This window comes from Sphingomonas azotifigens NBRC 15497 (assembly GCF_002091475.1).
GTDB lineage: Bacteria > Pseudomonadota > Alphaproteobacteria > Sphingomonadales > Sphingomonadaceae > Sphingomonas > Sphingomonas azotifigens.
On record NZ_BCTR01000007.1, the window covers coordinates 1 to 55089 of the forward strand.

56 protein-coding genes (1 of these 56 only partly in view) are annotated in these 55089 nt (G+C 66.9%); 16 read left to right on the plus strand and 40 right to left on the minus strand.

Annotated elements, in window-relative coordinates; translation table 11 throughout:
• Positions 1-75: 75 nt before the first annotated feature.
• The gene (locus tag SAZ01S_RS03435; RefSeq protein WP_084580091.1) at positions 76-477 is read left to right on the plus strand and encodes a hypothetical protein; all 402 of its coding nucleotides are present in this window, start codon (positions 76-78) and stop codon (positions 475-477) included.
• A 516-nt stretch (positions 478-993) separates the two neighbouring features.
• On the opposite strand, the gene SAZ01S_RS03440 is transcribed toward SAZ01S_RS03435, so the two are convergent.
• The 6 genes from SAZ01S_RS03440 to fliF all read right to left on the minus strand — a co-directional run bounded on the left by SAZ01S_RS03440 (position 994) and on the right by fliF (position 8744).
• Entirely contained in the window at positions 994-1659 is a 666-nt protein-coding gene (locus SAZ01S_RS03440) for a flagellar hook assembly protein FlgD (protein ID WP_084580093.1), read from the minus strand.
• Between the two features lie 9 nt (positions 1660-1668).
• The gene (locus tag SAZ01S_RS03445; RefSeq protein ID WP_084580095.1) at positions 1669-3255 is read right to left on the minus strand and encodes a flagellar hook-length control protein FliK; all 1587 of its coding nucleotides are present in this window, start codon (positions 3253-3255) and stop codon (positions 1669-1671) included.
• 78 nt (positions 3256-3333) lie between these two features.
• Entirely contained in the window at positions 3334-5415 is a 2082-nt protein-coding gene (flhA, locus tag SAZ01S_RS03450) for a flagellar biosynthesis protein FlhA (RefSeq protein WP_084580097.1), read from the minus strand.
• A 22-nt stretch (positions 5416-5437) separates the two neighbouring features.
• Positions 5438-6769: a sigma-54-dependent transcriptional regulator gene (locus SAZ01S_RS03455; protein WP_084580099.1), complete on the minus strand. Its 1332-nt coding sequence runs from the start codon at positions 6767-6769 to the stop codon at positions 5438-5440.
• A complete protein-coding gene (fliN, locus tag SAZ01S_RS03460) occupies positions 6769-7128 on the minus strand; it encodes a flagellar motor switch protein FliN (protein WP_084580100.1) in 360 nt (119 codons plus the stop codon). Before fliN ends, SAZ01S_RS03455 begins: the two co-directional genes overlap by 1 nt.
• Before the next feature lie 11 nt (positions 7129-7139).
• Complete coding sequence (gene fliF, locus SAZ01S_RS03465) at positions 7140-8744, minus strand: flagellar basal-body MS-ring/collar protein FliF (RefSeq protein ID WP_084580102.1); 1605 nt, start codon at positions 8742-8744, stop codon at positions 7140-7142.
• 523 nt (positions 8745-9267) lie between these two features.
• Here fliF and SAZ01S_RS23515 point away from each other — a divergent pair.
• Positions 9268-9735: a YybH family protein gene (locus SAZ01S_RS23515; RefSeq protein ID WP_139809919.1), complete on the plus strand. Its 468-nt coding sequence runs from the start codon at positions 9268-9270 to the stop codon at positions 9733-9735.
• 157 nt (positions 9736-9892) lie between these two features.
• Here the strand turns inward: SAZ01S_RS23515 and SAZ01S_RS03470 are convergent, their stop codons facing one another.
• Positions 9893-11086 (minus strand): glycosyltransferase family 4 protein, encoded by a 1194-nt coding sequence (locus SAZ01S_RS03470; protein ID WP_084580104.1) that lies wholly within the window; start codon positions 11084-11086, stop codon positions 9893-9895.
• A 330-nt stretch (positions 11087-11416) separates the two neighbouring features.
• On the opposite strand from SAZ01S_RS03470, the gene SAZ01S_RS03475 reads away from it, so the two are divergent.
• Positions 11417-12193, plus strand: coding sequence for a polysaccharide deacetylase family protein (locus SAZ01S_RS03475; RefSeq protein WP_167693057.1), 777 nt, complete (start codon positions 11417-11419; stop codon positions 12191-12193).
• Positions 12194-12215: 22 nt separating this feature from the next.
• On the opposite strand, the gene SAZ01S_RS03480 is transcribed toward SAZ01S_RS03475, so the two are convergent.
• Both SAZ01S_RS03480 and SAZ01S_RS03485 read right to left on the minus strand, forming a co-directional pair.
• The gene (locus SAZ01S_RS03480) at positions 12216-12863 is read right to left on the minus strand and encodes a FliH/SctL family protein (RefSeq protein ID WP_084580107.1); all 648 of its coding nucleotides are present in this window, start codon (positions 12861-12863) and stop codon (positions 12216-12218) included.
• A gap of 13 nt (positions 12864-12876) precedes the next feature.
• The gene (locus SAZ01S_RS03485) at positions 12877-13911 is read right to left on the minus strand and encodes a flagellar motor switch protein FliG (RefSeq protein WP_084580386.1); all 1035 of its coding nucleotides are present in this window, start codon (positions 13909-13911) and stop codon (positions 12877-12879) included.
• A 159-nt stretch (positions 13912-14070) separates the two neighbouring features.
• On the opposite strand from SAZ01S_RS03485, the gene SAZ01S_RS03490 reads away from it, so the two are divergent.
• Entirely contained in the window at positions 14071-16782 is a 2712-nt protein-coding gene (locus tag SAZ01S_RS03490) for an NHL repeat-containing protein (protein ID WP_245824566.1), read from the plus strand.
• Positions 16783-16785: 3 nt separating this feature from the next.
• Positions 16786-17205 (plus strand): flagellar basal body protein, encoded by a 420-nt coding sequence (locus SAZ01S_RS03495; RefSeq protein ID WP_139809920.1) that lies wholly within the window; start codon positions 16786-16788, stop codon positions 17203-17205.
• Positions 17206-17286: 81 nt separating this feature from the next.
• Here the strand turns inward: SAZ01S_RS03495 and SAZ01S_RS03500 are convergent, their stop codons facing one another.
• The 4 genes from SAZ01S_RS03500 to SAZ01S_RS03515 form a co-directional block, all read right to left on the minus strand.
• Complete coding sequence (locus tag SAZ01S_RS03500; protein ID WP_084580113.1) at positions 17287-17832, minus strand: PEPxxWA-CTERM sorting domain-containing protein; 546 nt, start codon at positions 17830-17832, stop codon at positions 17287-17289.
• 280 nt (positions 17833-18112) lie between these two features.
• The gene (locus SAZ01S_RS03505; RefSeq protein ID WP_084580115.1) at positions 18113-18538 is read right to left on the minus strand and encodes a flagellar protein FlgN; all 426 of its coding nucleotides are present in this window, start codon (positions 18536-18538) and stop codon (positions 18113-18115) included.
• A complete protein-coding gene (locus SAZ01S_RS03510; protein ID WP_084580117.1) occupies positions 18535-18840 on the minus strand; it encodes a rod-binding protein in 306 nt (101 codons plus the stop codon). The genes SAZ01S_RS03505 and SAZ01S_RS03510 overlap by 4 nt, the downstream gene beginning before the upstream one ends.
• Positions 18840-19943: a flagellar basal body P-ring protein FlgI gene (locus tag SAZ01S_RS03515; protein ID WP_084580119.1), complete on the minus strand. Its 1104-nt coding sequence runs from the start codon at positions 19941-19943 to the stop codon at positions 18840-18842. Before SAZ01S_RS03515 ends, SAZ01S_RS03510 begins: the two co-directional genes overlap by 1 nt.
• An 84-nt stretch (positions 19944-20027) precedes the next feature.
• Here SAZ01S_RS03515 and SAZ01S_RS03520 point away from each other — a divergent pair, with 84 nt between their 5' ends.
• Both SAZ01S_RS03520 and SAZ01S_RS03525 read left to right on the plus strand, forming a co-directional pair.
• The gene (locus SAZ01S_RS03520) at positions 20028-20444 is read left to right on the plus strand and encodes a flagellar assembly protein FliX (RefSeq protein ID WP_084580121.1); all 417 of its coding nucleotides are present in this window, start codon (positions 20028-20030) and stop codon (positions 20442-20444) included.
• A 151-nt stretch (positions 20445-20595) separates the two neighbouring features.
• Complete coding sequence (locus SAZ01S_RS03525; protein WP_084580123.1) at positions 20596-21612, plus strand: SGNH/GDSL hydrolase family protein; 1017 nt, start codon at positions 20596-20598, stop codon at positions 21610-21612.
• A 21-nt stretch (positions 21613-21633) separates the two neighbouring features.
• Here the strand turns inward: SAZ01S_RS03525 and SAZ01S_RS03530 are convergent, their stop codons facing one another.
• From SAZ01S_RS03530 to SAZ01S_RS03600, 15 genes are all read right to left on the minus strand, one after another.
• Positions 21634-22290: a PilZ domain-containing protein gene (locus SAZ01S_RS03530; RefSeq protein WP_084580125.1), complete on the minus strand. Its 657-nt coding sequence runs from the start codon at positions 22288-22290 to the stop codon at positions 21634-21636.
• A gap of 114 nt (positions 22291-22404) precedes the next feature.
• Complete coding sequence (locus tag SAZ01S_RS03535) at positions 22405-22842, minus strand: hypothetical protein (RefSeq protein ID WP_369688860.1); 438 nt, start codon at positions 22840-22842, stop codon at positions 22405-22407.
• Positions 22843-22861: 19 nt separating this feature from the next.
• The gene (locus SAZ01S_RS03540; RefSeq protein WP_084580129.1) at positions 22862-23707 is read right to left on the minus strand and encodes a flagellar motor protein MotB; all 846 of its coding nucleotides are present in this window, start codon (positions 23705-23707) and stop codon (positions 22862-22864) included.
• Position 23708: 1 nt separating this feature from the next.
• A complete protein-coding gene (locus SAZ01S_RS03545; RefSeq protein ID WP_439951211.1) occupies positions 23709-24026 on the minus strand; it encodes a hypothetical protein in 318 nt (105 codons plus the stop codon).
• Positions 24027-24040: 14 nt separating this feature from the next.
• The gene (locus SAZ01S_RS03550) at positions 24041-24565 is read right to left on the minus strand and encodes a chemotaxis protein CheD (protein WP_084580133.1); all 525 of its coding nucleotides are present in this window, start codon (positions 24563-24565) and stop codon (positions 24041-24043) included.
• 1 nt (position 24566) lies between these two features.
• A complete protein-coding gene (locus tag SAZ01S_RS03555) occupies positions 24567-24956 on the minus strand; it encodes a response regulator (protein WP_064314002.1) in 390 nt (129 codons plus the stop codon).
• Between the two features lie 2 nt (positions 24957-24958).
• Positions 24959-26011 carry a protein-glutamate methylesterase/protein-glutamine glutaminase gene (locus SAZ01S_RS03560; RefSeq protein WP_084580135.1) on the minus strand — a complete coding sequence of 351 codons (1053 nt, stop codon included), beginning with the start codon at positions 26009-26011 and terminating at the stop codon, positions 24959-24961.
• On the minus strand, positions 26008-26895 hold the full coding sequence (locus tag SAZ01S_RS03565; RefSeq protein WP_084580137.1) for a CheR family methyltransferase: 888 nt from the start codon (positions 26893-26895) through the stop codon (positions 26008-26010). The genes SAZ01S_RS03560 and SAZ01S_RS03565 overlap by 4 nt, the downstream gene beginning before the upstream one ends.
• Positions 26892-27389, minus strand: coding sequence for a chemotaxis protein CheW (locus tag SAZ01S_RS03570; RefSeq protein ID WP_084580139.1), 498 nt, complete (start codon positions 27387-27389; stop codon positions 26892-26894). Before SAZ01S_RS03570 ends, SAZ01S_RS03565 begins: the two co-directional genes overlap by 4 nt.
• Positions 27386-29674, minus strand: a complete 2289-nt coding sequence (locus SAZ01S_RS03575; RefSeq protein ID WP_084580141.1) for a chemotaxis protein CheA — start codon at positions 29672-29674, stop codon at positions 27386-27388. The genes SAZ01S_RS03570 and SAZ01S_RS03575 overlap by 4 nt, the downstream gene beginning before the upstream one ends.
• A complete protein-coding gene (locus tag SAZ01S_RS03580; protein ID WP_084580143.1) occupies positions 29671-30036 on the minus strand; it encodes a response regulator in 366 nt (121 codons plus the stop codon). Before SAZ01S_RS03580 ends, SAZ01S_RS03575 begins: the two co-directional genes overlap by 4 nt.
• The gene (locus SAZ01S_RS03585; RefSeq protein WP_084580145.1) at positions 30033-30353 is read right to left on the minus strand and encodes an STAS domain-containing protein; all 321 of its coding nucleotides are present in this window, start codon (positions 30351-30353) and stop codon (positions 30033-30035) included. The genes SAZ01S_RS03580 and SAZ01S_RS03585 overlap by 4 nt, the downstream gene beginning before the upstream one ends.
• Positions 30328-31212: a flagellar motor stator protein MotA gene (gene motA, locus SAZ01S_RS03590; RefSeq protein ID WP_084580147.1), complete on the minus strand. Its 885-nt coding sequence runs from the start codon at positions 31210-31212 to the stop codon at positions 30328-30330. The genes SAZ01S_RS03585 and motA overlap by 26 nt, the downstream gene beginning before the upstream one ends.
• A gap of 36 nt (positions 31213-31248) precedes the next feature.
• Positions 31249-31536 (minus strand): hypothetical protein, encoded by a 288-nt coding sequence (locus SAZ01S_RS03595; protein WP_084580149.1) that lies wholly within the window; start codon positions 31534-31536, stop codon positions 31249-31251.
• 20 nt (positions 31537-31556) lie between these two features.
• Entirely contained in the window at positions 31557-33971 is a 2415-nt protein-coding gene (locus SAZ01S_RS03600; RefSeq protein WP_084580152.1) for an HAD family hydrolase, read from the minus strand.
• Between the two features lie 113 nt (positions 33972-34084).
• Here SAZ01S_RS03600 and flaF point away from each other — a divergent pair, with 113 nt between their 5' ends.
• Positions 34085-34468, plus strand: coding sequence for a flagellar biosynthesis regulator FlaF (gene flaF, locus SAZ01S_RS03605; protein ID WP_084580154.1), 384 nt, complete (start codon positions 34085-34087; stop codon positions 34466-34468).
• A 189-nt stretch (positions 34469-34657) separates the two neighbouring features.
• Here the strand turns inward: flaF and SAZ01S_RS03610 are convergent, their stop codons facing one another.
• The gene (locus SAZ01S_RS03610; protein ID WP_084580388.1) at positions 34658-36469 is read right to left on the minus strand and encodes a methyl-accepting chemotaxis protein; all 1812 of its coding nucleotides are present in this window, start codon (positions 36467-36469) and stop codon (positions 34658-34660) included.
• A 263-nt stretch (positions 36470-36732) separates the two neighbouring features.
• Between SAZ01S_RS03610 and SAZ01S_RS03615 the strand changes: the two genes are divergently transcribed.
• Together SAZ01S_RS03615 and SAZ01S_RS03620 are read left to right on the plus strand one after the other, a co-directional pair.
• A complete protein-coding gene (locus SAZ01S_RS03615; protein WP_167693059.1) occupies positions 36733-38118 on the plus strand; it encodes an alginate export family protein in 1386 nt (461 codons plus the stop codon).
• Between the two features lie 104 nt (positions 38119-38222).
• Positions 38223-38558: a hypothetical protein gene (locus SAZ01S_RS03620; protein WP_245824567.1), complete on the plus strand. Its 336-nt coding sequence runs from the start codon at positions 38223-38225 to the stop codon at positions 38556-38558.
• A gap of 1 nt (position 38559) precedes the next feature.
• Here the strand turns inward: SAZ01S_RS03620 and SAZ01S_RS03625 are convergent, their stop codons facing one another.
• Complete coding sequence (locus tag SAZ01S_RS03625) at positions 38560-39174, minus strand: response regulator transcription factor (RefSeq protein ID WP_084580159.1); 615 nt, start codon at positions 39172-39174, stop codon at positions 38560-38562.
• Positions 39174-41876, minus strand: coding sequence for a PAS domain-containing sensor histidine kinase (locus SAZ01S_RS03630; protein ID WP_084580161.1), 2703 nt, complete (start codon positions 41874-41876; stop codon positions 39174-39176). The genes SAZ01S_RS03625 and SAZ01S_RS03630 overlap by 1 nt, the downstream gene beginning before the upstream one ends.
• Positions 41877-42105: 229 nt before the next feature.
• Between SAZ01S_RS03630 and SAZ01S_RS03635 the strand changes: the two genes are divergently transcribed.
• The 3 genes from SAZ01S_RS03635 to SAZ01S_RS03645 all read left to right on the plus strand — a co-directional run bounded on the left by SAZ01S_RS03635 (position 42106) and on the right by SAZ01S_RS03645 (position 45287).
• Positions 42106-43509, plus strand: a complete 1404-nt coding sequence (locus SAZ01S_RS03635; protein ID WP_084580163.1) for an amidohydrolase — start codon at positions 42106-42108, stop codon at positions 43507-43509.
• The gene (locus SAZ01S_RS03640; protein ID WP_084580165.1) at positions 43506-44816 is read left to right on the plus strand and encodes an amidohydrolase family protein; all 1311 of its coding nucleotides are present in this window, start codon (positions 43506-43508) and stop codon (positions 44814-44816) included. Before SAZ01S_RS03635 ends, SAZ01S_RS03640 begins: the two co-directional genes overlap by 4 nt.
• 108 nt (positions 44817-44924) lie before the next feature.
• Entirely contained in the window at positions 44925-45287 is a 363-nt protein-coding gene (locus SAZ01S_RS03645) for a hypothetical protein (RefSeq protein ID WP_084580167.1), read from the plus strand.
• On the opposite strand, the gene SAZ01S_RS03650 is transcribed toward SAZ01S_RS03645, so the two are convergent.
• From SAZ01S_RS03650 to SAZ01S_RS03665, 4 genes are all read right to left on the minus strand, one after another.
• A complete protein-coding gene (locus tag SAZ01S_RS03650) occupies positions 45268-45897 on the minus strand; it encodes a DJ-1/PfpI family protein (RefSeq protein ID WP_084580169.1) in 630 nt (209 codons plus the stop codon). The two genes, SAZ01S_RS03645 and SAZ01S_RS03650, sit on opposite strands and share 20 nt — an antisense overlap.
• Before the next feature lie 44 nt (positions 45898-45941).
• Positions 45942-46367, minus strand: coding sequence for a hypothetical protein (locus tag SAZ01S_RS03655; RefSeq protein WP_084580171.1), 426 nt, complete (start codon positions 46365-46367; stop codon positions 45942-45944).
• Positions 46364-47005 carry a SatD family protein gene (locus tag SAZ01S_RS03660; protein ID WP_245824568.1) on the minus strand — a complete coding sequence of 214 codons (642 nt, stop codon included), beginning with the start codon at positions 47003-47005 and terminating at the stop codon, positions 46364-46366. Before SAZ01S_RS03660 ends, SAZ01S_RS03655 begins: the two co-directional genes overlap by 4 nt.
• Before the next feature lie 152 nt (positions 47006-47157).
• The gene (locus SAZ01S_RS03665) at positions 47158-49635 is read right to left on the minus strand and encodes a PhoX family protein (protein WP_084580175.1); all 2478 of its coding nucleotides are present in this window, start codon (positions 49633-49635) and stop codon (positions 47158-47160) included.
• A gap of 357 nt (positions 49636-49992) precedes the next feature.
• On the opposite strand from SAZ01S_RS03665, the gene SAZ01S_RS24365 reads away from it, so the two are divergent.
• From SAZ01S_RS24365 to SAZ01S_RS03680, 3 genes are read left to right on the plus strand one after another with little or no spacing between them, the layout of a single operon-like run.
• Entirely contained in the window at positions 49993-50346 is a 354-nt protein-coding gene (locus tag SAZ01S_RS24365) for a hypothetical protein (RefSeq protein WP_245824570.1), read from the plus strand.
• Positions 50343-50795 carry a hypothetical protein gene (locus tag SAZ01S_RS03675; RefSeq protein WP_084580178.1) on the plus strand — a complete coding sequence of 151 codons (453 nt, stop codon included), beginning with the start codon at positions 50343-50345 and terminating at the stop codon, positions 50793-50795. Before SAZ01S_RS24365 ends, SAZ01S_RS03675 begins: the two co-directional genes overlap by 4 nt.
• A gap of 23 nt (positions 50796-50818) precedes the next feature.
• Positions 50819-51223 (plus strand): hypothetical protein, encoded by a 405-nt coding sequence (locus SAZ01S_RS03680; protein WP_245824572.1) that lies wholly within the window; start codon positions 50819-50821, stop codon positions 51221-51223.
• Here the strand turns inward: SAZ01S_RS03680 and gspD are convergent.
• The 5 genes from gspD to gspG form a co-directional block, all read right to left on the minus strand.
• Entirely contained in the window at positions 51217-53304 is a 2088-nt protein-coding gene (gene gspD / locus SAZ01S_RS03685) for a type II secretion system secretin GspD (RefSeq protein WP_084580182.1), read from the minus strand. The genes SAZ01S_RS03680 and gspD overlap by 7 nt on opposite strands.
• Before the next feature lie 14 nt (positions 53305-53318).
• Positions 53319-54116, minus strand: coding sequence for a type II secretion system protein N (locus tag SAZ01S_RS03690; protein ID WP_084580184.1), 798 nt, complete (start codon positions 54114-54116; stop codon positions 53319-53321).
• Positions 54113-54463 (minus strand): type II secretion system minor pseudopilin GspI, encoded by a 351-nt coding sequence (gene gspI, locus SAZ01S_RS03695; RefSeq protein ID WP_084580185.1) that lies wholly within the window; start codon positions 54461-54463, stop codon positions 54113-54115. Before gspI ends, SAZ01S_RS03690 begins: the two co-directional genes overlap by 4 nt.
• Complete coding sequence (locus tag SAZ01S_RS03700; protein WP_245824574.1) at positions 54460-54981, minus strand: prepilin-type N-terminal cleavage/methylation domain-containing protein; 522 nt, start codon at positions 54979-54981, stop codon at positions 54460-54462. The genes gspI and SAZ01S_RS03700 overlap by 4 nt, the downstream gene beginning before the upstream one ends.
• A gap of 71 nt (positions 54982-55052) precedes the next feature.
• A protein-coding gene (gene gspG / locus SAZ01S_RS03705) for a type II secretion system major pseudopilin GspG (protein WP_245824576.1) crosses the window boundary here: on the minus strand, positions 55053-55089 show its 3' end. 434 nt of this gene lie beyond the right edge of the window; the window shows 37 of its 471 coding nt (coding positions 435-471); the start codon falls outside the window, past its right edge — the gene reads right to left on this strand; the stop codon is at positions 55053-55055.

Here is a 55089-nt window from a genome sequence, read left to right on the forward strand (position 1 = left end):
TTCTTTTTTTGCGTCGGCGAGACGGAGCCAATATGGTTTCCAATCCTATAATGATGGGAAACAGGGAGATCGGCGTTGTTTCCGCGCATTCGTGAAATCACCGATGCCTTTGGTGGCCGCCTGCGCGTGAGCGTCGAGGAGCATCCTTCGGGTGCGTTGATCGTGGTCGAGCGCCCCGATCTGCAGGGCCGCCCGCGCATCCTGCTGGACGGCTATGGGGTGGACGTGCTGGCCGGCTATATCATGTCCGCGCGGCTCTCGGTGCCGCAGGGGCTGCCCGACGAGCATGTCGACGGCATGTTTGCCACCCGCTTCCGCCTCGAGCTGGATCCGAGCGCCGCGCTGGTGCTCAGCCAGGAAGGCATGGCCGGGCTGGAGGTGGCCGCGACGTTCTGGGACCGGCTCTATGCCGAGCTCTGCATCGTCGCCGCACATGCGCGCGAACTTACCCGCCGCGCCGAAGCGCGGGTGCATTGAGGCGCCCCAGCGGCGAGCGATAATGGGGGCCGCGCCGAAGGGGCTGCGTCCGCTTGCCAAATCAACCTGAAGGAACGTGTCGTGAGGGCGGTGCAGACGCTGCGCCGGCTTCCTGGGCCTCTTGCTGCATTCACCGCCTGGGGCACGTCAGAGTCGGGTTCGCCGGTCTTCCAACGACATCAAAGGCGTGGTCGCGTCGCCGGCGGCGCACGGCTTGCGGGCGGCAGGAGGGCAGAAGGCGATTGATCGAGATCCCGTCGCTGGCGCCTCTGACTATTCGCAGGGCCGAAATGCGAGCGGCAGGCCAGTTGGGGGGAACTGGCCTGCCGCTATGCCGAGCGGGGGGTGCCCGGCAGATTTGGGAGCGCGAGGATCGTGAGGGGATCGGAACGTCCTCGCTGCTCCTGTTTCCGTTATATCGCGATTCTGGTCGGAAGAGAAACGAAACTCGCGGGTTTGAGCTACCGGATTTGTACTTAGGCTAAAGCACCTAAGCGTTGCTACGGATCACGCCGATTATTTCTGGATGCGCAAGATCATGCTGGTCGGGTATTGGGCGCCGTTGACTGAAACCACTGGAACACCATTGGCCATCTGGACATCATCCACCTTGCCGATGACCTTCGCCGTCGTGGTGATCTTGGCACCGGCATCGGTCGTTCCGGTCAATTGCAGCTGATACAGGCCGGGATCGACTTTCTTGCCGGTGCTGGTGGTGCCGTCCCAGCTGAACTGGCCGGTCTTGCCGCTTACCGTCGTCTTGAAGGTGTCGACCTTGGTGCCCTTCGCGTCAAGCACGGTGGCCGTGAGCCCGGTGATCGCGTTGGTCGCACTCCATTCCCACTGCGCCGGCGTGGTGGCGGAGAGGCCCGCCTGGTCGGAATCGAGCTGCACCGGCTGGCCGATCATCGACGAGCTCGAGGTGAGCGACGCCATGTTGAGGCTCGACAGGATCGAATTGAGTGTCTTGGTCTGCGAGATCGACTGTTCGACCTGCGAATACTGCACCAGCTGCTGCGTGTACTGGGTGCTGTCCATCGGGCTCAGCGGATCCTGGTTCTGCATCTGCGTGGTGAGCAGCTTCAGGAACAGGTTGTAGTCGGCGGTGAGCTTCGAGGAGGCCGCATCGGCGGTGCCCTGCGCAGCGCTGGCCGAGCCGGTGGCGGAAGAAACGAGGGTCATGCGCTACTCCTAGGCGATGAGATCGACCTGGCCGTCGCCGCGGATCTGGCGATAGGCGGCCGGCTGGGGTTCTTGGGCGTCGCGGAACTGCTGGTTGCCGCCGCGCGACTGTTGCTGGAACGCCGACTGGCCGTTCGCGCCGCTGCCGCTGCTGCTGCCATCGCGGCTTTCGAAGCGGAAGCTGCCGGCATCGTTGCGGATGCCCGCCTGGTCCAGCGCACGACCGAGTTCGGGTGCGTCCTGGCGTAGCAGGCTGAGGGTGTGCTGGCTCTCGGCGCGCATCGTCGCTTGGACGCGGCCCTTGTCGTCAAAGGCGAGCGTAACCTCGACGCGGCCGAGTTCCGCCGGGTTCAGCCGGACGCGGAGCGTATCCTCGCCGGCATCGACCTTGCGGGCGATCTCGACGCCCAGGCCACGACCGAGTTCGCCGGGCCGGGCGTGGATCACCGGCTCGTTGGCGGCGGGCACTGGGGCAGGCGTCGCGGCCGCTGTCGCGGTAGCGGCCGAGGGTGCGAAGGCGGCTGCATTGGGCGTCGCCGGGCCCGTGCCCGTGCTCGCCCGGCCGGTATCGGCGGTGGCGAGTTGCTGGGCGAAGTTCTGTTGTCCGGTGTCGCCGCCGCCATTGTTCCTGGCGTCGCCGGTGTCGGGCTTGGCACCGCCGTCCAGGCGAAGCTCGGCGACCTTCGCGTCGCCATCGGTCCCGGTCGAAGGTGCACCGGGCAACTGGGGCCCGGCTTCGGCCTTGGTGATCCGGCCTGCCGCCTGCGAAGAGGGCTTGTCGGTCGAAGCGGTTTGGACCATCGGCTGCGCGACCGGTGCGACCTGCGCCACTGCCATGGGCTGCGGTACCGCTGCTGCCGCGGCGCCGGCGTCGGGCGGCGGCAGCAATGCGCCTGCCGGATCCGGCCCGGTATTTTCGTTGGCGGTGCGGTTCGCCTTCGTGCCGAGCTTGCCCGGCTGCGGTGCGCGCGGGTTGGCGGACGTCTCGGTCGGCTCTGCCGCGACCGCCAGTGTGACCGGCGCGTCCCCCGGCAGCGCGACGTCCGTAGTGTTCGCGACCGGCGCAATCACGGGCTGCGCCGTCTGGGGCGTCGCCTTGGGCGGGGTCGCGGTCGTTGTTGCGCTGGGGACGGGTTCCGCCGCGATCACCGGCACCGCGTCCGGCGTGGCAGGCGTGAGAACGGGGGCGGCGGAGTCGGTGGCGGGCTCAGACGCGCTGCCGCCAGGGGCGGTCGCATTGGCCAGCGCCTTTGCGACCGCATCGGCGAGCGGATTGCCCCCCTTGGCCACCGGCGGCGCGACGGCGACGGGTGCGGCCGTGGCGAGCAACTGCGCCATCGCCACCTGCGGCTTGTCTCCGGGCAGGGACATGGTCGGCTCGGTCGCGAGCGGCAGCAGCGGGGCGTTGGTATCCGCGGTCAGCAGCGGCGCGCCGGGTTGGCCATTGCCGAGGAGGCCGAAGCTCGGCTGACCCTGTCCATCCACACCGGCAACCGCGCCGAGCAGACCGGCAAAGCCGGAACCCGGGGCGCCATCAGCGGCGCCTCCCTGCGAGGCAGGCGCGGCGAAAGGAAAGCCGATGTTCGTGACGTTCATGCGATCGCCTCATGCGCACGGCCGGAACGTGGCCGTTCCAAACCATTATAGGATGGTCGCCGGGGCAACCGTTCAACCTCAGGCAATTACCCCGAGCGCGCGGATGCGGGCACGGGCGTGGATCTCGTTCTGCGACAGCACCACGGTCGCCGGGCGGACGCGCTCGATGATCGAGCGGACGAACGGCCGGATCGACGGGTTGGTGAGCAGGCAGGGGATTTCGCCGTCCTGCGCGAGCCGGTCATAGGTTTCGCGCACTGCGCCGATGAACTGCTGCAGCGCGGACGGGGCCATCGCCAGCTGGCGATCGTCGCCCGCGCCGAGGATGCTGTCGGCGAATGCCTGGTCCCAGTCGGCCGACAGCGTCACCACGGGGATCGCGTCGCCGCGCACCTGCTGCGCGCTGATCTGGCGGGCGAGGCGGCTGCGGACATGCTCGGTGATGGTCGTCAGATTGTTGCTGAGCGGTGCCGATTCCGCGATGCCTTCGAGGATCGTTGGGATGTCGCGGATCGAGATCCCCTCCGCCAGCAGGTTCTGCAGGATGCGCTGCACGCCCGAGACCGAGACCTTGCCGGGGATGATGTCGGCCACCAGCTTTTCCGATTCCTTGTGGACTTCGGTCAACAGCTTCTGCGTCTCGGTGTAGGAGAGCAGGTCGGCGATATTTTCCTTCACCAGCTCGGTCAGGTGTGTCGCGATGATGGTGCCGCAATCGACCACGGTGAGGCCGCGGAAATTGGCTTCGTCGCGCAGTTCGCGATCGATCCACAGCGCGGGCAGGCCGAATACCGGCTCCTTGGTCTGGTCGCCGGGCAGGCCGACCGGGCCGCCGCCGGGATTGATCAGCAGCAGCTTTTCCAGCTTGATCTCGCCGCGCGCCGCCTCGGTTTCCTTGATCGAGATGACATATTCGTTGGGCTTCAGGCCCATATTGTCGATGATCCGCACCGACGGCAGCACGAAGCCATATTCGGTCGCCATCTGGCGGCGCAGCGCGCGCACCTGATCGTCGAGACGCGGCTCGCGGGTGTCGTCGTTGATCATCGGCAGCAGCGCGTAGCCGATCTCGATGCGCACGGCGTCGATCGCGAGCGTCTCGGCGATGGGCTGCTCGACGACCTGCGCCTGGGCGACTTCCTGCGCCGCCCGCAGCCGCTCCTGTGCGGACTTGGCGGTGGCGCGCTTCGACATTTCCCAGGCAACCCAGCCGGACAGCGCGGAGAAGGCCGCGAAGGGGATGAAGGGCAGGCCCGGCATGAGCGCCAGCGCGCCCATCAGGAACGAGACCATCCCGAACGCCTTGGGGTAGCGGCCGAGCTGGTCGCCGAGCGCGGCGCCGGTCTTGCCCGCCACGCCGCCCTTGGAGACGAGCAGGCCGGCGGCGGTCGACACGATCAGCGCCGGGATCTGGCTGACCAGGCCGTCGCCGGCGGTGAGCACGGTATAGGTGCGGAACGCCTCGCTGATCGGCACGCCGTGCTCGATCACGCCGATGCCCAGGCCGACGACGATGTTGATCGCGGTGATCAGCAGGCCCGCAACGGCATCGCCCTTCACGAACTTCGAGGCACCGTCCATCGCGCCGTAAAAGCCGCTTTCGGCCTCGACGTCGGCGCGGCGCTGCTTGGCCTGTTCCTCGTTGATCATGCCGGCGGAGAGATCGGCGTCGATCGCCATCTGCTTGCCGGGCATCGAGTCGAGGCTGAAGCGCGCAGCGACTTCGGCGATGCGGCCGGCACCCTTGGTGATGACGACGAAGTTGATCACCACCAGGATCATGAAGATGGTGAGGCCGATGATGGTCTCGCCGCCCATCAGGAACTCGCCGAACGCGCCGATCACGCCGCCGGCAGCATCGGGGCCTTCATGGCCGTGACCGAGGATCAGGCGGGTCGAGGCGAGGTTGAGGCCCAGCCGCAACATCGTCGCGATCAGCAGGATCGTCGGGAAGGCGCTGAGCTCCAGCGGCTTCTCGATGAACAGCGCCGTCATCAGGATCATCACCGAAAGGGTGATCGACAGGGCAAGCCCCATGTCGAGCATCCAGCCCGGCATCGGCAGGATCAACATCGCGATGATCGCGATCACGCCGCCGGCGAGCGCCATGTCGCGGTTGGCGCCGATCCGCTGGAAGAAGTTCAGGACGACGGGAGGCATGGGCTGCTACCGGAAAAGGGGATCAGGGCGCGGGCGAGACGGCGATGCCGGCTTCGATGAAGCTGCGCAGCTTGTTGCGCATCGTCCGGACCGAAATGCCGAGGATGTTCGACGCCGAGGTGCGGTTGCCGTGGCAGCGCTCGAGCGTCTGCAGGATCAGCTCGCGCTCCACTTCCTCCACCGTACGGCCGACCAGGCCGTTGATGTCGAGCGGGTTGGCATCGGCATTGAGCTCGGCCAGCGGCGTTCCGTCGGCGCGCACTAGGTCGCCGGGCGTGATCGCGGCGCCGCGGCCGAGCAGGATGGCGCGATGCACCGTCTCGTCCAGCTCGCGGATATTGCCCGGCCAGCTGTAGCGCTGGAGCAGCACCAGCGCCTCGTCGGTGAAGGCGCGCGGGGGCAGGCCGTCGACCTCGGCATGGCGCTTGGCGAAATAGCGGGCGAGCGCGAGGATGTCCTCGCCACGGGCACGCAGCGGCGGCACTTCGACGCGTACCAGGCCCAGCTGCACCAGAAGATCGGCGCGGAACGTGCCGCTCTCGACCAGCGCATCGAGGCTGAGGCTCGAAGTGGCGATGAGGCGGGCGTGGAAGGGGATGAGCTCGGTGCCGGCGAGGCGGCGGAACTGGTGCTTCTGCAGCACGTCGTGCAGCTTGGCCTGGAGCGCCGGCGAAAGCATGCCGACCTCGCGGAGCAGCACAGTGCCATGTCCGGCCTTCTCCAGCCGGCCGATGCGGCGGGCGACGGCGCCGGGGAAGGCGCCGGCTTCATGGCCGAACAGTTCGGAATCGAGCACGTCGGGCGCGACGCCGGCGCATTCGGCGACGAGCATCGGCTGCGGCCGGCCCGAGGCATCGTGTACCGCGCGCGACATCATTTCCTTGCCGCTGCCCTTTTCGCCGGTGATCAGCACCGGTGCAGCGCTGGGCGCGATCCCGGCGGCGAGCGACAGCGCGCGGGCCAGCGCCGGATGACCGCCGATCCAGGCCGGCGCCTTGCGCTCGACCACCGAGGCGATCGCGGCGGCGATCAGCTCGCGCTGCGGTGGGAGCGGCACATAGTCGCGCGCACCGGCGCGGATCGCCGCCACCGCACGCTCGGCCGGGGCATCGATGCCGCAGGCCAGCACGGCGATGGTGAAGCGTTCGGCGCGGATACTCGCCATGAAGCCGGCGATGTCCGCCTCGACGTCGATCATCACCAGATCGGCGCCGCCCTGGCGCAGCTCGACCAGGCCGTCGGTCGGCGTATCGGCCATGGCGACTTCGGCGCCGGCGCTGCGCGCCAGCTCGGCCGCCAGGCGGAACTCGCTGCCCGGCGCGCCGATCAGGAGCATGCGGATAGAGTTTGCCATCAGCGATCGGGCCGCACGATTTCGGTGAGCGTCACGCCCAGCGCGTTGTCGATCAGGACGACTTCGCCGCGGGCGATCAGCCGATCATTGACGAAGATGTCGACCGGTTCGCCGACCCGGCGATCCAGTTCGAGCACCGTGCCCGAGCTGAGCGCGAGCAGGTCGCCGATCGGCATCCGTGCGCGGCCGAGCACTGCCTGCACCTTGACCGGCACGTCGTGCACGGCTTCCAGGCCAGCGCTGGCAGCATGCGGGTCGGGCGCGCTGCCCGGCAGTTCGAAATCCTCGAAATCCGGAACGGGCGCCGGCTGGGGCTCGGGGCCGTCGGACGGGATGATGTCATGGGGATCGATCGTCATCTGCTAAAATCCTATGCGTTCATCCACTGGCGGATCACCGAAGCGGCCTCGGGCGGGCTCGCCGCGATGGCCGATCCGATCCGCTTGAGGGCGGAGAGCTTGATCCGCCCATCCACCTGGGCGAGGGCGATTTCCTGATCGAGCAGCGCAGTTTCGGGCGAGGCCATCTGCTCGAGCTGTTCGAGCGCGTCGGGGTCGCCGTCGGCAGCACGGGCGGTGAGCAGGCGCATCTCTTCCGACTGCTGCTGCGCTTCGAGCGCGGTCATCTCCGGCTCGATCGCCAGCGGCTCCGGCTTGGGCTTGAGCATGCGCAGGGCGAGCAGGCCGACGCCGGCGATCAGCGCGAGCTGGAGGAAGGTCCAGATCTTGTCCATCGGCAGCTTGGAGAGGAAGCTTTCCTTGCCTTCGTCGACCGGCACGGCCGAGAAGGGCATGCTTTCCACCACCACGCTGTCGCCGCGCTGGGTATCGATGCCGACCGCGTTCTCCACCAGGCGCTGCAGGCGCTGGATCTGTTCAGCCGGCAGGCCCTTGGGGCCGCCATCGACCATCACCGCGACGGTGAGGCGGGTGACCTTGCCCGGCGCGCGCAGCGTGACCGTCTTGGTCGAGCTGTTCGAATAGGTGGTGTCTTCCGAGGTCTGGTTGCTGGCCGACTGGCGCGAGCTGCCGGGGGCGGCCGGGTTGGCCTTGGCATCGGGCAGCTGGTTGGCGACCGAGGTGGTCTGCGGCCCGGCTTCGCTTTCCTTGTTCTGGTCGCCGGTCTCGACGCTCACCTGGCGGGCGACGACCTGCTTGTCGGGATCGTAGACGTTCGCTTCCTCGCGCGTCTGGTCGCGGTCGATCTGCGCGGAGACTTCGGCGCGGACCTTGCCCTCGCCGACAATCGGCTGGAGCAGCGCCTCGATCTCGTCGCGCAGCTTGCCTTCGACCGCCTGCTGGCGCTCATCGGCATCGGCGGCGCCGGCGGTATCGGGGTCGCCCGCGCGGGCGAGCAGCGCGCCGGTCTGGTCGACGACCGAGACTGCGTCGGGCGACAGCTCGGGGACCGACGAGGAAACGAGATAGCGGATCGCGGCGATCTGCTCGGAGCCCATATGGCCCTTGGTCTTCACCGTCACTGCGGCGGTCGCCTTGCGGCTCTCGTTGGCGAACATCGCCCGCTCGGGCATCACGATGTGGACGCGGGCGGCGGTGACGTTCTGGATCGTCTGGATCGACTTGGCCAGCTCGCCCTCGATCGCGCGCGTCTCGTTCATCTTGGCGCGGCTGGCGGAGACGCCGAAGGGCTGTTCCGCGTCGAGCACCTCATAGCCGATCTTGCCGCCCAGCTTCTCGCCGGCCATGCTCATCCGCAGCTGGGCAAGCTTGTCCTCGGGCGCCATGATCGCGGTGCCGTCGGCGGAGAGCGTGTAGGGCACGTTCTGCGCCTTCAGCTTCTCGGTGATCGTCGAGGCCGCGGCGGGATCGAGATCGGTGTAGAGATAGCCCATGTTGGACTTGGAGCTGGTCATCGCGACGACGGTCAGCGCCGCCAGCAATGCGAACGCAACGCCGCCCATCAGTGCGAGCCGCTTGGTGCCGAGTTGCGTCACCAGATTCTTGATCGCTTCCAAAGCCGCCCCATGCACTAGCTACGGGGCGCGGAATGCCCCTTGTTGTTAGCTTTATAGAAAGCGGGCGGGGCGGCAGTTTCTGCCGGGTGGGAATTTTTTGCCTAGGGTGGGGCTGCGCGATCGCCACCACCGAAGTTTAGGAAGTTTAGGCGTGCGCGCGTCTCGGCGGGTCTCGCATGGGGCAGACCTGAGCATGCCAGGCGCGGGAAGTTTATGCCCGGGGAGATTCGGCGCGTGCTGTCCGCCGCGATACAGGCCGAGGCCGCGAAGCATGTCGCTTCGCCCGCACGAAGAGGGGACCAAACAGTATCAAAGAGCACGGCCGACGTCGGAAGGACGTGAACATATAGTGAACATCGTAGACTGCACAAGACTATGCCGGCCGCATCTGAGGCGGCATAGCTGCCATTATCGCGCTTTGCTGACTGCCGCGGATGCGGCAACGGCGGGGTGGGCATAGCGCGCTAGACTTCGAACTCTGATATAGTGCCCGCATGCGCCAAGTGGCGGGGGACCCCATGCTATGAACAAGCTATCCGTGATCATCGCGATTGGGTTAGCACAAACAGGAGCAATGGCCGCACATGCCCCGAGGGAAGCAGCTGATCGCCAGGCACTTCAGCAGACGAGCATAGCTATTCGTACTGCGTTCGCAGATGGCAACGTGAAAGCCATCATGGCCTATCACTATCCCCAGGTGGAAAAGTCATTCGGCCCTGATAGCCGGGTGGTTGGTAAGGCCGCTGTTGAAGACGACGTGGCCAACACGCTTAAAGTCTTCCGCTTGAACTTCGTAGAGAACAACGTCGAGTCGTTGGCTATACGAGGGGACACCGCCATTGAGGTCACTCGGTTTTTGATCCAAGGTACGCCCCGTGGCGAGGGCAAGCCATTCACTTTTCGCGGACGTACACAAGTCGTTTATGTCCGTTATGCTGCAAGTCCAACTGGCTGGGCTGTATTTCGCGAGCTCATCCAGCCTGCTACGTGATTTCTTCTCGCTGCACGATGCACAAAGGCGCTATACCGGATAGCGGGTTTTGGCATCGCCAGTCTACGACCTGAACGGCCGAAATTGGGTGTGCGCGGACAAGTTGCCGGCGCGCCGCCGTGCGGTCCGGCCACCTGCGCCTGCGGGCGGCGCCGCGTCAGCCTCGACGGGCGTTGAGTGCGCGGACCAGGGTTTCGGCGCGGCCATGGCCGACGCGTTCGTACGAGAAGTCCGGGGCTTCCAGCGCTGCCGCGCGGCCCAGCTTCTCGCGGTAATCGACGTCGTCCGCCAGGCGGGTCATCGCCGCGGCGAGCGCTTCGGGGTCCATCGCCGGTACGATGATGCCGTTCTCGCCGTCGCGGACCAGCCGCCCGGCGCCCATCCGGGTGGTGATCGTCGGCAGCCCCATCGCCGCCGCCTCGCAGGTCACCTGCGGGCCGCCTTCCTCGATCGTCGGGAAGACGAACACGTCCACTTCGCTGAGCAGCTGCGCGATATCGGATACGAAGCCGAGGTGGCGGATCTTGCCGCCCTCCATCGCCGTGGCGAGCGGCCCTGCCACCAGCGGATCGGCATGGCCGGCGAGCAGCAGCTCGGCGTCGAGGTCTGCCAGCTTCCACGCATCGAGCAGGTCCAGGAAGCCCTTGCGCACTTCCATCGTGCCGAGGAACAGGTAGCGCACCGGCCGGCCATGGGTCCGCTTCTGAGGCGGATTGGTGAAGGCGTGCGAATCGAAACCGAAGGCGGTCGGCTCGATCTTGTGATCGGCGATGCCCATCTGGCGCAGCGAGTTCTCGACCTCGTTGTTCGACGCGAAGATCAGGTCGAAATGGGTCAGTTCCTCGTCTTCCGCTTCCACCTTGTCCCAGGTGATCACCGGATATTCGCCCAACCCGCGCCGGCCATAGGCCTCGTCGAGCAGCGGCTTGGCGATGCGGCACGGATTGTTGATCATCTCCCGCGCCATCACGAAGCCGCGGCTGCGCGCTTCCTTGAGCAGCGACACCGGTGCGTGGGGCCAGAAGTACAGGATCACCTTCTCGGGATCGGCGGTCTTCAGCGCGCGCGAGAAGCTGCGCAGCAGGGTGGTCTTCGCATAATGCCGGGTAAAGCGCCACGGCAGCGGCCGCAGCGGGCGGGGCAGGGTGCGGTGGACGGCGACTTCGGGGGCGAGCGGGCGATTGGCGCGGGGCGTCAGCAGCTCGGCCTTGAGGCCGGCGGTGTGAAACTGATTCAGGATGAGAGAGCAGCTGCGTCCAGGACCTCGGATATTGTCGAGATCCATGAACGTAAGCGCGGAAAACAGGCTTTGCCCATTCTGACCGCGCTCAAGAGAAACTACTTCCTCCATCCGCCCCCCTTGTGTTCGCGAGCAATCTCAAAATATCGGAATTTTGACACGAACCCCGCGTCAGATGGGGTCGGAGCCAGCGGCGGCCAGACGCGTTCTTCGGCGCACGCGTCATCATCTGACTAGAAAATTACATCACGCTTCCCTCAGGGGCGACGCATAATGGAGATGACGCATCCTAGCAAGATGTTAGGGAAACGCGCTTTCGTCCGGTTTTGCGGTGTGGCGGGCGCTGGGCGGGACAATCGCAAGGAACTTTGTTGCGGTGCATGAAAATCGGCGCCAAGGCCCGGCTTCGCGATGGTTGGGCGGCACGAAAAGGGCATGGATGTGAACAGACGCAATTTCGCCGCGGGGCTGGCGACTCTGCTACTCGCCGACCGCGCGGCGGCGGCAACCGCTACGGATGGCGACATCGCCGCCGGCGCGGTGAGCCTCACCTATGACGACGGCCTGCCCTCGCATCTCGACGTTGCGGTGCCGGCGCTGGAGCGGCGGGGCTTGCGCGGCACCTTCTATGTTACCTGGGAAAATATCGCCGCGCGCGCCGACGATTGGGCCGGGCTGCCCGCGCGGGGGCACGAGCTTGGCGCCCATACCGTGCATCACCCGTGCAATATCGGCCAGCTCGATGCACGCAGCTTCGCGGACCGCGAGTTCCGGCCGGTCGAGACGTGGCTGGACCGCGTCGCGGGGCCGGGCAGGGCGCGCGACTTCGCCTATCCGTGCGATGTCACCAATCTCGGGCCGGGATCGCCCAACGCGCAACGCGCGCGCTACGAGGCGATGCTGCGGGGCCTGGGGATCCGGAGCGCGCGCAACAGCGAAGGGCCGCCCAATCCGGCCGACTGGGTGCGGCGCCATCCGTTCCGGCTGCAGGCGCTCGCGGTCGGCTATGATGCCCAGCCGCTCGACGTGTTCAACTATCTCCAGCGGGCGCGGGTCGAGCGGCGCTGGGCGATCCTGGTCTTCCACCAGGTGGGCGGCGGTCCGGAGAGCGACGGCGCGGTGACCGCCACACAGCACGACGCCCTGCTCGACATGGTGCTGGCGAGCGGGCTCGCCTCCCGGACGGTGGGCGAGCAGATGCGTAGCCTGGGCGCGTAAAGCGGGGCCTGTGCCCCGCACCTCAGTGCAGCAACAGGCTTTCCAGCTCGGCCGCGACGGCGTCGCGGCGCTGCTGCGCGTTGAGCGCGAGGCCGCCCTCGTCCCAGTTGATCAGCGCGTCGCCCAGGGCCAGCGTGGCATCGGGCGCGACGCTGAGGTTCAGCCGGCGGCGGTCCTTGGACTGGCGGTCGGCAATCTTCGCTTCGATGTCGTCGACCAGATCGGGGTGGACGCGAACCTGCAACTCGGTACCGCGCGCCACCTGGCCGAGCACGCGGCCGATCGCTGCGTCGATCGCGTCGCCCGGCGCCCGCTCGAGCGCGCGCGCGGCGATGTGGTCGGCGGCGGCGAGCGCGACTTCGGTCGCCTCGCTGGTCACCCGCTCGGCGATTTCGGTGAACTGTGCGTCGATCACCTCGATGCCGGCGTGCAGCGCGTCGACGGCGCTCAGCAGCGCCACCTCGCGCTCGGCGCGCGCCTGGGCGAGCCCGGCCTCATAGCCTTCGGCACGGGCCTGATCGATCACCGCCTGCTGATCGGCCTTGAGCAACGCGAGCTCGGCGCGCAGCGCGGCGAGCTCGATCAATGCGTCCTCGTCGACCAGCTTCTTGTCCGGCACGGGGGCCGAAAACACGCGGTCGAAGGCAAAACGTTCGACATGGATGCCCATGCGGCCATGCTCCTCAGATGATCATTGCGTCGTCGGACTTGGGATCGACCAGCAGGATCTCGCCGCGATCGGCGAGGTCCTTGGCCAGGCGGACGAGGCTCGACTGCGCCTCTTCGCAATCCCGCGCGCGCACCGGGCCCATGCCGGCCATGTCCTCGCGCATCAGCTTGGCGGCGCGCTCGGTCATCGCGTTGAAGAACATCTGCTTCAGCTGATCCGGGGCACCCTTCAGCGCCAGCGCCATCTCGCGCTTGTCGGCGTTGCGGACGATCGAGGCGATCGCCGGCGGCAGCAGGTTGGCGAGATCCTCGAAGGTGAACATCAGCGCGCGGATGCGCTCGGCGCTTTCCGGCGCCTTGGCGTCGAGCGCGGTGAGCATCGCTTCCTCGGTCGAGCGATCGAGCGAGTTGAACAGCTCGGCCATGCTCTCGTGTGGATCGCGCTTCTGCGAGCGGGAGAGGTTGGTCATGAACTCGGTCTTGAGCGACTGCTCGACCTGGTTGATCACTTCCTTCTGCACCGTGTCCATCCGCAGCATGCGCATGATGACGTCGACGGCGAAGTCGCGCGGCAGTTCGGCCAGCACGCGCGCGGCATGGTCGGGGCGCAGCTTCGACAGGATCACGGCGACGGTCTGCGGATATTCCTGCTTCAGCGCACCCGCGAGCACGGTTTCGGAGACGTTGGACAGCTTGTCCCACATCGTCCGGCCGGAGGGACCACGGATATCCTCCATGATCTCCTTCACCTTGTCGTTCGGCAGAATGCCGGCAAGCAGGCGTTCGGTGGTTTCGTAGCTGCCGTGGAGCGAGGCCATGCTCGCCACTTCGCCGGTGAACTGGACGAGCAGATATTCGACGACCGTGCTCGGGATGCGGCCCAGGCCGGCGATCGTCGAGGAAAGCTCCTTGATCTCGTCCGTGGACAGCTGGTCCCAGATCGGCGCGCCATGTTCCTTGCCCAAGGCGAGCATCAGCGCGGCCGCGCGTTGCGGGCCGGAGAATTTCTTCAGTTCGGGCGGTTCGCCCACCGTGGCGACAGAAGCCATGCTCATCCCTGCAGAAAATGGTCCGCGCACGCCGCCAGGCACGCGCTTCCCTCTATTATAGACTTGTTAGGGGAAGGGACGGATCGGACCATGGTTAATTTATCGGCAAATCTCATCGGCCTGAGTTTGCTCACCGGCCAGAATTCGTTCACGAGCGACATGACGACGCCCACCTTCGAGAGCAAGGCGGTGCGCGCGGCCAAGGCGCAGTTCAACGCGTCCCCGACCACCCCGCCGTGGAAGGACAAGAACGGCACCGCCACCTCGTCGCAGCTGACCTCGATCCTCGCGTCGCGCACGCTGATCGACACGCCGAACACGGACAGTGCCGGCAATCTGCTGACCGCCGACGTCAAGACCACCTTCACCACCTTCAAGGCGCTGGACAAGTTGCGCGTGCTGGCCGAAGCCGCGAGCGACAAGACGACGTCGGACGCGCAACGCGCCCAATATCAGAAGGCCTTTGCCAAGGGGCTGTCCGATCTCCAGAACTACCTGGTCAATTCGCCGTCGGACAAGGTCAACGTTGCCTTTGGCAAGCCCACCACGACCACCACGACCGCTGCGATCGCGGCCACCGATGCGTATGAAACGGTTGGCAAGCCGCTGGTCAAGAAGAGCGACGATCCGCTGCCCGGGCTGACCGGCAGCGAGCAGTTCACCGTCTCGGTCAAGCGCGGTACCCAGTCGCAGACCTTCACGATCGACCTGTCGCAGGGCCCCCAGCCGCCGACCGTGAAATCGGTGGCGGATGCGTTCAATGCGCAGCTCACGTCCGTACTGTCCTATAACGACGACGGCACGGTCCGCACCGACAGCAAGGGCCAGCCGATCACCAAGTGGAACGCCCGGTTCGAACCCAAGTTCGACAACGGCATGTGGAGCCTTGCGCTCTCGACGCCGGACGGGGTGGAGCAGGTGTCCGTCGACCAGATCGGCGCCAAGGATTCACTGGTCGTCTCGGCGGGCCAGACGCCGCTCGACTCACCGACTGCCGATCAAGTCTTTCGTCTCAACGACCCGGCCGGGGCTAACACCAAGGCGACCATGGGCACGATCCAGGCACTGGATCGCGCTGCGACGGCGCAGAACGAAGCGGCGGGCAAGACGACCAACGTCACCACCGCAACCGAGGGTCCGGACGGCAAGGTCAGCCTCAGCACCACCAAGACGAGCAACGTCTACGCCAGCACCAATGCCGCGGCGGTGGCGACCGATGCGCAGGGCTTCACCTATGTCGTCGGTACCACCAAGGGCGACCTCGGCGCCAATCTTTCCGACGGCGATGACGGCCTGTTCCTCACCAAGATGGACAGCGGCGGCAAGGTCGTGTGGCAGCGCAACCTCGGCGCGTCGGGATCGGCGACGGGCGCTGGCGTTTCGGTCGGCTCCGATGGCAGCGTCTATGTCTCGGGCACGGTGACGGGCAACTTCAACAACATCACCTCCGACGGCGACATGGTCGTCGCGAAATATGCCGCCAATGGCGACGAGCAATATTCCACCGTGGTGCATGCGTTGGGCAGCGACACCGCGCGCGCGATGGCGGTCGGCGCCGATGGCACGGTGTACGTCGGCGGCCGCACCGCCAACGAGGACGGCGGCGACGTGATGGTGGCGCGGATCGACGCGAACGGCAAGATCGCCGAGCGCCGCACGATCAACAGCGGCGGCAGCGACAACATCAGCGGCCTTGCGCTGGACAAGGACGGCAACCTGCTGGCGCTCGTCTCCGGCCAGGGCGCGGCCAGCGTCATGAAGATGCAGGCGACGTCGCTCGCCACCGACCTCGGCAGCATCAGCCTGGGCAGTGCCGATGCGCGCGCGCTCGCGGTGGCGGCGGACGGCACGATCGCCGTGGGCGGCGCGACCGCCAGCGCGATCGCGGGCAGCCAGGCCAATGCGATGAGCGGCGGTCGCGACGGCTTCGTGACGCGGATCGACGCGGGGCTCAGCAGCGCGACCACCACCTATATCGGCACCGGCGCCGATGACCAGGTGGACAGCGTCGCGTTCATGGGCGACAGCATCTATGCTGGCGGCCGTACCACCGGCGATCTGGGTGCGACCAAGCGCGGGTCGGTGGACGGCTTCGTCACCCGCATCGATGCAGCATCGGGCACGATCGCCAGCACCAGCCAGTTCGGCCAGATCCAGACCCGGACCGAGCCGGTGCAGGTCGCCGCGGACAAGGGCGGCAGCACGGCGCTCGGCGCGCTCGGCTTCGGCCGTGGCCTGCTCAATCCGTCGGTGTCGGACAAGGTAACGACGCAGACGATGCTGCGGCCCGGCGACTATTTCTCGATCAAGGCGGACGACCTCAGCGTTCGCCGCGTGACGATCGAGAAGGACGATACGCTGAAGACGATCGCCGACCGGATCCAGGGCATGATCGGCGCGTCCAAGGGGACGGTCAGCGCGACCGCACTCGATGGCGAGCAGTCGCTGCGCTTCCAGATGAAGGCCGGGCACACGCTCCAGTTGATCGCCGGCAGCGGCGATGCCGATGCACTGGCGAAGCTCGGGGTCGAGCCGCAGCGCATCGCCAACCAGGCGACGGTCTCCGCTTCCGCACCGAAGGTGCGCCCCGGCGGCAACTACGGCCTCGAACTGACCCAATCCCTGAGCCTGGCCTCGATCGACAACGCCAAGGTCGCGCTCGGCAAGATCAACGACGCGCTCTCGATGACGCAGACCGCCTATCGCTCGCTCTACTGGGACGACGGCAAGGCCAAGATCGTCGACGCGACGCCCGCATCGAACAAACCGGCCAGCACCTCGTCCACCGCGGTCGAGCAGGCCCAGCTGAAGAACTATCAGGCAGCGCTGTCGCGCCTTTCCGCCGGCACGCCCCTAACCCTGGGATTCTGAACCATGTCCGATATGCCCACGATCTTCTCCGCCATCCAGATGCGGATGCAGAACCTGTCGCAGCGCCAGCAGGTGATCGCCCAGAACCTGGCGAACAGCGAAACCCCCGGCTACAAGTCGCGCGACGTCGCCGAGCCCAATTTCGGCGACCTGCTGCAGGGCGCCGGCGGGATCGGCATCGCCAAGCCGCGGGTGGAACTGACCGGATCGATGCAGCGCCTCGGCGCGGTGCAGCCCTCCGCCAGCAGCACGATCCTCGACAAGGACGTGACCGAGACCAAGCCCGACGGCAACAACGTGACGCTGGAAGACCAACTGCTCAAGATGGGCAAGGTGCAGGCCGATTTCAGCGCGATGACCAATATCTATCGCAAGCAGATGGTGCTGCTGAAGACGGCGCTGGGCAAGGGCGGCAACGGCTGAAGCCGGCTTCTCCGTATCGCAGACAACAAAAAGGGCCGCGAGAAACTCGCGGCCCTTTCCGTTTTAGCGCTGTGCCTTGGTTCAGGCGACCGCGACGCGCACCGAACGGCGGCGACGCAGCGATGCACCGGCCATGCCGACGCCCGCGATCATCATGCCCCAAGTGGCCGGTTCCGGCACCGCGTCGAAGCTGAAGCTAGACGAGAACGTCGCCGGGCTCTTGGCGGTGTTTTTCGCCCACACGCCGATGTCATACCAGCCGCCCTTCTTGACGGTGAAGTCGAACAGATGGCCGGCGGGCGGGTTGATCTCCGTAGCGCTGCCGAACGTCAGCTTGTTGAAGCCGATGCCCGGACCACCCGGGGTGAGGCTGATGTAAAACGTGCCAGCCTGCGGCAGCAGGATCTGGAACACGGTCGAAGCCGTACCCGGCTTCGCCACCGTTCCGGCCGCGACCGGGGTGCTGCCGAAATTGCCAGCGGTGCCGTCGAACGAGCAGCTTTCCACCGGGGCCTTCGGCTTGGCCGGCGTGCTCTTGCACACGATCGACGCAGCCTGCGCGCTACCCACCATGGTGAACGCGCCAGCGGCCACGGCCGCCGTCATCAGATACTTAAACTTGGTCATACACACACCTCCCTAACGCTAATCCCAGCCGACGGGAGCCGCCCCTTATGAAAGCGGGCGAGTACGTCTTGTCCCCATACGTGCTGTCCACATTTCTATAGACGAGGCCGAAGGATTCGCCATGTATTAGCTTGCAATCGATGGCGCGTGCAAAAATACAATTATATCAGATGCTTATAAGGTCCATTTCGGAGTTAACTATGGTCTGGTGCCCTGAAATGACACAGAAACATTCTGCACCGCAGCGAACTTGCCGCATTAACGCAGAATAAAAATACCTTCACAAACGTGCATTTACAGAAATCGGCGCGGGTGCATCGATGCCGGAGAGGCCGCCGCAGGCGCTGTAGGTGGTGCTGCGGCTGCCGGTCAGTCGTTGTGCTTCCGCAGCAATTGCCGCCATGATCTCGGAGGACAATTCGATCTGTCGCGAAAGTATCCGCGAGTTGACGATCGACGCGTCGCGCAACGCCTGGCTCGCGTCGCTAAGTGTTTCCCGAGAATCCGCGTCGAGCGTTTCGAGCCAGTCTTCCGGATTTTCGCGCTTGAGGCGAGCCACCTCGGCCTCGATCCGGCCGGCCAGGCGGAGCTTGGCATTGGCGATCTCCCCCAGCTCCGGGATGTAGGGCGTGCGCACGAGGCGCTCGCTCTCTTCCTCCATCAGAGCGGTGAGGGACACCATCGCGTCGACGAGTTGCGTGATCATTGCTGTCCTTGCTGAAGCTTGAGGATCTGGTCGAGTACATGCGGCGCCAGGCCGATACCGCCGCGGCGCGCCATTTCGGTGCCGAGCTTTTCGGCAAGCACGCCGCGGAAAATCTCTTCGCCGCTGCCGCCGCTGAACTCTTCGCCCTGCTCGACGCTCTGCAGCATGAGCGAGGTCATCTGGCCCAGGAACACGCTTTCGAATTCCTGCGCCGTCTTGGCGTTCTTCGGATCGACCTTGGGCAGCGGCTTGGCCGGCGTGGCGGCCGAAGCCGTGGCGGGCAGGGGGGAGATGTCGGCCATCACTGCACCTCGATTTCGGCCTGGAGGGCGCCAGCGGTCTTGATCGCCTGGAGGATGGTGATCAGGTCGCGCGGCGAGACGCCGAGGGTGTTGAGCCCGCTCACCAGCGCCTTGAGCGAGGAGCCGTTGATCACTGCCAGGCTGGCGCCATTGCCGTCGTTCACCTGCACCTGGGTGCGCGGCACCACCGTCGTCTGTCCCTGCGAGAAGGGCGCCGGCTGCGACACCTGCGGCGCCTCGGTGACCGAGATGGTGAGGCCGCCCTGTGCGATCGCGACCGGCGTGATGCGGACGTCGCTGTTCATGACCACCGTGCCCGAGGCTTCGTTGATCACGACCTTGGCCGGCTGGTCCACCTTCACCTCGAGGTCGCCGACCTGGGTGACGAGATCGATCACCGATCCGGCGAACTGGCTCGACGGGCGAACCTCGACGGTCGCCGGATCGAGCATCTGCGCGGCACCCGGGAAGCGGCCGTTGATCGCCTTGGCGATGCGGTCCGCGGTCGAGAAATCGGGGTTCTTCAGCGCGAGTTTCAGGCTGTTCGCCGAGCGCAATTGGTACGGCACCTCACGCTCGACGATCGCGCCGCCGGCGATCCGGGCCGAGGTGGTGACGCCGCGGCTGACGCTGGCGGCCGCGCCCTGGCCCTTGAAGCCGGAGACCGCGACGGGCCCTTGCGCTACCGCATAGATCTCGCCGTCCAGCGCGCGCAGCGACGAGGCGATCAGCGTGCCGCCCTGCAGGCTGGTGGCGTCGCCGAGCGCGGAGACCTGGACGTCGATCCGCGAGCCCGAGCGCGAGAAGGGCGGCATCGTCGCGGTGATCGAGACGGCGGCGACATTCTGGGTGCGCATCTGGGTGCCGCGGATGTTAACGCCCATCCGCTCGAGCATCGACTGCATCGATTCCTCGGTGAAGGGGGCGTTGCGGATACGGTCGCCAGTGCCGGCGAGACCGACCACCAGGCCATAGCCAACCAGCTGGTTTTCGCGGACATTCTCGACGTCGACGATGTCCTTGATCCGGGTCTGGGCCATCGCCTGGGGCGCGCCGACAAGGGCCAGCGCGAACGCCAGGAACGATGCGGAGAGACGATACATAAACCTCTCGGGCCAAGTGGAAAATTAACGCTACTCGTCTTATAGGAAGAGGAGAGCCAACAAGGCTCGCGAGGGTCCGATTTCGTGCGCATTGATAGCCTGTCACCGATGATGGCACGCAACCTGCTGGCGGCGTTGCCCAAATCTGTGTCCGGCCTGAGCAACCAGCCCGAACAGGCACCCCAGGCCACCCCGCAGGCGTTTGCGACGCCGGGCACGGTCGTGCCGGCCAGCGTGCAGATGCTCGTCGCGATCGCGGTCAACAATCCGGTCGCCGAACGCCGCCGCAAGATGGCGCGCGACGCCGAACGCGGGATCGACGCGTTGGACCGGCTGCACAAGGAACTGCTGGCGGGCACGCCCAATGTCGCGCGGCTGCGCGAGATCGCACGCTTCTCGCAGGCCGCGCCGATGCCCGAAGACCCGACGCTCGCCCAACTGATGCGCGAAATCGATCTGCGCGTTCGCGTAGAACTGGCCAAGTTCGACGTCGAGGTCTGAGCACGGCGTTGCGTGCCGGCCGCAAGATATATTCCCATTTATGAATATATATGCTTTCCGTGTTTGGGGACCAATAGAGGCGTTCTCCAAATAGACTGCTTTCTCGACTCGGCGAACATGGTTAATGTCGCGCGAAAAGAGAGGGGCTGTCATGAAGAAGCTGATCGGCTGGCTTGCCGCGTTTGCCTTGTTTGCGACGCCATCGGCATGGGCGTCGAACGGCAGCTATTCGGGTCTGTATGTCTTTGGCGACAGTCTCGTCGATTCCGGCAATGCCTATTTCGGCACCGGGGGCGCGGAGGCCAGCCCGGCCAACGGCTATTTTCTCGGCCGCTTTTCGAACGGCTTCAACTTTGCCGATTATCTGAGCCTGATGATCACCCACGCCCCGGCGACGCCGCTGGCGGCGGGCGGGCTGAACGTGGCGGTAGGCGGCGCCACGGCGCAATATGTGCCAGGCGAGATTTCCCCGAGCTTCCTCGGGCAACTCAAGCTGTACAGCGACAATGTCGGCCTTCCGATCGACAGCAATGCGCTGGTGCTTCTCACCTTCGGCGGCAACGACGTTCGGGATACGATCCTGACCGGCGGCAACATCGATTTCGCCCCGGCGCTGACGGACTTCGTCAAAGGCGTGAACGCGCTGTACCTGGCGGGGGCGCGCAACTTCCTGATCGTGGGAGCGCCGGATATCGGGTTGTTGCCGGAGTCCATCGCCACAGCCGGCGGCATCGCTGGCCGCCTGGACGACCTGACGCTGCGCTCGCAGCAGATCAGCGCGGGGCTGGGCACGATCACCGCGGGGCTCGCCAGCGTGCCCGGAGTAGAGGCCAAGTATTTCGACCTGTTCGGGTACGAGCATGATCTGCTGGCGAACCCGACGGCCTATGGCCTGCCGGCGACGCTCAACACGTCGATCCCGTGCCAGACTCCGGGGACCGGCGTGCCGCAGGTCGTGCAGTGCGCCAATTCGCTCTACTTCGATGGCATCCACCCGACCACCCAGGTGCACAAGGCGATCGCGACGGCGATCGCCGGCCAGCTGGGCATCAGCGCGGTGCCGGAAGGACAGGTCTGGGTGTTGCTGATCCTCGGTTTTGGCGGCGCCGGTGCCGCGCTGCGCCGGCGTCGGGCGCTCGCGGCGCGTCTGCTGCTTCCGGTGGCCTGAAAGGGCGGGGAAGAGCGCGGCTCAGGAGGCGGGCTGCACCTCGGCCAGCCATGTCGCGAGCTCGGCATAGGGGATCATGTCGATAAAGGCGACGCCGGCGGCTTCGCCGTCGCTCCATCGGATGCTGCAGCTGCGCGGCTTCAGGCCGGGGATCACCAGGGTCATCACGCGGTCGAGGTCGGGCTGGTTCGACAACCGGAGCCGTGCGCCGCTTTGCGAGAGATTCTCCATCAGTACGATGTGCGACACGCTGTTGCAGACAAGCCGGGCGGTGGTGGTGATGTGGAAGCGCGGCGCGCGCGGCACGGCGCGACGAAGGCGCGCGGCGGGCGAGCTGCCCTTGGCGGTGGCCAGCACTTCCTCGACATCGATGGGAGCGGTGAACTGCACGCCGGCGCGGCCGGCGCTGGTCCACATGATCGCGCCTTCGAGCAACTGGCCGCAGCGCAGCTCGACCGCGATGCGATCGCCTTCGCGCAAGGGGAAGGGCGTCTCGAGCATCATGCCGGTCGCCGAGATGTTGCGGACCCGGCACAGCTGCTCGCCGGCGCCCGCGCGCACCAGCTTGCCGACCATCAGCGTCGTCATCGTGCGCGGGGCGCGCGTGGCCCATGCGCCGTCGTCGCCGTGCTGGTCGTCCATCTGATGTTCGGCTGCGCCCACGGCGTCGATCTCCACGCTGGCCCGCGTACTTGCGTGCCTATACCGCCATTATAGGATGAACAGCCGTTCAGCTTCGGGCAGAAATATTCCAGAATTGGAAAAGACGGCGCGTGCCGATTTCGGCTGCGGTCAGGCCGGATTGGCGGCGGTGACGGCCACCTTGCGCACCACCTTCGCGCCGAACGCTTCGGTCGCGGCGCCATCGACCAGCTTGCGGAAGCCTTCCAGGTCCGGCAGCATCCCGTCCGGCCCTGCCGCCATCGGCGTGCGATAGGTGCGCATGTTGATGGCATGGAGCAGCAGCGGCATGCGCTGGGAGACGAACTCCGCCTTGGCCTCATCGACCTGGAGCTGTACCTCCATCGACGCGTAGCCGGCCAGCTTGCCGTCGGCGAAGACGAGCGGCACCAGCACCTTGCCGGTGGGCACGAACTTGGCAGGTTCTTCCTTTTCGACCTTGGCTTCCTGCGCCGGCGCGCCGCCGATGCCCAGCATCTTTATCATCGCATAGGCGGTACCGCCGCCGGCGGCGAGGCCGCCGAGCAGCGCGACGATCAGGACGAGCATCTTCTTCACGGCAGGCCCTTCAGAATTTGAAGCTGGAATCGCTCGGCAGCGCCGAGGTCTGGCCCTTGAGCACGATGCTGATGCGCCGGTTTTCGGCGCGCGAAGGCTGGTCCGGATAGACCGGCTGGGTGGCACCCATCGCCACCACCTCGGCGAAGCGGTCCGGCGTCACCCCGCCGGCGATCAGCGCCGAGCGGGCGGCGAGGGCGCGCTGGCCGGAAAGCTCCCAATTGGCGTCGCTCTGGCCGCCGGCGCCATCGGTATGCCCCTCGATCGCGATCTGCGCGCCGACGGTGGCGATCTTCTTCGCGATCTTGGCGAGCAGCATCCGCGCATAGGGGTTGAGCTCGGCAGTGTTCGACTTGAACATCGGCTGCTGGTCGGTGTCCATCAGCGTGATGCGGACGCCGTCGCGTTCCTGCTTGACGTCGGTGTTCTTCTTGCCCTGCGCCTGCGGCGTCGCTTCCAGCGCCACCATCAGTTCGGAGGCCATCACGCGCATCGTCGCCGGCACGTCGGCGGTGCCGCCGCGCGCCGAGCCGCTGGTCGAGACCTCGAAGGTCGGTTGGCCCTTGGCCGCGCTGGGATCGGCTTCGGCGCGGCGGGTGGGGCCGCCTGCGCCCGGTGCGGTGTTGCTCACCGGCGTCGAGGGCGCGCTGTCGGCGATGGTCGGGGAGAAATATTTGGCGAGGCCCTTGAGCCGGTCCTTGTCAGGATTGGCGAGCAACCAGAGCAGCATGAAGAAGGCCATCATCGCGGTCACGAAGTCGGCATAGGCCACCTTCCACGCGCCGCCGTGATGGCCGCCCGCGACCTTCTTGACCTTCTTGACGATGATCGGCCGAACGTCCCCCCCGCGCGCCATGTTACTGGCCCTTCAGCGCAGCGCGCAGGCGATCCTGGACGGCACCGAGACGGACATGGCTGATCGCCGCGAGCGAATCCTCGCCGCCCGCGATCCGCTCCAGCAGGTTCACGCATTCATCGGCGTGCTGGATCAGGTAATCGAACGCCTGAAGCTGTTCGAGATAGTTGGCGGCGAAATGCTCGTCGCAGACGAGCACTTCGGCCAGGCCTTCCAGCTTCTTGCTGATCTCGCGGATCTCGCCGGCCATGACGCTGTGCAGCACACCCGCGAAGGGATCGTAGCCAGGCAGGGGCTGGGCGTGGGATGGTTCCGACATGGGCAGACACGACATCAGAAAAGCTCCAATTCTCCGTCGGGGGCGGCAACAGGCAGGGGGGCGACTGGACGTTCCTGGACGCGCTCCGCCACTTTGGTGCAGCGGCTCTTGCCCTCGTGCGGCAGGAACTCGATCTTGCGGGCGAGCGTGCCGCCGAGATCGCAATGCGCGATCGCGATACCTTCGGTCTCCATGAACCGGCGGGCAAAGGCGCCGTTGGAAGCGCCGATGTTCCCGAGGCCGGAGATGATGTTGGCGCCACCATAAAGGTGAGCCTGCAACCGCGTGCGCACCGCGCCCTTGGCCATCATGCTGTTGATCAGCAGTTCCATCGCATGCACGCCATAGCGCGCCATGTCCGAACCCGACACTTTGTGGTCTGCGCCCGGCTCGCCGAGCAGGAAGTGGTTCATGCCTCCGATCTTGGCGACCGGGTCGTAGAGGCATGCGGCGACGCAGCTCCCGAGCAGGGTCGAAATCATGACATGGGGCTCCGCGATCACCGCGTTCTCGCCCTGTACGATGGAAACTCTGCGCATATCAGGTCAGCTCGCCGAAGACTCGTTCGATCTTTTCCTTCAGCGCCGCCGGCGCGAAAGGCTTGACGACATAGTTGTTCACACCCAGCGCCGCCGCCTTCTGCACGACCTCGCGGTCGGACGAGCCGGTGAGCATGATGAACACGGTCTTGCCGATCACCGGGTCGGCGCGAACCGCCTCCAGGAACTGCAGCCCGTCCATCTCGGGCATGTTGTAGTCGGAGATGACCAGGTGGACGCGATCGCTTTTGATCGCCGAGAGCGCCTCGGGCGCGCTGGCCTTATCGCGGACGTCCTTGAACCCCAGATCCTGCAGCGCACGACGGATCATCGCCCGCATACTGGTCTGATCATCAACGACCATCACCTTGATTTGTGATGCAGCGGGCATTGTTATGCGCTCCCAACCTTAACCGTTTCTCGACAGGCCTTCAGGATGGCCTCCGGCATCGCCGAAAGGCCGACTTCCTTCTCCACCGCACCCGCTTCCTTGGCAGCACGGGGCATGCCCCACACCACGCAGGTTTCTTTCGTCTGGCCCAGCGTGCGGGCACCGGCCCGACGCATTTCCAGCAGGCCCTGCGCACCGTCGCTGCCCATCCCGGTAAGGATGACGCCGACGGCACCGGCACCCAGTTTGGCGACCGAGCGGAACAGCACGTCCACCGACGGACGGTGGCCGGTCACCGGGTTGCCAGCGAGCAGCTTGATCCTGCCATTGGCACCGCCGGAGAGTTCCATATGTCGTTCGCCTCCAGGAGCAATATAGACGGTTCCCGGGGTCACTTGGGCGCCATCCGTAGCTTCCACTACGTTGACACGGCATTCTGCGTTCAGACGCTGCGCGAAGCTGCGCGTGAAGGTCGCCGGCATGTGCTGCACGATCAGGATCGGCGGCGAATCTTCCGGCAGCGCGGGCAGCAGCGAGAACAGCGCTTCCACGCCGCCCGTCGACGAGCCGATCGCGATCAGCTGCGCCGCGGCGCCGCTGCCGCCGGACGAGGCGACGCTCGGCTGTGCGGGCAGCCGCTGCGGGCCGGCGCGGGCGACCGAGCGCGCCGCGCTCTTCACCTTCTCGCACAGCAGCCCGGCATCGCGCTCGATATCTTCCGGCGAACCGCTCGGCTTGGTGACATAGTCGACCGCGCCGAGGCGCAGCGCCTCGATCGTCACTTCCGCGCCGCGGGCGGTGAGGGTGGAGCACATCACCACCGGCATCGGCCGGAGGCGCATGATGCGCTCGAGGAACGACAGGCCGTCCATCCCCGGCATTTCGACGTCGAGCGTCAGCACGTCGGGGTTGAGCGCCTTGATCATGTCACGGGCCGCGAACGGCTCCGGCGCCATGCCGACGACTTCGATCTCGGGATCGGCCGACAGCATCCGCTTCAGCGTCGCGCGCATCGATGCGCTGTCGTCGACGATGAGCGTACGGACTGGTTTCATGCCCTGGACTCCGGCTTCTGATAAATGGTGTGCCCGCACGAGCGCATCTTGCTCGCGGCCGGGCCGATCAGCCGTTCCGAGTGACCGATATACAGGAAGCTCCCCGGGGCGAGCTGCTCGACGAAGCGATGCTCGAGCTCCTCCTTTGCGGGATCTCCGAAATAGATCATCACGTTACGACAGAAAATCACATCATAGGCTGCTTTCAGCGGCCAGGGTTCGAACAGGTTCAGAACCTTTGCGGTGACGAGCTGGCGCGCCTCTTCGGCCATGATGAAACCGCCTTGTGCGGGCTTCATCCAGGTCGAGCGATAGGGCTCCGGCACGCCGGCGGCGACGTTCTCGGCATAGACCCCGCGCTGCACGGCCTCGACGACCGGCGGCGCGATGTCCGTGGCGAGCAGCCGCACGTCCGCGTGGCGCAACCACGAGGCCGAGCTGCGGTCGGGGCCCAGCAGGCACATCGCGATCGTGTAGACTTCCTCGCCCGACGAGCAGCCTGCCGACCAGATCCGGATCGGCCCCTGCTTGCGCTGAAGGGTGGGGATCACGGTCTCGCGGAAGTGATCGAAATGGTGCGGCTCGCGGAAGAAGTGCGTGTGGTTGGTGGTCAGCGCCACCACCATCGCATGGCGTTCCTCCGCGTCGCTGTGCACCAGCTCGACATAGTCGCAGAACCGGGCGAGCCCGAATTTCCGCAGTCGGCGCGCAAGGCGCGACTGGACGAGTGTCGTCTTCGCCTCGCTCAGCGAAATGCGGGCATCCTCGTACATGATCGCGGCGATGGCCTGGAAGTCGCGGTGCGTGAGCTCCGCGGTCTGGCCGGGTGCCATCGCGTTTGCGGCGCCGGCGGACGCCGCGGCGGCGCCCCCGGCGGGGCTCATGCTGCGAGATCCAGATGCTTGGTGAGGCTGAGCGCGTTGAGATCGAGCAGCAGGACCATGCTGCCGTTCTCGTCACGGGTGCCGTCCTTCGCACGGGTGGCGATGCGGACGAGCCCTGCGATCACGCTTTCCTCCAGCGTCGTCTCGACCGCCGGTGCCGGCTGGATCTCGTTGACGTTGATGCCGACGATGTCGTTCACTTCGTCGACGAGGAAACCCGCCTGCTTGCCCATGATGTTGACCACCAGGATGCACGAGCGTGCGTGCAGCTGGCTCGGCTCCCAGCCCAGGCGCTCGGCCAGGCCGACCACCGGGATCACGTTGCCGCGCAGGTTGGTCACGCCCTTCACGAAGCTCGGCACGTTGGGGAGCGGGGTCGGTTCGTCCCATTCGCGGATTTCGATGAGCGCGCTCATGTCGATCCCGAAGATCTGCTTGGCGAGCGAGAAGGTGACGATCTTGCGATCATTGGCGGTGTCAGGGGTGGTGCTCATGCTGCCAGTCCTTTGGGCGAGTAACGGGAGGGCGAGGCAACCAGCGCCTCGATATCGAGGATGAGAGCGATCGAGCCGTCGCCCAGGATGGTCGCGCCACCCAGGCCGCGGATCGGATGCAGGTTCTGATCCAGGCTCTTGATCACGACTTCGCGACGGTCATCGATGGTATCGACGACCAGGCCGACCTTGCCCGAGCTCTCGCTCTCGACGATCACCACCAGCGAGTCCTCGATGGCGCGGTCGTCGTTGAGGCCGAAGATCTCGGTCGCGCGCCGTACCGGCAGATATTCGCCGCGCATGTCGATCACTTCATGGTCGGGCGCGGTACGCTTCACCTGGCCGGGCTCGGGCTGGATCGTCTCCAGCACGTGCGTCAGCGGCAGGACGAAGCGCTGGCCGGCGAGCCGCACGATCATGCCGTCCAGAATGGCCAGCGTGAGCGGCAGGATCATCGTGAAGGTCGTGCCTTCGCCCGGGACCGAGTGGATCTCGACGCGGCCGCCCAGGGCTTCCACGTTCGAGCGCACCACGTCCATGCCGACACCGCGACCCGAGATGTTCGAGATCTTCTCCGCGGTGGAGAAGCCCGGGGCGCAGATCAGCTGGTCGATTTCCTCGTTCGACAGCACCGCATCGGCGCTGATGATGCCCTTTTCGACCGCCTTGGCACGAACGCGTTCGCGGTTGATGCCGCGGCCGTTGTCCGCGACGCGCACGAAGATCCGGGCGCCCTTCTGCTCGGCCGACAGCTTGATCGTGCCGGCGGGGTCCTTGCCCGCCGCGATCCGCTCTTCGGCGCTTTCCAGGCCATGGTCCGCGGCGTTGCGGATCATGTGGGTCAGCGGATCGCCGATCTTCTCGATCACGCCCTTGTCGACTTCGGTCGTCTCACCGATCGTCTCGAGGTTGATCTGCTTGCCGGTCTCGACCGAGAGATCGCGGAGCATGCGCGGCACGCGGCTGAAGGCCTGCCGGATCGGCTGGGCGCGCAGCGACATGACGTTGTCCTGGATCTGCCGGGTGAGGCGAGCCAGTTCGGGCAGTTCGACGCGCTGGCGATCGGCCGGCGACAGCCGGTCGGCCAGGATCGAGTTGCGGATCACCAGCTCGCCGACCAGATTGAGCAGCAGGTCGAGCTTGACGAGGTCCACGCGGATCGTCTGCGCGGCTTCGTTGCCCGGCTTGGCCGGACCGCCGCCGCCAGCACCAGCACCACCGCCACCGGGGCCACCGGGCGTGCCGCCACCGCCGGCCGGCGGGGTCGCCGCCGCGGCCGGGGCAGGGGCGGCTTCGGGCGCCGCCGCCACGGGTGCAGGTGCCGGAGCGGGCGCAGGCGCCGGGGCCGGAGCCGCCGGGGCAGGGCCCAGGTCCATGAAGTCGTCGACCGTCGCCGTCACCGGCACGAACGGGATCTCGTCGCCGTCCATCTCGGTCTCACCTGCGCCATCGGGCAGGACCACGTCTTCACTGTTGCGCGTGATCTCGATCACCGAATCCGGCGCGACGAAATCGAAGCAGTCGGAGAGGTCGCTTTCCGGCAGCTCGGCCGGGGCGTGCATCACCCAGGTGAAGTAGCTGTCTTCCGGATCGATCTCGCGCAGCGGCGGGAGCGTGCTGATGTCGACCGAGTGGACACGGGCGCCCAGGCCTTCGAGCTCACGGACCGTCAATAGCGGTTCACCGGCATTGGCGAGCGCGGCACGCGACGGCTTGAAGCGCACGCTCCAGCCAGCCGCTTCCTCCGCGGGTGCGTCGAGGTCGTCGAGCGACACGCCCACCGGGCGGAAGCCGAACTCGTCTTCCTCTTCCTCCATCGCCGGCGCGGCCGCCGGGGCGGCGGGGGCGGGGGCTGCCGCGGCAGGCGCGGCCGCAGCCGGCGCGTCACCATCGGGAACACCCTTGTTGGCGAGCACCTGCTCGAGCGCGCTCAGTGCGGCCCCATCGTTCGGCCGCGAGGCATTGCCCTTCGCCGCCTCGACATGGTCCGACAGGATGTCGAACGAGCTCAGCATCACCCGGATCACGCCGGGCGAGGGGACGATCTTCCCGGCACGCACCTCGTCGAGCACATTCTCGAACTTGTGCGCGAAGGCGGTCAGGTCCGAATGGCCGAAGGCGCCGGCGCCACCCTTGATCGAGTGGATCGCGCGGAACACACCGGCAATGGTTTCGGCAGACAGATCGCCCGCCTGCATCGCCGACAGCCCTTCCTCGGCCGTCGTGAGGCCTTCAGTGCACTCTTCGAAGAAGATTGCCTGGATATCGTCGAATTCATCGCTCACGGGCAGACGCGGCGGATCGCCGCTCCCAGCTTGGTGGCCTCGAACGGCTTGGTGATCCAGCCGGTGGCACCGGCCGAGCGGGCGCGCGCCTTCTTCTCGTCCGAGAATTCGGTCGAGAGCACCAGGATCGGCACGCCCTTGAATTCGGGAACCTGGCGCACGGCCTCGATCAGTTCGAACCCGTCCATCTTCGGCATGTTGATGTCGGTGATGAGCAGGTCGGGCTTGACCTCGTGCATGCGCTCCAGGCCATGCTGCCCGTCGTTCGCGCTCTCGATGCGAAAGCCCTGCGAGGTCAGCGACGTCTTGAGCAGCATGCGCATGCTCGCGGAGTCATCGACGGTAAGGATCAGCTTGGTCACAGAAGTTCTCCGGTATCAATGCCGACCGCCGCTGCGAGCTGGCAACGGTTCACACGATCGGTGAAGGCAGTGCTGGGGTTGAGGATGGTGAAGGCCTTGCCGAGCTTTTCGGCTTCGGCCTTGGCAGCGACGAGCAGCTGCAGCACCGCCTGGCCGACGCTCTCGACCTGCGAGGCATCGATCTCGACCGGTCCGTCGCCGTCGACCGCCTGGAGGAGGCGGGTTTGAAGATCCGCGGCCGTCACGGTGGTTCCGTGCGCGGGGAGCGCGAGCGCGTTGTCCGCGCCGGCCTCAAGCGGTGGCAGGGGAAAGTCCATTTTTGGCCTCGTCGAGAGCGGTTTCGAGTTGCTGGAAGGTCGGCGCGTACGCGGTGGGCGTCATGCGACGGGCGATTTCGATCGCGACCTGCACCGGCTGGTTCTGGGCATAGGCAACGATGGCGGTCTTCACGATGGTGAAGGGCTTGGAGTCGGCTTCGATCGTCTCGAGCAGCTTGCCGGCGAGCGGCGCCACCACGCAGTAGGACAGAAGCACGCCGAGGAAGGTACCGACGAGCGCGCCGCCGATCATTGCGCCCAGGATCTCGGTCGGCTGATCGATCGAGCCCATGGTCTTGATGACGCCGAGCACCGCCGCGACGATGCCGATGGCGGGCAGGCCGTCGGCCATCAGCTGCAGCGAGTGCTGCGGATGGGTTTCCTCGTGATGGTGCTTCTCGATGTCCGCTTCCATCGCTGCTTCCAGCTGGTGCGGGTCCTCGAAATTGACCGTCATCATCCGCAGATAGTCGCAGAGGAACTCGATCAGGTGGTGATCGGCGAGCAGCCGCGGATAGGGCTTGAAAAGGTCGCTCTCCTCCGGCTTGTCGAGATGCGGCTCGATACCGGTGGCGCCGCTCCTCTTGAACAGCGAGAGCAGGGTGAACATCAGGGTCAGCAGGTCGGTATAGTCGCTGGCCTTCCAGCGCCCGCCCTTGAACGCGCGCATGATGCCGGCACCGGCCTTCTTCACCGTCGGCATCGAGTTGCCGACGATGAAGGCGCCGATCGCCGCGCCGCCGATCGCCATAAGCTCGTGCGGCATCGCCTCGGCGATGATCCCGAATTTGCCGCCCGACATGATGAAACTGCCGAACACGCAACCGAGAATGATGACGAAACCAACTGCGTTCAGCATGACGGGCTCAAATTCTTTCCCTGGATCTTTCCAGAATTATAGGATGGTTTCCGGCCGGGTGGGGGTTCTGGGAAACTGCTTAGGCGGAAAGGTGATCGCGCTCCCGATCCCGCCCTGGATGACGGCAAGATTGTTGCGTAGGCGGCGCTGCTCGAGCGACGCGAGCAGCGCGCTGCCGTTCCAAGGGAACGCCAGTTTGCCCACCGAAAAGGTCAGGCATGGACGTCTGCTGGCGCCGGCATCGCCTTCGGCGCCGATTCCGGCGATGTTGCGCACCCGGATGGCCCGCAACGTGCCGAGGATGACGTCCCAGCATTCGGCCATCGCATGGATCAGACGATCGGTCAGGCGTTGGCAGACTGGGCGCCGACGCGGTGGGCGGGAGCCGACGCACCTGTCGCCACCCGATAGGCGATGGGGCGGAACACCAGCGCCAGCATCATCGGCCGATCGTCGATGCGCGGGGGTGGGGGCACCATCATGAACGCGAATTCGTTCTCGCAATGGTAGAGATGCGGCGCGACCTGCTGGATACCCTCAAGCGAGGGCTTGGCAGCAATCTCGTTGTTCGGCGAACGTCGCACCTCCTCCAGGAAGTCCTCGACCGACAGGAAGCTGGCGCTTTGGACCTGCACCCAGTCGAACAGCTGGCCGAACTGGACGCCGATCGAGAAGCGGCAATCCTGGATCGGGATGGCCGCCAGATAATAGCCGTCATGGGTGGGCGTGGCAGTGACCGCGCCGGTGGAGGCGTGCACGCCGTCGGCCGCGATCAGCGGCAGCGAGATCGTGCTGTCGACGAAATCGCCATATTTGAGCGGCAGGCCGAAGCGGGCTTGGGCGAGCAGGGACAGCTTGATCGGCATGCCCTCGCCGTGCAGTTCGGCCGGCAGGTACATGCGCTCCGAACCCTTCAGGTACATCAGCCCGCGCTGGCGCAACCCGCGGCGGGCGATCACCGGATCGAACAGCGGCACGGTGTCGCTCACGCCCAGGTTCACGTCGTGCTCGAACTCGTTGACCACCGCCAGCTCGTGCGCCATCGGCAGGAACATCAGCCGTCCGAGCACGGCCGCCGCGGCATCGCGCCACAGGGGAAGTTCGTCGATCGGGCTGCCGCGCAGGCGCGCCGCCGCCTGCGCGCGCTCGAAGTGCAGCGCGCCTTCCTGGATGCGCTCGCGGACCGCGCTCTGGCGTCCCTTGATGCTGTTTTCGGTGCGGATGGGGGTGCCATCGTCGCGGTAATCGATCGTCGAGCCCAGCGACGCGGTACAGATCTGCTCGATGATCGCGACATTGGAGGCGATGGCCTCGAGCGCGTAGCAATCATAGTGCTCGCCGTCGATCAGGCCCTTCTTGTCGAGCCCGGATCGCACATGTTCGCGCAGCAACAGATAGCGTCCGGCGACATGGACGCCGAACCGTTCGCGCAGGAGCGCGTCGACGTCATTCTGCACCGAGCCGTTATAGCCGAGGTCGACCAGCATCAGCGTATCGCCGGGCTGCGGGTCGGCGCATGCGCGGACATGGGTAATCAGCCGATCGGCGAAGCGGCGGTTCGACCGGACGATCTGGTTCATCCGATGCGGCTTGCGGACCTCGCGCAAGAAGGCGAGATTGCGGCCCCGGCTTTCTGGAAGCGCATTCAGAAGCTTCCTGGCTTCCGCGTCCGGGAGCAGTTGCTTGGCCAGCTTGTCGACCCTGCTGCCGATCTCGTATTCAAGATACTGGTTCACGGACGCTTCGCTGGTGAGGGACGAGGCGGTCGCGGTGAAGCGGCTGATCTCCACCGGGTGACCGGCGTCTTGCGACTTCGCCGTGCGGTGCATGCGCATCGGCAACAGGCCGTCGCGCATCAGGAACAGCCAGTGAATGGTGCCGCCGCGTTCGGCCTGGAGCGTATCGGCCTCGTGCTGCAGCCAGCGCTCGAAGGCGTGGAAGGCAGGCCCGACAACCGAGAAGCCGAGCGCCTCGGCGGGGTCCTCGATCCGCGGTTCGCCCAGCGCAAGCGCGGCGCGATGCGGCTGCGGCGTGGTCATCGTCGCACTCTGCCGCGGATTCAGCATCGCACCGATCGAGGATTCGAGCCGCAGGCGCTGTTCGGTCTTCCCGTCGAACTGCTTGAGGTGGAGCGTCTGCACGCCGAACGGGGCGACGCCGTCGACGTCCGCTGCCTTGTTGTCGCCGATGTGAAGGATCGCTTCCGGCGTACATTTCAGCGCCTTCAGCACATCTTCGTACAACCCGTCCGCCTTGGAGCGGCGGTAATGGGACGAGCAGAAGACCCGGTCGATCATCGCCGCGACGTCGGCGCCGGCGGCGCGGACGATGAGGTCGCGAAGCTGATCGGCATCCAGGTACGTGTCGGAAACGATGATCACGTCCAGCCCGCGCTTCTTGGCTTCTTGAATCAGGGCCACGGTCGGTGCGAAGGCAAAGCAATGGCGCACCTCGGCGGCGATCTCGTGCTCGATCGCGGCGGTAATCGAGGCCTTCGAGGCCGAGGGCAGCAGTTCGCGATAGATTTCCGCGATGGTCACTTCGTTCCGCCGATGACGCACCAGCGCAGCGGAGCGCGCGCGCGATTCCGCCCGCTGCCGCTGCAGTATGGTGGTGCCGGGCAGGGCGCTGAAAATGTCGCGTGGCGCGTGGCTGTCACGCCAGAGCAGCGTGTCGAAGCAGTCGAGTGATAGCAGCTTGACGCCTTCGCGCCCGTCTAGCGCCGACGGCAACGCATGCGGAAGGATGAAATCGGTCACGGTACTGTCCCTGGAAAGCGCCCGCACCGAGGGGACGCAGGAATCTTATAGGAAGGCGACGGACCAGGTCGGCAAAATCTTCCTACAATGGCGGCAGGAGCAAAGGAGCTACGATGACGATCAGTGCTTATCAGGCGGCCCGGAGCCGGGCCGAAACGCCGCGTGCGACCGAGCTGCGGCTGATGCGTGAGATCACCGCGGAAATGTTGACGGCGCATGAGGCCGGACTGAAGGGCGCATTGCTGATGCCCTCGCTGTATCGGAACCGCGAAATGTGGACGACCTTCGTTACCGACTGCGGCACGCGTGGCAACAATCTGCCGATCGAGCTTCGCGCCAAGATCATCTCGCTCGGGCTGTGGGTCGACCGCTTTACCAGCGATGTGGTTGCCGGGCGGGAATCGATCGTCGAACTGATCGAGGTGAATCGGACGATCATGGAAGGGCTTGGTGCTAGCGATCGTAGCAGCGCTCCACAGGCCGCCGCCGCCGCCTGACATTTTCCACCGCGCATAGCAGCTAGCCCCGGGGTGCTCCCCCGGGGCTTTTTTGTGCCCGGTGCGCGGGCGGCGCGCTGCGGGCGCTCCGATGCTCTGGAGAGGACTCCGGTTCCGTCCTGCGATGTTGGTGGAACACGGCGTCGGGCGCCGCGGGATGGCCGGGCGCGGGGCCTGCCGGTCAGGCGATCAGAACGAGGTCCAGTCGTCCCCACCCGCGGCCACAGCCATCGGCTTGACCGGCGAGACATAGCCGCCACCGCCGACGCTCGGCGCCTTCGCGCGGGCGGGAAGGCTGCTGCCGCCGCCAGCGCTGCGCTTGCCGATGTTGAACCGTTCGGCGCGATCCGCCAGCGCCCCGACCTCGGAGGTCAGATTGCGCGCGGCTGCGGATGTTTGCTCGACCATCGCGGCATTCTGCTGGGTAGACTGGTCCATCGTGCCGATCGTCTGCGAAATCTCCGAGATCGCCGAGGACTGGGCCTGGTTGTCGGTCGCGATCCGGCCGAGCAGATGGTGGACTTCGCCGACGTCGCTCGAGATGTTCGACAGCGCGCCATCGACCTTCTCGACCATGCCGACGGCGGTGACGATGTCGGCCTGCGTCGCGGTCAGCTGGTCGCGGGCACGGCCGGCTTCCTCTTCGGCGCGCATCGCGAGCGCGGAGACGAGATCGGCGACGACCGCGAAGCCGCGGCCTGCCTCGCCGGCGCGTCCCGCCTCGACAGCGGCGTTCATCGCGAGAACCCGCGTCTGGAACGCAATCTTGTCGAGGCCTTCGATGACGCTGTCGATGCCCTTGGCGCTTTCCGATACGCGGGTCATCGCCTGCACGGCCTCGTCGGCGGTGCTGCGGCCCGAGGCCACGACGCCGATCGTCTGGTCGGCGCGCTGGACGGTGCTGTTGGCGGCCGTCGCCGTAGCCTTGAGGCGCTGGTCCATCTGGGTGACGGCGGCGGCGGTCTCTTCCAGCGCGGAGGCATTGGCCTCGGTGCGGCGGGCAAGATCCTCGCTGGCCTGGGCGATCTCGCGCGACCCGGTGCGGATGTGCAGGGTCGATTCGAGCACCGAGCCGATCAGCTCGCGCAGGGCCGCCAGCGCATTGTTCAGGTTGCTCTTGAGCTCGCCATAGGCCGGCGGGAACTCGCTGGTGATGTCGGCAGTGAGATCGCCTTCGGCGACGCGCACCAGGCTATCGCGGACGGTGTTGGTCACCATCTGCTGCTCGGCCGCGGCGCGGGCGTCGACCTGCGCGCGCTCGGCGGCTGCAAGGCGGAACTGTTCGACCGCACGCGCAATCTCGCCCAGCTCGTCGCCGCGGCGCAGGCTCGGCACGGTGGCGGTGCCGCCTTCCGCCAGCGTCTTGGTGACACGGGCGAGCCGCGCCATCGGCTGTGCGATGGTGCGATTGATCGCGAGCCACACGACGCCGAGCGCGGCGAACGACAGGAGCGACAGGCCGATCGTCATGATCAGCGCGGTCGTTGACGAGGCATTCCCGCGTGCATTGGCCTCTTCGGACGCCTTGCGCAGCGCATCGAGCACCTTCTGCGCCTGATCGAGCGCATCGTGCGAGCGTTCCTTGCCCTCGCCCTTGATCAGCTTCAGCCCGGCATCCTTGCTGGTGACATCGGCTTCGAAGATGCGGCGGTTGGTTTCGTCGAGCTGGGTCTTGATCGTTGCGAGGCGGCCCAGATCGGCAGCCAGGGAAGGGTCGGCGACGGCGGAGACGGCCTTGATGTCGCGGTCCAGCTCGCTGGAGGCGGTGTCCAGCCGCTTCTGCAGCTTGGCGCGCTCCTCGTCGGTCAGCGCGTTGAAGTGGCTGTAGACGATGATCCGCATTTCCTTGATGTCGCTGATCACGTCGGACATGTTGGACATGCCGGCGACACTCACCTCGACATGCTTGCGCGCGATACCGGTCAGGTCGCGGTTCGAGATCCAGCCGTTGATCGCCAAGCCGACAAGCAGCAGGCCCAGAAAGCTGAATGCCACCAGCATCTTTTTGGTGAGGGGCCAATCATCAAGAAATGCGAACATAGAACATAGCACCCGCAATACCCCGGTCGCGCGCCGGAGCTGTTATTTTCGCACCGCCAATGCGGCGTGTTCCCATTATAGACTGATCGACAGCAGCACCGCTGATGCGGAAATTACGGATGGACCTGTGAAACATCCGGAAAACTGCGGGTGTGGTCCTCTTGGGCCGAGAAGCTCCAGTTCGTTTCTATAAGGCCAACAAACAGAGTGGCAGGAGCGAATGCGTGCGGGGCTTTCCGAACAAGGGATATGTGGTGCGGAGCATCGGGCTCGCGCTGCTGCTGGCGTCCAGCGCCGCCCAGGCACAGACCAAGCCGGCCGCGCCATCGCCTTCCGGTCCCAAACTAAGCATCGAGGGAAGCGTTCGGGCGCGCGCCGAAGGCATTGACGGCCAGTTCCGGCCGAAGGTCGACGACAGCATCGCCTTCGTGTCGCTGCGGACCCTGGTCGCCGCGAAGCTGGACTGGGGCGATCTGACGATCGGCGGCGAATTGCTCGACGCGCGCGGCTATGGCGAGGGCCACAACAGCTCGGTCAAGGCCAGCGACATCAACACGCTCGAGCCGCTTCAGGTCTATGCCAGCTACAAGCTGCACAATGTGCTGGGGAAAAAGGACAGCCTCGCGATGACGGCGGGCCGCTTCACCATGACCTTCGGTGCCCAGCGCCTCGTCGCGCGCGCCGATTTCGGCAACACCTTCCCGTCCTATCTCGGCGGTCGCGTCGAGTATCGCACCAAGGCGAAGGATGAGCTGGTTCTGTTTTGGACCCACCCGGTAACCGCGCTCGCCACGTCGATGGACGACATCATCGGTAACCGGGTGCAGCTCGACCATGTCGATACCGGCACCGTGTTCTTCGGTGCGGACGGCAACCTCGCGGATATCGGCCACAAAGTCAGCGTGGGCGGCTATGTCTACCGGCTCGCCGAGCAGGATCGCCCCGGCTATCAGACGCGCGATCGCCGACTGGTGACATTTGGTTTGCGCCTGCGCCGCGCGCCTGCCAAGGGCAAGCTGGACGTCGAGGGCGAAGCGGCGCTGCAGCGCGGCCGCACCCGGCTTACCAATGCCGTCACCGATCGCACCGAATATTCGGTGCATGCGGGCTTCGTCCATATCGAGGGCGGCTACACCATCGCCAGGAAATGGACGCCGCGCATTTCTGCCTTCTTCGATTATGCCAGCGGCGACGGCGCGAATCCGGGCTATGGCCGGTTCGATTCCCTCTACGGCGCCCGGCGTGCCGATTACGGTCCCGCGTCGCTGTTCGGACCGGTCGGGCTCGCCAACCTCGTTTCGCCGGGCATCCGGATCGAGGCCAAGCCGTCCAAGCGGTTCGACGCGATGGTCGCGCTGCGGGGCCTCTGGCTTGCCGAGCGGACCGACACCTTCGCGTTCACCAATGTGCGCGACAAGTCCGGTGCGTCGGGTCGCCATGCCGGCACCGAAGTGGAGATGCGCCTGCGCCGTTCGCTGATCCCGGATCGGCTGCGTGCCGAGATCGGCGCAGCCTATCTCGCCAAGGGGCGCTTCCTCACCCAGGCGCCGAACGCACCGCACACCGGCGATGCGCGCTATGGCTATGCAGACCTCGTGTTCAAATTCTGATCGGCGAGCGAGCGGACCAAAGCGATACCTGTGGCAACGCGCCACGAACCCGCATATGGTCGCCCGCGGGTGCGCAACCAAGGGCGATCGGAACGGTGCTCAACATGCTGGTGATCCTGATGGTACGTGAGGCGGGGCTGCGCAGCATGCTTGCGGCGCGGCTGGCGCTCTCCGGCATCGACGTGGTCAGCATGGAGCAGGTCGATGCAGCGCGGATCGCGCGCCTGGGCGGCAGCGCGCCGGTACTGGTGGCGGATCTGGAGGCCGTGCAAGGGCTTCCCGGGGGCCTCGCGGCGCTGTGCAGCGATCCGCTCTGGCACCGGCTGATGATCGTAGGCGGCGCAACCGAGGTGTCCGCCCCGCATCTGCATCATATCACCGTGGAGGAACCTGCTTCCGTCATCGCCGCATTGCTGCGCGATGACGGCACGGTGCAGTAAGTCACCCCTTGGGGAACAGGCCCGCGGCGAAGGCAATCCGCAGCGCTTCGGAGAGGCTGCGGACTTCGAGCTTCTCCATCAGATTGGCGCGGTAGATTTCCACGGTTCGCGGGCTGATATCCAGCTCGTACGCGATGATCTTGTTCGAGCGGCCTTCGATCAGGCCCTTCAGCACGTCGGTCTCGCGCGGCGAGAGCTTGGCGATCTTCGCCTCCGCCGTTGCGGTGCGCGCCGCGGCTTCATTGTCCTCTTCGAGCCGCGAAAACGCCTGGTCGATCACCTTGAGCAGGAACTCGGCCTCGTACGGCTTCTCGATGAAGTCGAGCGCGCCGGCCTTCATCGCCTGCACCGCCAGGCCGACATTTCCCTGACCGGTGAGAACGATCGCGACGAATTTGGGCGCGCGATCGAGCTTGATCAGGACATCGAGCCCGCTGGAGCCGGGCATATGGAAATCGAGCAGCACCACGCCCGGATCGAGCTCGCTCACCTGCTCAAGAAAGGCGTCGCCCGAGCGATAGCCGCGGACGATGAGATCGGGGCGGACCGACAACAGGCTGTGCAGCGATGCGCGAACGGCGTCGTCGTCATCGACGATGTAAATGGTTCGGGTCATTATTCTTCACCTTCTTCGACGCCGGGCAGGGTGAATCGGAACGACGCGCCGCCCCCCGGCGCGTTCTCCGCACTCAGGCAACCCCCATGGCCTTCGATAATACGCTTGCTGATCGAAAGTCCAATCCCCATTCCGCCTGCTCCTCCTTTCGTCGTACTGAACCGCGAAAACAGATTTTCCAAGACATGGGCCGGCAAGCCCGGGCCGCTGTCCGTAACCGTGATGGCGATCATTTGATCGGGTAGCTTCTCGGACGTGATCGTGATCTGTCGGTCGTCTGGATCGACAAGCTTCAATGCCTGCACGGCATTGCGCAACAGATTTACCAGAACTTGCTGGACCTGGATGCGGTCCGCCAGGATGAACCGCGCGCCCGGATCGAGGTGGAAGGCGACGCGCAGGTTGAAATGGCCGGTGCCGACCAGCACCAGTTCCACGGCGTCGCGCACGGTGCGCTCGACCGATTCCACCCGCATCTCGACTTCGCCGCGGGCGACGAAGGCACGCAGCCGGCGGATGATCTCGCCGGCGCGCTGGGTCTGCTCGGAACCCATGCGCAGCAGATCGGTGACGCGCGGTCCGCCTTCACCCCGCTCGATCAGCATGCGTGCGGCGGCGAGGAAGTTGGCGGTTGCGCTCAGCGGCTGGTTGAGCTCGTGCGCGAGGTCGGCGGCCATCTCGCTCATCGCGCTCTGGCGCGACACATGGGCGATTTCGTTGTTGAGCTCGCTCAGCCGCTGCTCGGCGGCGACCCGCTCGGTCAGGTCGCGGATGAACACGGTGATCAGCAGATGGCCGTCGCTGCGCGCCGCGCCCGATCGCATCTCGGCCGGGAAGCGCCGGCCATCGGCGGTGATCGCGGTGCCGACCAGCACTTCGCCCGCCAGCCCCTCGCCGGTCTCGACGAAGCGCTGCAACACTTCCTCATAGCCTTCGATCTCGTCCTGCGGGATCAGCATGGTGAAATGCCGGGTGACCACTTCGGACGCGCGATAGCCCCAGAGTTGCTCTGCGGCGGCGCTGAACTGGAGGATGGTACCGTCGCCGCCGAGCACGATCATCGCGTCCGGCACCGTCTCCAGCACGGTGCGCAGCTGTGCCTCGCGGCGGCGCAGTGCGGCTTCGCGCTCGTCGCGCTCGGTGATGTCTAGCGCTGCGCCCACGACACGGACGAGGTTGCCGGCGCCATCGTAGAAGCTGCGCGCGGATCCCTCGAGCGTGCGTTCCGCCCCCTTGCAACCGGTCAGCCGGTAGCGGAACGAGAAGCGCTCGGCACGTTCCGCCACCGCGTGAATCACCGTGCTGCGCAGGCTCTCCAGATCGTCCGGATCGATCAGCTGTTTCCAGGACTCGAAGCTGGAGAGCGAGCCCAGCGGCAGCCCCAGCCGCTGTTCGGTGCCCGGTGACCAGTTGATATGATCGCTGCCCACGTCCCAGTCGAAAATGCCGAGTTCGTGCGCGGCGGTCGCCTGGGCGAGCCGCTCCTCGCTGGCGCGCAGCGCCCGCAGCGCCGACACGCGCTCCGAGATGTCGAGGATGCTGTGGACGACGATCGCGCCGCGGGTAGGCGTCGCCGAGCGCAGCAGACGCTCGATCACGTGCAACTGGCTGCCGTCCTTGCGCTGCTCGATCAGTTCCTGCGCGCCGTCGGCATCGGGCAGGGCGTAGCTGCTGTTCCAGTTCGGGCAATGTGCGTGCAGCAGCATGTAGAGGTTCTGGCCCAGTGCCTCTTCTTCGCTCCAGCCGTAGAGCTGCTGACAGCCCATCGACCAGTGGATGATCATGCCGCGGGCGTCGGTCATCACCACGGTGGCACTGTCAAGGGCAAGGCTCAGCTCGGCCCGGGCGCTCTGCTCGCGCCCTACCCGGTGCACCGCCCAATAGGCGATCAGGCCGATCGCCATCACGTTGAACAGCGCCAGGACGAGATGGCCGGAAATGCCTTCGGCGCTCGCGCTTCGTTCCAGGAGCAGCTCGATCGTGGCGGGAAGCGCGGGCAGCAGGATGGCGCCCGCGACGAGGATGTTGATGGCCAGCGGATCGGAGCGCTGGATCCGGCTGGAACGCTGCTCATTCACGCGCCAATGCCCGAGCAGGATCGCCGCGGTCAGCGAGAATGCCATGATCGTGCCGGGCAGCGAAGCGCGCAGCCCCAGATTCACTGCCGAGGGGTTGGCCGCCAGCATCATCGCGGTGACCGAGGCCAGTGCGAGTGCCAGTGGCGCGATCGCGACCAGCGGCGCCACTTCGCGCAGCAGCCGCCACCGGCTGCGCGAGGCGAACGCGGCGACCGGCAGCATCAGCAGGAACACGATTGCATTCACGCCCGGGCGCCCGGCATGCGGAACCTGCATGGCGGCAATCTGGCTGGGGAACAACAGCGTTCCCAGGTCGAACGCGGGCCCGATCAGCGTCTGGGCGGTGGCCAGGATGCCGACGGCCATCCCTGCCAGGTAGAAGGGAAGCGCCACCCGATGGCGCTCCGCCTGGTCTGCAAGAACGCCTATCGCGACGCAGGTATAGCCCAGCGCAGCGACCGGCCACATGGGATAGGTGGTCGGGAGGAAGCGCTGGAGGATGGGGATGTGGAGCGCCCAGCCCGCAAGGGTAACTACCCCGCACAGGAGCGCGACGCCCGCCAAAAGCTTGGCCGTGGTAACGTTCGACAGCGACGTGCTTCGAGCCGGCGCTTGTGGATCCATTCTAGTAACGCGCAAACCACCTGTCCCTGCACAGGTCGAAGCTGAGACCCCGATATGGTCAGCATCGGTTAATTTCGCGCGAAAAGCCATAGGGAGATGCCCGGAATTCCGTCGATTCTTCTTAACCTGCAACCGGGGCGCTTGCCAAAGCGCACAGCGGCGGCGATCACTGCTTCCCGGGGACCAACAGCAGAACAGCAGGGAGTCACGCTTGATCCGAAGCTTTGCCATGGCGGCCGCATGCGTCGCCCTCACCGCGTGCGGAGGGACGGGGGGGAAGCCCGCCACCGCATCGAGCACGCCGCCCGCGCAAAAGGGGCCGGGACTGGGCAAGGGCTATAGCCATGATCCCTATCCCTCCACCTATCGCCCCTATCCGGGCGTGCCGACGCTGGTCACCAACGTCACCATCCTCGACGGCGAGGGCGGCCGGATCGACAGGGGTGCGGTGCTGTTCCGCGACGGCAAGATCGTCGCGCTGGGCCAGAATCTCGCGGCCGATGCCGGCGTGACGGTGATCGACGGGCAGGGCAAATATGTGACCCCCGGCGTGATCGACATCCACAGCCATCTCGGCGACTATCCCTCGCCCGGCGTGGATGCGCTGTCCGACGGCAACGAGGCGACCTCGCCGGTCACCGCCGATGTCTGGGCCGAGCACAGCGTCTGGCCGCAGGACCCCGGGTTTGGCCGCGCGCTGGTCAATGGCGGCGTCACCACGCTCCAGATCCTGCCCGGATCGGCGAACCTGTTCGGCGGCCGGTCGGTGTTGCTGAAGAACGTCTATGCCCGCACCATGCAGGGCATGAAGTTCCCCGGTGCGCCCTATGGCCTGAAGATGGCGTGCGGCGAGAACCCGAAGCGCGTCTATGGCAGCCGCGGTCGCGAGCCTTCCACCCGGATGGGCAATATCGCCGTCGACCGCCAGACCTGGGCGCGCGCGGCCGAGTACAAGCGCCGCTGGGAGAAATATGAGCGGGATGGCGGCGAGCCACCGTCGCGGGACATCGCCATGGACACGCTGCGCGGCGTGCTCGACGGCGAGATTCGCGTGCAGAATCACTGCTATCGCGCCGACGAGATGGCCAATGTCATGGATATGGCCAAGGAGTTCGGCTATCATGTCTCGGCATTTCACCATGCGGTGGAGGCCTATAAGATCGCGGATCTCCTGAAGGCCAACAACACCTGCGCCGCCGTCTGGGCCGACTGGTACGGTTTCAAGATGGAATCCTACGACGCGGTGCCCGAAAACCTCGCCATCCTGGAGAAGGAAGGCGCCTGCGCGATGATCCATTCGGACGACGCCAACGGCATCCAGCGGCTGAACCAGGAAGTGGCCAAGGCGCGCGCTTCGGCGATCCGCGGCGGCTTCGACGTCTCCGAGGCGACGGCGTGGAAGTGGCTTTCGATCAATCCGGCGCTGGCGCTCGGCATCGCCGACAAGACCGGCAGCCTGAAGCCCGGCAAGATGGCCGATGTGGTGCTGTGGAACGGCAATCCGTTCAGCGTCTACACCCGGCCCGAAATGGTGTGGGTCGATGGCGCGCTGCTGTATGACGCCAAGGATCCCAAGCGCCGCCCGGTTTCCGATTTCGAGCTCGGCCAGCCGGGCGAGGGGGATGTGAAGTGAGGAAGACCCTGTTTCTCGCCGCGGCGGCCTGCGTGGCGCTCGCGGCGCCTGCGATGGCGCAGGACGTGGCGATCACCAACGCCAAGCTGGTGATCGGCGATGGTTCGGCCCCCGTGGAGGGCGGCACGGTGGTGGTGCGCGGCGGCAAGGTCGTCGCGGCCGGACGCGGCGTCGCGGTGCCGGCGGGCGTGCAGACGGTCGATGCCGGCGGGCGCTATGTCACGCCGGGGATCTTCGCCGGCTTCACCCGCCTGGGCATCGTCGAGGTCGACGGCGTGGCCGTCACCAACGATGCGGCGGCGGGAAGCTCGCCGTTCAACGCCGCGCTCGACGTGACCCCGGCGGTCAATCCCCGTTCGACGCCGGTCGCGATCAACCGGGCGGACGGTGTCACGCGCGCCGTCGTCGCCCCGGACAACAGCAAGGGCTCGATCTTCGCCGGCCAGGGCGCGGTGATCGATACCCGCAGCGACCTGCACGCGGTGGCCCGGCCGCGCGCCTTCCAGTTCATGGAATATGGCGAGAGCGGCGGGCGTGCGGCCGGCGGCAGCCGGCCGGCGGCGATCGCCATGCTGCGGAACGCGTTTGCCGAAGCGCGCGACTATGCCCGCAATCCGGCAAGCTTCGCCGGGCGCGGCAAGGATGCGCTGCTCACCCGCGCCGATGCCGAAGCCCTTGCAGCCGTCGTGCAGGGCAAGGTGCCGCTGCTCGTCCATGTCGAGCGCGCATCGGACATCCTGGTGCTGCTCCAGCTCAAGCGCGAGACGCCGGGGCTGAAGCTGGTGCTGGTCGGCGCGACCGAGGGCTGGACGGTGGCGAAGGACATCGCCGCCGCGGGCGTGCCGGTGATCGCCTCGCCGCTCAACGACCTGCCGGCAAGCTTCGAGCAGCTTGCCGCCACCCAGTCCAACATCGGCCGGCTGCGGACGGCGGGCGTGCTGGTCGGCATCGGTACCATCAACGACGACGAGGCGCGCCAGGCCCGGCTGGAGAAGCAATATGCCGGCAACCTGGTGGCGCTGACCCGTGTGCCGGGCGCGACCGGTCTCGACTGGAACGCGGCCTTCGCGGCGATCAGCGCCAAGCCGGCCGAGGCGCTGGGGATGGGCGATGCCTTCGGGTCGCTGCGCACCGGCCGTGTAGGCGACGTGGTGGTGTGGGACGGCGATCCGCTGGAGATCGGCAGCATGCCGGTGAAGCTGTTCATCGACGGTGTCGAGCAGCCGCTGACCAGCCGCCAGACCCGCCTGCGCGACCGCTACTGGAAGCCCGAGGAAGGGGCATTGCCCAAGGCCTATCAACGCTGATCACGGGCGTTCAATACGGAACCTTCACGATCGCGGAAGCTTTGGCGGCAAGGTGGAACGAGCCCGGCGCGGACGAGAACCGCGTCGGGCCATTTGGAGTGTGAAACCATGATGAAGCGGGTTCTTGTTTCGGCTGTCGCACTGGCGCTGGCGGGGTGCCAGCAGGGTGGCGAGGCGACCGGCAACGCGGCGGCGAACGCCGCCGAGGCCAATGCGGTGGTCGACAATGCGGCCGACGGCAACAATGTCGCGGCGCAGGTGATCGCGATGAACGACGCGCAGCGCAACGTCGTCTTCATCCGCGCGATCATGGATGCGGGCCTGAAATGCGACCATGTCGACAGCTCGGTGCGGCTGCCCGATCAGGACGGCAACCCGCTGTGGCGCGCCAACTGCAAGGGTGGTGCCGCACACATGATCATCATCACGCCCGACGGCACCGCCAAGATCGTCAGCCGCACCGATCAGTGACGTCGGCCTCGGCGAGGAGGAAGGGCGACACGACCCGCAGCGCGCGGGCGACGGTCTCCTCCTTCTCGCCGACCGGCGCGACATAGTGGATCGCGTCGCGCGCAGCGGCGATGCCGGCACCCCGCGCGATCATCCACGTCGCCAGATAGTGCGACGCGAGGCAGCCACCGGCGGTGGCGACATTGCCATGCGCGACGAACGGTGCGTCCAGCACCTCGACACCCGCCTCGATCACCCAGGGCTTGGTGGTCAGATCGGTGCAGGCGGGCAGCGCGCCGATCAGGCCGAGTCTGGCGAGCAGCAGCGTCCCCGAACATTGTGCGCCGATCAGCTGGCGTGCGGGATCGAGATGCAACTGCCCCAGCAGGTCGGGATCGGCGGCGATCTCGCGGGTCTTCGATCCGCTGCCGATCAGCACCGCATCGGCCTCGTTGGCGAAGGCGAGGGGGCGCTGTCGCCGGACGGTGACGCCGTTCAGCGAGGTCACTTCCTCGGTCGGCGAGGTGATGTACGCCGCCCAGCCCTGCGCCCGCAGCCGGTTGAGGATCGCGGCGGCGATGAACGAATCGAGTTCGTTGAAACCATCGAACGTCAGTACCGCAATCTGCATGGCTGTTCCCTTTTCGCGGCCCGAAGACCGCGTTTTCGTGACGATCAGTGTTTGGCCGTTGCCTGATCTTCGAGGTGTATCGACGCGGCAACCATATCGCGGATGTCGCTTCCGAAGCGATGGTCGTAGAACAGCCAGGCGCTGGTCACGACGAGGGCCCAGAACAGGCTTACCAGCGAGCCGATCAGGAAATATTCCGCGAACGGTTGTTCATCCAGCTTCTTGAAGCGTGCGACGGTCTTCAGCGCGATAACCCCGGCGAGGATTTCCCAGCGTTGCAGCAGCATCGCCGTGGCGATGAGCAGGCGCTCGACGGTGCCGATCCAGCGCCCGGCGCTATGGCCAGGATCCGGTTCGGCCGCCGTTACGTCCTTCAAACCGGTAAGGGCGAAGATCTGGCGAGTCAGCCAGTTGCCGGCAATCGTCAGCAGGCAGAGCGCGATCGACGAATAGACCAGCGCATGGATCATGTCGCAGCTTCCTCCAGTCCGAACTGGCGATCCAGCGCTTGCAACGTCGTTCGAATCGTGTGCAAGTGCAGATCATACAGCTCGAAATTGCCGGAACTCCGTACCTTGTAGACGCTGCGAGGGGAAACGTGGCGATGCCGGGCCACCTCGGCAGTGGACTGGCCACCGAGCAGTGCCTCGATGTCGCGCCGCTGGGTTTCGGTCCATCCGCGCTCGATTGCCGTCAGGCTGGCGGCACTGGCTTCGAGCAGGTTCTCGATGATCGGCGCATCGGGTAGAATGAAGCGATAGAGCCGATCGCTGCGCTTTTCATTGAGGCGTTCCCGCGTGGTGGCGAGGCCGGGCCCCATCATGTTCCAGGCACGATTCGGATTGAGCGGGGTCTTGAGGGTTACCACGCCGATTGCAAAGCGGCACTCGACCGAAGCTTCCATCAGATCAAACCGAACATGGCGCGCTATCTCGAAAGCCGCGGCGAGGGACCGGGTGATGCCCTGAAACTCGTCGCCCAGCGTAATCGTGAGCGGCGAGACAATCCTTGTCCCCGCAGCGCGGTTCTGCTGCTCGAGAACCTGGTTGAATCGGGCGTGCAGAGCGGCGACATCGGCGCTACCCTCGCTCTCGACCAGGTCTCCCATCAGAGCAACGTAGGTGGTCGTGTCCGTACCCATTACGGGGTGGACTGTACCCGTGACCCAAAAATGGGTCAATCATGTCGTGTGAACCATTAGCGGTACAAAAGAGGGAGGCAGCATGGCTACCTCCCCCTCGCGTGGTTAGGGCGTGCAGCTCAGAGCCCCACGACGCCGCCGTCGTTCTTGGTGATCACCACCACCGCCGAGCGCGGGCGCAGCGTTGCCGCCACGGTGCCGCCTGCCTGGCTGTCGGGCCAGTGGCTGGTCGGCGCGGCGGGCGTGCCGTTCTCGCCGGGATGCTGGATGCCGACGAACAGCGTGCGCCCGTCCGGCGTCGAGTCCACGCCGGTGATCTCGCACTCGATCGGGCCGACGAGGAAGCGGCGCAGGTTCGCGCCCGGCGTTGCGCCGATGCGGGTCGCCTGGGTGGCGGTGGCCCCGTTCGATCCGGTGTTGGTGATCGTCCGCGCGCCGCCATCGCCCACCGTGCCCGGCTGGGCAGCAAGCATCATGCAGTTGGTAACGTCGGTATAGGCGCCGTCGTCGGTCTGCAGCCACATCAGCGGTTTCACCTGGCCGCCGGCATGGGTGGTGCGGGCAAAGGCCATGCCGTCGGGGCTGGAGAAGTCGTTGCTGTCGTCCAGCGACGAGAGGTTGATGTTGGTCTTGTCGAGGTCCGCGCCGGCACCGAAGGCATAGATGTCCCAGGTGAAGCTGGTCGCCTCGGTATCGGCTTCCTTCATGCGGATGATGTGGCCGTTGGGATTGCCGTACTGCGCGGTCTGCGCGGTGCCGTAGGGGTCGTTATAGTGGCGCGGATTGGCCGCGTCGGTGCCGGTGAGCGGACGGCCGGCGGCGTTGTTGTTGGTGAGCGTGACGTAGATCTCGCCGGTCACCGGATTGACCGCAGTCCATTCCGGACGGTCCATCGGCGTCGCGCCGAGCTTGTCGGCGGCGAGGCGGGCGTTGACCAGCACGTCCGCCTGGTCCGTGAACGGATAGGCGGTGTTGGTGCCGTCGAGGCCGTTCTGGCCATAGACGAGCGGCAGCCAGCTGCCGGTGCCGTCGGCGTTGAACTTGGCGACGTAGAGCGTGCCGGCGTCGAGATACTTGTCGCCCATCGCCAGGCGATCGGTGGCGTTGGCATCGGCCGCGACCCAGGCCGTCGCCGAGACGAACTTGTAGATATATTCGCGGCGCGAATCGTCGCCCATGTACCAGGCCGGCTTCTTGCCGACGACGAACGCGCCGGGCCAGCAGCCTTCATGGCCGAGACGGCCGAGCGCGGTGCGCTTGCGCGGCGTCGAGGTCGGCGCATAGGGATCGATTTCGAGGATCCAGCCGAACTGGTTCGGCTCGTTGCGGAAGTCGTCGGTCGCCGTGCCGGTGCCGGCCCGCGCGTCCCAGCGGCGGAACAGCGTGTTGGTGGCGTCGGACGGGGTGACCGTCGACCAGCCATAATTGCCGGTGCTGCTGGTGACGCCGTAGCGGCTGAGCGCGGTCAGTTCCCTGGCCGAGCGGTTGGCATTGTCGCCGCTGCGGCGGAAATAGCCGGCCCAGTTCTCTTCGCAGGTGATCGCTGTGCCCCAGGGCGTGGTGCCGTTGGCGCAGTTGTTGATCGTGCCGCGGCCCGCCACGCCGGTCGGTGAATAGACGGTCTTGAGCAGGTCCGAGCCCTTGGCCGGGCCGTTGAACGCCATCGGCGTCGCCGGGGTGATGCGGCGGTTGTAGGTGGAATCCTGCTTCACGCTCCAGGCGCGGTTGGCACCTTCGCCGGCTTCGGTGACCGACACGCCGTGGCAGTCGATTTCCTTCTGCGCCTCGCCTTCGGGGCGCACGCCGCCGGTGGTGGTGGCGCCGTTCACGTGCAGATATTGCTGGTTGATGTTCTCGTGGTTCTGCACGAGCAGGCCACGCGTCGAGCTGGTCGCGTCGCGGGCGGTGCCGGCCGCGTTGAGGCCGTACCAGTAGAGCGCGTCGCCATGGTCGCCGATCCGCTGGGCAAAGTTCGTGTCGGTGCCGTCATTCTTGTAGGCGGCCACGTTCGCCGCGATCGGATCGCCGGTGCGGTTGATCACGCTGACGGTATAGCCGGTCGGCACGGTGACGATGTCGAGCTTGTTCTTGGCGACGGCGGTGAAGCCCAGCGCCGGCGGGCTGACGGTGACGGTGGTCGTCGCCGACGAGGTCTTGCCCGCGGTGTCGGTCGCGGCGAACTGGAAGGTGAACACCGTGTCGGCGGTCACGACCGGCGCCAGGAACGTCGCGGTGCGCGTCGCCGCCCCGGTGAGCGTCACGGTCGGGCCGCCGGTCTGCGTCCAGGCGACCGCGTTGACGCCCTTGTCGTCGCTGGCGCTGGCGACCAGCGTGACGGTGCGGCCGGAATTGGTGAAGCCTGCCGCGCCTGCGTTGACCACCGGCGCGGTGTCGCCGTTGCCGGCCTCGACCTTGTTGTCGCACGCTGCCAGCAGCGATCCGCCCATCGTGGCGGCGACGATCGCGCTCGAGCCGCGCAGCAGCGAACGGCGCGAATAGCGCTGGTCGGCGAGTTCGTTGAGCGTGACGGCGGTGCTGTGGTTGGTATCCACGTCGCCATCGGTATAGCCGAACGGCGTTTCGATCAGGTCGGTCATCGGGTTCCCCTCTTGCAGCCAGACGGCTAAGGCCCGGCGTCCTTCTCCCTTGCGAGCAACACATGAATTGCTGATGCAGTAAGGGTTACGCTTTGGTGTCGCATTGGTGTCGAGTATGTGACACTTGCCAACCGCTCGCGTCGGGCTAAGCGGAGCGGCATGACGCCAGCCGCTCCCGATCGCGATCCGCTGCCGCCGGCCGCGCCGAGCCTGGCAGGACGAGTCGGCGGGCAGCTTCGCAAGTTGGTAGTACGGGGGGGCGCGGATCGCGGGGATGTGCCCGCTTCCACTTGGCCGGCGGTACTCCTGGCGCTGGGGATCGCAGCGGGCCCTGTGAGTACCTTGGTGGGAGCCACGATGCTGGCAAAACGAGCGGAGGACGAGGCCGCGCAACTGCACGCCCGCACGGCACCGCTGCTGGCCGCGCAGCACGCGCGCAGCGACGCGCGGCGCATCCTTTCCGCGGCGCTTGCCCGGCCGGGGCCCGCGCAGTTGCTCGATCAGCTGGCGGCAGCACTGCCCGCGGATAGCAGCGTCACCCGCGCCGAGCGGCTCGCCGATGGCGCGCTCGAGATCGAGGTGACGACCAGCGATCCCGATGCGCTGCGGGCGGCGCTGCGTCGCTCGCCGCCGCTCGCCGGATTGCGCGACGTGCGCCAGCAGGAAGGCGAGGGGCGCACGCTGGTGCTGTTGCGGCAGGGCGGCGCATGAGCCGCCGTCCGATCCTGTGGGGCGGGCTTGCCGGGCTCGTCCTGGCGCTGCTGCTCGCCCCCTGGACCGGGGCGGCGCTCGGACGTCTGGGTGCAGCACGCGCGGCGCGTGAGCGCGAGGCTGCGGTGCTGGCCGCTCCTGCCAGCGCAGCAGCAATGCTCACGCCGGGTAAGGCCTTTGCCGGACCGCAGGTCAGCGCTATCCAGGCGCGGATCGAGCGTCTCGCGCGCGGTGGCGGCGTGCTCGTCGAGGACCTCCAGCCCGCCAAGGTGCCCGAACCGCTGGTCGCCGTTCGCCTTCGCCTTTCCGGACCTGAAAAGGCGGTGGTCGCGCTTGCCGACACCATCGAGCGCGAGCGGCCGCTGCTACGCTTCCGCAGCTGGCGGATGGTGCCTGCCGAAGGGGGGGGCGTACGGCTCAGCGGCGAACTGGTGGGGGCCATGCGATGATCCGGCGGGCCCAATGGGTGGTAATGGGACTCGCTGTCATGACGGCGGTGGGGATGCCGCTGTGGCTGCTCCGACCTGCCGCCACCATGCATGCGGGCCAAGCGCGTTCGTTGCCGCCACTCGCAGCCGGTGATCCGGCGCCGCTCACCCATGTCTTCGATCGGCCGCTCTTCGCCGCTGCCGTCGCCGAAGAAGCGGCCCTTCCTGCCGACGCACCCCAGCTCACCGGCATTGTCGGGCGGCTCGGCAGCGATGCGGTGGCACTGGTCCGCGCCGCTGGGGGGCAGAGCCGCAGCCTGGCGATCGGCGACAGCGTCGACGGGTGGAAGCTCGAATCGCTGTCGATCGATGCTGCGCTGTTCAGCCGCGGCGGCCAGCGGGCGCGGGTGCCGCTGCCCGCTGCCGAATCCGAGCCGCCGGCTCAGTAGATCCCGTCGATCTCCACCTTCAGCCGTGCTGGCGGCGGGGCGAGCAGCAGGCTGTTGCGCTTGGCGTTCTGCGCCTCGTCGGCACGCAGCCGGGCATAGCGATCCTTCGCCGCCGCGCTGGCATCGGCGCCGTCGCGCAGGATGGTGGGCTTGAGGAAGATGAACAGCGTGCGCTTGGAATGCTGTTCCTTGCGGCCCTTGAACAGCTCGCCGATCAGCGGAATGTTGCCGAGCACCGGCACCTGCTGGCGCACATCCTGGTAATCGTCGCTGGTCAGGCCGCCGAGCACGATGGTTGAGCCGTTGTCGGCGAGCACCGTGGTGTTGATCGCGCGCTTGTTGGTGATCAGGTCGGTCGCGCGCGACACGGTGGTGCTGGCGATCGACGAGGCTTCCTGGTTCACCTGCAGGCGGATCGTGTCGCCGGCGTTGATCCGCGGCAGTACGCGCAGGGTGATGCCCACGTCCTTGCGCTCGATCGTGTTGTAGGGCGTCGCCGCGCTGGAATTGGTGAGGATCGAGCCGGTGACGAACGGCACGTTCTGGCCGGCGATGAACTCGCCGGCGACATTGTCGAGCACGGTGATCTGCGGGGTGGAGAGCAGGTTGGCGCGGGTGGAGGTGCCCAGCGCCTGGAGCAGCACCGAGAAATCGTCGCCGATCTTGAAATTGCCGGTGAAGCCACTGGCCCCGGTGCCGAGAAGCGATCCCGCCGGCACGCCCAGCGCGGTGAGCACCGCGCCAAGCGAGGCGCCGCCCGCGTCGAACGAGGTTCCGGCGCCGGTGACGCGGTTGAGGACCGCGCCGCTGGTGCCGATCTGCACGGCCAGCTGTTCGGCATCGTCGCCGGTGATCTCGGCGATCGCCGCCTCGATCAGCACCTGCGGGCGGCGCACGTCGAGGTCGCGGACCAGCGGCTCGATCGAGGCGATCGCGCTCGGCGCGCCGCGCACGACGATGGCGTTGAGCTCGGGCGCCGGCTGCACGGTGAGGTCGGGCGTCGAGAAGCCCTTGGGCGTCTGCGGCGTGGTCGACTGCATCATCGGCGTGGTGGTGCCGGTCGCGGCCTGCACGCCGGTGCCGCTGGGCAGCGACGAACCCGGCGTGCCGCTCGACATGCCGGTGGTGCCGTTCGACAGCGCGCCTTGCGCCGCAAGCCGGGAGAAGGGGTTGGCGTTGCCGGTCGAGAGGCTGTTCGCCACCGGATTGTCGGTGCTTTCGCCAAGGCCGAGCACGCCGCGCAGCACGTCGGTCACCGTCTCGGCATCGGCGTAGTTCAGCCGGAACATGCGGGTGATCGGGGTGGAGCCGCCCGGCAGGTCGAGCGAGGCGACGATGCGGCGGCCCTCGGCGACCGAGGCGGGCGTGCCGCGCAGGATGACGGTGTTGCTGCGTTCGTCCGCCGCGACCCGGGTGCCCGCACCGGCGTCGCCGCCCAGCACGTTCTGCACCGCCTGCGCCACGGCCGGCGCGCTGCCGTTCTTGAGCGCGATCGCCGCGAAGGTCGCGCCGCCGCCGCCATCGAGCTGGCGGATGATCGATTCGATCCGGCGGACATTGTCGGCATAGTCGGTGATGACGACGGCGTTGGGGGCGGTGAGCGGCTCGACGCTGCCGAAGCTCGCCACCAGCGGCCGGGCGATGCGCGCGGCGTCGGCAGAGGGCACGTTGGAGAGGCGGACCATCCGCGTCATCAGTTCCTGCCCGGCGGCGCCGCGCGCCGGCAGGCCGCCGTCGCGCACCGCATTGGCGGCGGGGACGATCCGCCAGGCACGGCCCGAGCGGACCGCCGCATAGCCGTTGGCGCGCAGGACCGACTGGAACAGGTCCCACACGCCGCTGGGCGTGAGCGGGCTCGACGAGGTGACGGTGACCACGCCCTTCACCGCCGGATCGAGGATCAGCGTGCGCCCGGTGATCCGCGAGATCTGATCGGCGACGTCGGCGATTTCCACGCCGCGCATGTTGATCACCACGTCGGCGGCGTCCTGCGGCGCGGCCGCAGTCTGCGCGGCGACCAGCACCGGGTTCAGCAGCGTCGGCGCGAGCGCGAGGCAGGCGAGGGCGGGGCGAATCTTCAAGGGTGCTCTCTCTTCTAGCGCAGCGGCACGGTGAGCGCGATCCGCCGACCGTCCCGCAATATCTGAACCTGGGCCGATCCGCTCGCCTGCGCGGCGGCGAAGGCGGCATTGGCGGCCTGGGTATCGGTCATGGGCGTGCCGTTGACCGAGGTGATCACATCGCCGGCCTGCATCCCCGGCGGGCCGTTGCTGCCGATGCGAAAGCCGTCGGGCGTCTGCGTCGCACCCAGCTTCTGCAGCACGGCGGCGCTGTTGCCCGGCAACTGGGCCGGCGGCTGCACGCTCGGCGTCGCGCCCGGTGACGGCGCCTGTCCGCCGGGAGGGGGGGCTGCGGCGGCCGCCTGGCGCTGCTCGGGCGAGAGGCTGGGATCGGGAAAAGCGAGGAATTCGCGCCGACCGCCATTGTCGAACAGCACGCGGTCGCGCTGGATCGCGGCGATGGTGGCGCCGTTGACCTGCTGGCCGACGCGGAAGGCCGTCGCGGGCGCGCCGCTCACCGCGATGAACGCGGTCGAAAGCTCGGCGGGGATCGCCGCGACGATGCCCTTCAGCTCCAGCGGCAGCGTCGTCGGCTGCGGGGCATCGGCCACCAGCGGCTTGCCGAAGGGGGCGAGCGCGATGACCGACGCCATGTCCGGGGCGGCCGCCGGACCGCTGTGGCCCGAGGGTACGGTGATCGCGCCGGTACCGGCATGCCCCGCGATCCGCCAGGTGAGCCCGGCAAGCGCGACGGCGACCGAGACGACCATCGCGCCGGTCAGCAGGTCGAGCGCGGTGCGCGTCTGGCGCGGGGTGAGGGCGAAGCGGGTCATCCCTTGCGTCCGTCCACGAAGCCGTCGAGCGATGCAAGCGGCGTCTTCTCGGAAGCGGGGAACACGTTGATGCGCACGCGCACGATCTCGGGGTCGTCGGTGCTGCGCCGGTCGACCGCGACGCGCCAGCGTTCGCCGAGCATGTCCACCTGCGGTTCGCCGGCGATGCCCGCTTCCAGTTCGGCCAGACGGTTCTCGGCGACCCACATCGCGGCGGCGCGGCGCTCGACGCCTCGTGTCGAATCGATGTGTGTCTGCACCGTGCGCATCAGCCCCACCGTGGCGATGGCCAGCACCGCCAGCGCCACCAGCGCCTCGATCAGCGAGAAGCCGCGCTCGTCGGTCATGGCGTGGCCGGCGCGGGAAGCGCGGTGGCGGTCATCCCGTCATAGCGCACCAGCCAGCGCCGGCTGCCATTGTCCACCGTCGCCGCGATCGGCTTGCCCGAGCCATCGACGCCCAGCACGAGCGGCGGGCGGACGTCGAGCGTCAGGGTGATGCCGGCCGGCAGCGTGTGCGGCGCGAAGGCATCGTCGGTCCGCGGGGCCAGCTTGCCGTTGGCGCCGATCGTGGCGAAGCCATAGCCGTGCGGCTCGGCGGTGAAGGCGATCAGCTTGTCGCCCAGCATCGCGTCGTCGGCGGCGGCCTGCAGTCGCGACGCGAGGCGGCGCGCTTCGCTCTCCACGCTCGGCTTGCGGGTGGCCGCGCCAATGCCCAGCGTCACTGCACCGGCCGCGACGCCGATGATCGCGAGGACGACCAGCATCTCGATCAGCGTCATGCCGGTCTGGCCATCATGGCTGTCATCCCGGCGGAAGCCGGGATCCATTCGCCTCGCCGGCGGGGCAGGAGCGACCACGGCCATGGCAATGGATCCCGGCTTCCGCCGGGATGACGAAATACAGGAGAGGCGGGTGATTCCTCCCCCGGCTGGCATCAGCCCTTGCCTTCGAGATCGGCGTCGACGCCTTCG

Excerpts from the sequence above, each read along its gene's own strand:
- SAZ01S_RS03635 (WP_084580163.1), top strand. The coding sequence starts at position 42,106 with ATGGCGGCCGCATGCGTCGCCCTCACCGCGTGCGGAGGGACGGGGGGG.
- SAZ01S_RS03445 (WP_084580095.1), bottom strand. The coding sequence starts at position 3,255 with ATGAACGTCACGAACATCGGCTTTCCTTTCGCCGCGCCTGCCTCGCAG.
- SAZ01S_RS03680 (WP_245824572.1), top strand. The coding sequence starts at position 50,819 with ATGGGACTCGCTGTCATGACGGCGGTGGGGATGCCGCTGTGGCTGCTC.
- SAZ01S_RS03585 (WP_084580145.1), bottom strand. The coding sequence starts at position 30,353 with ATGGACTTTCCCCTGCCACCGCTTGAGGCCGGCGCGGACAACGCGCTC.
- SAZ01S_RS03540 (WP_084580129.1), bottom strand. The coding sequence starts at position 23,707 with ATGGCGCGCGGGGGGGACGTTCGGCCGATCATCGTCAAGAAGGTCAAG.
- SAZ01S_RS03545 (WP_439951211.1), bottom strand. The coding sequence starts at position 24,026 with ATGTCGGAACCATCCCACGCCCAGCCCCTGCCTGGCTACGATCCCTTC.
- SAZ01S_RS03645 (WP_084580167.1), top strand. The coding sequence starts at position 44,925 with ATGATGAAGCGGGTTCTTGTTTCGGCTGTCGCACTGGCGCTGGCGGGG.
- SAZ01S_RS03480 (WP_084580107.1), bottom strand. The coding sequence starts at position 12,863 with ATGGGCATCCATGTCGAACGTTTTGCCTTCGACCGCGTGTTTTCGGCC.
- SAZ01S_RS03565 (WP_084580137.1), bottom strand. The coding sequence starts at position 26,895 with ATGAGCCCCGCCGGGGGCGCCGCCGCGGCGTCCGCCGGCGCCGCAAAC.
- SAZ01S_RS03700 (WP_245824574.1), bottom strand. The coding sequence starts at position 54,981 with ATGGCCGTGGTCGCTCCTGCCCCGCCGGCGAGGCGAATGGATCCCGGC.
- SAZ01S_RS03650 (WP_084580169.1), bottom strand. The coding sequence starts at position 45,897 with ATGCAGATTGCGGTACTGACGTTCGATGGTTTCAACGAACTCGATTCG.
- SAZ01S_RS24365 (WP_245824570.1), top strand. The coding sequence starts at position 49,993 with ATGCTGGCAAAACGAGCGGAGGACGAGGCCGCGCAACTGCACGCCCGC.
- SAZ01S_RS03610 (WP_084580388.1), bottom strand. The coding sequence starts at position 36,469 with ATGCTGGTGGCATTCAGCTTTCTGGGCCTGCTGCTTGTCGGCTTGGCG.
- SAZ01S_RS03525 (WP_084580123.1), top strand. The coding sequence starts at position 20,596 with ATGAAGAAGCTGATCGGCTGGCTTGCCGCGTTTGCCTTGTTTGCGACG.
- SAZ01S_RS03510 (WP_084580117.1), bottom strand. The coding sequence starts at position 18,840 with ATGGCCGACATCTCCCCCCTGCCCGCCACGGCTTCGGCCGCCACGCCG.
- SAZ01S_RS03535 (WP_369688860.1), bottom strand. The coding sequence starts at position 22,842 with ATGCTCGTCCTGATCGTCGCGCTGCTCGGCGGCCTCGCCGCCGGCGGC.
- gspI (WP_084580185.1), bottom strand. The coding sequence starts at position 54,463 with ATGACCGACGAGCGCGGCTTCTCGCTGATCGAGGCGCTGGTGGCGCTG.
- SAZ01S_RS03495 (WP_139809920.1), top strand. The coding sequence starts at position 16,786 with ATGTCCGATATGCCCACGATCTTCTCCGCCATCCAGATGCGGATGCAG.
- fliN (WP_084580100.1), bottom strand. The coding sequence starts at position 7,128 with ATGACGATCGATCCCCATGACATCATCCCGTCCGACGGCCCCGAGCCC.
- SAZ01S_RS03455 (WP_084580099.1), bottom strand. The coding sequence starts at position 6,769 with ATGGCAAACTCTATCCGCATGCTCCTGATCGGCGCGCCGGGCAGCGAG.
- SAZ01S_RS03665 (WP_084580175.1), bottom strand. The coding sequence starts at position 49,635 with ATGACCGACCTGATCGAAACGCCGTTCGGCTATACCGATGGCGACGTG.
- SAZ01S_RS03630 (WP_084580161.1), bottom strand. The coding sequence starts at position 41,876 with ATGGATCCACAAGCGCCGGCTCGAAGCACGTCGCTGTCGAACGTTACC.
- flhA (WP_084580097.1), bottom strand. The coding sequence starts at position 5,415 with ATGCCTCCCGTCGTCCTGAACTTCTTCCAGCGGATCGGCGCCAACCGC.
- SAZ01S_RS23515 (WP_139809919.1), top strand. The coding sequence starts at position 9,268 with ATGAACAAGCTATCCGTGATCATCGCGATTGGGTTAGCACAAACAGGA.
- flaF (WP_084580154.1), top strand. The coding sequence starts at position 34,085 with ATGACGATCAGTGCTTATCAGGCGGCCCGGAGCCGGGCCGAAACGCCG.
- SAZ01S_RS03485 (WP_084580386.1), bottom strand. The coding sequence starts at position 13,911 with ATGGCTTCTGTCGCCACGGTGGGCGAACCGCCCGAACTGAAGAAATTC.
- SAZ01S_RS03440 (WP_084580093.1), bottom strand. The coding sequence starts at position 1,659 with ATGACCCTCGTTTCTTCCGCCACCGGCTCGGCCAGCGCTGCGCAGGGC.
- SAZ01S_RS03595 (WP_084580149.1), bottom strand. The coding sequence starts at position 31,536 with ATGGCCGAATGCTGGGACGTCATCCTCGGCACGTTGCGGGCCATCCGG.
- SAZ01S_RS03490 (WP_245824566.1), top strand. The coding sequence starts at position 14,071 with ATGACGACGCCCACCTTCGAGAGCAAGGCGGTGCGCGCGGCCAAGGCG.
- SAZ01S_RS03625 (WP_084580159.1), bottom strand. The coding sequence starts at position 39,174 with ATGACCCGAACCATTTACATCGTCGATGACGACGACGCCGTTCGCGCA.
- SAZ01S_RS03515 (WP_084580119.1), bottom strand. The coding sequence starts at position 19,943 with ATGTATCGTCTCTCCGCATCGTTCCTGGCGTTCGCGCTGGCCCTTGTC.
- SAZ01S_RS03690 (WP_084580184.1), bottom strand. The coding sequence starts at position 54,116 with ATGACCCGCTTCGCCCTCACCCCGCGCCAGACGCGCACCGCGCTCGAC.
- motA (WP_084580147.1), bottom strand. The coding sequence starts at position 31,212 with ATGCTGAACGCAGTTGGTTTCGTCATCATTCTCGGTTGCGTGTTCGGC.
- SAZ01S_RS03660 (WP_245824568.1), bottom strand. The coding sequence starts at position 47,005 with ATGGGAGACCTGGTCGAGAGCGAGGGTAGCGCCGATGTCGCCGCTCTG.
- SAZ01S_RS03560 (WP_084580135.1), bottom strand. The coding sequence starts at position 26,011 with ATGAAACCAGTCCGTACGCTCATCGTCGACGACAGCGCATCGATGCGC.
- SAZ01S_RS03550 (WP_084580133.1), bottom strand. The coding sequence starts at position 24,565 with ATGCGCAGAGTTTCCATCGTACAGGGCGAGAACGCGGTGATCGCGGAG.
- SAZ01S_RS03675 (WP_084580178.1), top strand. The coding sequence starts at position 50,343 with ATGAGCCGCCGTCCGATCCTGTGGGGCGGGCTTGCCGGGCTCGTCCTG.
- SAZ01S_RS03555 (WP_064314002.1), bottom strand. The coding sequence starts at position 24,956 with ATGCCCGCTGCATCACAAATCAAGGTGATGGTCGTTGATGATCAGACC.
- SAZ01S_RS03470 (WP_084580104.1), bottom strand. The coding sequence starts at position 11,086 with ATGGAGGAAGTAGTTTCTCTTGAGCGCGGTCAGAATGGGCAAAGCCTG.
- SAZ01S_RS03620 (WP_245824567.1), top strand. The coding sequence starts at position 38,223 with ATGCTGGTGATCCTGATGGTACGTGAGGCGGGGCTGCGCAGCATGCTT.
- SAZ01S_RS03570 (WP_084580139.1), bottom strand. The coding sequence starts at position 27,389 with ATGAGCACCACCCCTGACACCGCCAATGATCGCAAGATCGTCACCTTC.
- SAZ01S_RS03655 (WP_084580171.1), bottom strand. The coding sequence starts at position 46,367 with ATGATCCATGCGCTGGTCTATTCGTCGATCGCGCTCTGCCTGCTGACG.
- SAZ01S_RS03505 (WP_084580115.1), bottom strand. The coding sequence starts at position 18,538 with ATGATCACGCAACTCGTCGACGCGATGGTGTCCCTCACCGCTCTGATG.
- SAZ01S_RS03500 (WP_084580113.1), bottom strand. The coding sequence starts at position 17,832 with ATGACCAAGTTTAAGTATCTGATGACGGCGGCCGTGGCCGCTGGCGCG.